Origin of the sequence: Streptomyces sp. NPDC047002 (assembly GCF_040704505.1) — a bacterium.
GTDB lineage: Bacteria > Actinomycetota > Actinomycetes > Streptomycetales > Streptomycetaceae > Streptomyces.
The window spans coordinates 1-57,100 of the sequence record NZ_JBEYWC010000038.1 but is presented as its reverse complement, the minus strand read 5'-3'; the positions used below and the strand labels follow the sequence as shown (position 1 = coordinate 57,100).

Genomic DNA, 57,100 nt, shown 5'->3' with positions numbered 1-57,100 from the left:
GCGGGGACGGGGACGCGGGCCGACGGGGGACACGGCGGGCCGCGTCCGTACGGGGGAGAGCGGGGCCCGGGGCCCCGGCGCCGACAGCGCCGGGGCCCCGGGCCCCGCCGCGCCTCCCCGTGCGCCGCGATCACCCGAAGGGACTCCCGCGGGTGAAGTGCCGCGTGAAAAGGCCAGGTCGGAGCAGATTGTCAGTGGTGGCCCGCACCATGGGACACAGACGGCCGCCGTGCCGTCGCACTCGACAGGAGGTTCGTCATGGCCAGCTCCTCCGCAGGCGCCGCACGCCGGCTCCCGCCGGGTGGCCCCGCCCCCTCGCCGACCACGGGCCCGCCCACCGACATCCACCCCGTGCTGCGCAGGGCCGGCGCCCCGCCCGCCGCGCTCGACCTGCTCGCCCAGGCGCGCACCGGGCTCGACGAGGCCGCGGCCCTCGACGCGCCCAACGAGCGCTACGCGGTCGCCCACCTCGCCGCCCTGCGCACCGCGGCCGCCGTCCTCGCGGCGCGCGGCCGCCCCGAGACGACGCCCAGGCGCCGCCGCCGTATCCGCAGCGCCTGGGAGGTGCTGCCGGAGATCGCCCCCGAGCTGACCGAGTGGAGCGCCCTGTTCGCCGCCGGCGCCGAGCGCAGGGCCCGCGCCGAGGCCGGCATCAGGGGCGCCGCGACCCGGCGCGACGCCGACGACCTGCTGCGGGACGCCGAGATGTTCCTGAGGATCGTCGAGCGCCTGCTCGTGCGCCGGCCGGTGCTGCCGACCCCGCGCCGCGCGGCGCCTTAGCGGGTCCCGGCCGCCCCGTATCCCGCTCCGTGTGCCCGGGTGACGTGCGGTGCCGCGGGGGCGCGCGGGGCGGGGGAGGCGGCAGCGGGGGTGGCCGGAAGCAATAGGCTGGGCGCCGCACACCCGTCCGTGCCGCCATCGTCCGAGGAGTCGACTGCCGTGTCGGAACCATCCCCCGCAGCCGGCGGCGAGTCGCCGTCGTCCCGCCGCGGCCCCCTGCGCACGGGCGTGGTCAGGGAGGTTCTGGACGACGCCCTCGCCCGCCGTGCCAAGAGCACAGGGGCTGACGCCCTCGACGTCCTCGACACCGGCGGCGGCACCGGCAACTTCGCGGTGCCCGTCGCGAGTCTCGGCCACCGGGTGACCGTGGTCGACCCCAGCCCCAACGCGCTGTTCGCGCTGGAGCGCAGGGCGGCTGAGGCCGGGGTCGCCGACCGGGTGCGCGGCGTGCAGGGCGACATCGACGGCCTGTTCGACGTGGTCCCGCGCGGCGGCTTCGACGCGGTCCTGTGCCACGGCGTCCTGGAGTACGCGGACGACCCGGCGGACGGCCTCCGCAAGGCCGTCGAGGCGCTGCGCCCCGGCGGCGCACTCAGCCTGCTCGCCTCCGGGCTCGGCGGGGCCGTGCTCGGCCGCGCGCTCGCCGGGCACTTCGCCGAGGCCAGGCAGGCGCTGATCGACCCGGACGGGCGCTGGGGCCAGGGCGACGCGGTGCCCCGCAGGTTCACGGCCGAGCAGCTCGCCGGCCTCGTGCGCGAGGCGGGCCTCGCGGTCGTCTCGGTGCACGGCGTCAGGGTCTTCGCCGACCTCGTCCCCGGGGGCCTCGTGGACACCGAGCCCGGCGCCCTTGAAGCGCTGCTCAAGCTGGAGGCGACGGCCGCCGCCCTGCCCGCCTTCCAGGCAGTCGCCACCCAGTTGCACGTTCTCGCCGAGAAGCGGGGCTGACCGGCTCCCCGGCAGGCGCGGGCGCGCCGCCGACCGCACATGGAGTACGACACAAGCCCGCCCCCGAGCGGGCTTGGCGCCGTATGATCGGGGTAGACCTTCCGGCATGACGTCCCGGGGGTTGGGGAATCTACGCCTCAACAGCCGAGTTCGCATGGCGGTCCGGATGGGCGAAAGGGCAGTGAGGGCGGGTTTCTCGGGGGCGATTCCCCGCTTATCCTGAAGGAGCCGCATACCGGCCGCCCCCGCGGCCGACGACTAGGAGGACTCCGTGCCGCTCTCTGAGCACGAGCAGCGAATGCTCGAGCAGATGGAGCGAGCGCTGTACGCAGAAGATCCCAAGTTCGCGACAGCGCTTGAGGGAAGCGGACTGCGTACGTACACCCGGCGACGGGTCTACCAGGCGGTCGCCGGCTTCCTGGTGGGTATCGCGCTCCTCATGTCAGGAATGGTCGCCCAGCAGATCTGGATCAGCGTCGTCGGCTTCCTCGTGATGCTCGGCTGCGCCGTGCTGGCCGTCACCGGCTGGCGCAGGGCACCGAAGCGCGGCGAGCAGGCGGCGGCCCCCGGCCGCGCGCGGGGCGCCGGCAGGGCCCAGCGGCAGCACCGCTCCATGATGGACAGGATCGAGCAGCGCTGGCAGCGGCGCCGCGACGAGCAGGGCCACTGACGCAGCACCTCTGAGGGGCGGACGCGAGAAACACCGCGTCCGCCCCTCAGCCGCGTGCGCGACCGGGCGGCCCGCCGCTCCGCGAGGGGCGCCGCGGGCGAGGGGCGCCGACGTGGAGGGCGCCGACGCCCGCGAGTGCTACCGGGCGTGGGTGGCTGGACGGGGCCCCGCCGCGCGTGAGCCTGGACGCCGAGGGGAGCTGACGTGGGGGCGGGGCTGTGCTCTGCATCGTCAGGCGCAGGGCGCCCGCGGGGGCGCAGACCCGGGGGCTCGGGGCCCTCCGCCCCGGCAGTCGCTGGGCCTGCGGCGCTCGCGTGGCCCGCCTCCGCGGGGGAGGCGGGCCACGTCGTGCGCTACGGGCGGCGCCGGGACGCCGGGAGCAGGCGGCCGGGGGCCCAGCGGTCCGCGAGGGCGTCGCGGCGGTCCGCGAGTGCCCAGACGACCCGGACGGACGAACGGGGCAGCAGCAGCGCCCGCAGCCGGGCAGTGCGCCCCGCCGGGGCCCGCAGCGCGGCCACCGCGAGGCGCACGTCCGCTGCGAGACCCGGGCGCGGCGCCGGGTCGGGGGCGTACAGGACCTGCTCCACGGCGCCCGCGAGCCGGTGCACGGCCTCGGCGGCCCGCCCGTCGAGCCGGCCGAGCCGCACGATCCGCTCCGCGGCGCGCCGCGGGGTGCGCGCCTCGTCCGGCACGATGCCGAGGTCCCACGCGGAGTCGAGCAGCTCGCGCCAGGCCGCGAGCACCGGCGCCGCCGGGTCCCCGCCGAGGTGGGCGCCCGCGCCGAGCCTGCGGGCCCTGACCCGCAGCCGGTGCAGCAGCGGCAGCAGCGCGAGCAGTACGGCGAGCGCGATCCCGCCGACGAGCAGCGCCCACCGGCGGCCGCCCGTGCCCGACCCGGACGGCGGCTGCGGTGCGGGGGCCGCGGCCTGGTCGCACGCGCCGAGGCGCTGGTCCTGCGGGGCGCAGCTGCTCGACGTGGACGGCGCCGCGGTCGGCGCGGCCGAGTCGGGGGCCGAGGGCTGCGTCGAGGCCGACGAGTCCGGGTCGGAGGGCGAGGCGGGGAGCGTGTAGTCGGGCAGGCTGCCCCGGCTCGGCGTGGGCTCGAACCTGGTCCAGCCCACCCCCTGGAAGTACAGCTCGGGCCAGGCGTGCGCGTCCCGCAGCCCCACGTCCACGGTGCCGTCGCCCTCGGGCGTGCCCGGTGCGAAGCCGACGGCGACCCGCGCGGGGATGCCCAGCGTGCGGGCCATCGCGGCCATCGTGAAGGAGAAGTGGACGCAAAAGCCCCGCTTGTCCTTGAGGAAGCGGGTGATCGCGTCGGGTCCCGTACCCGAGTTCACGTGCGTGTCGTACGTGAAGCCGCCGTCCGCGGCGAACCAGTCCTGGAGCGCGACGGCGCGCTCGTAGTCGTTGGCGGATCCCGCGGTGATCCGCCGCGCGGTCGCCTTCACCACGGCGGGCAGGCTGGACGGCACCTCCGTGTACTGGCGTTCGAGCGCCGCGGGGGGAGCGCCCGCCGTGGCGAGCTGCCGCCTGGTCGGGTTCACCTCCAGGCTGTCCACCGTGTAGCGGGCGTCCTGGGTGGACTGGCCGCGGTCGCCGACGAGGGTCCTGCCCTCGGGCTCGTAGCGCCAGCGCCCGCCGACCTTCACCGCGGTCGCCGGGTACGGCATCGGCAGGTAGTTCTGCCGGTACCAGGGCGCGGCCGTGATGCTCGTGCTGATCCGCGCCGTGGGCACGCCGGGCGAGAGGCCCTGCGGGGAGGGCAGGGCGGCGGGCACGTCCTGGACCCTGCGCTGCGAGAAGCGCCAGGTGGTGCCGTCGAACTGGTCGAGCGCCATGATCCGCAGGTACATGCCCTGCCCGTCGGGCGCGTTGGTGCGGTAGCGCAGCGCCTCACGGTCGTCGTCCTGGTTGAGGTCGTCCTGGAGGGAGACCAGCGGGTTGACCGCGGAGATGGTGCCGCCGCCGAGTCCCGACCCGTCGCCGCCGAGGTCGGCGAGCAGCCCGCCGGTGAGCTGCGGCAGCGCGAGCGGCACGACCAGCGCGACGCCGAGCGCCACCATGCCGATCCTTCGGCCGGTGCGCGCGGGCGCCGAGGCCCTCGCAGGACCTGAGCCCGGCGGGCGCCCGGCCCGCGGCGGGCCGGCGAAGACCCGGCCCCACTGCGCGAGCCGGTCGCCGCCCTCCGCGAGGAGCAGCAGCAGGTAGCCGGCGGCCGCCAGCAGGAACCACAGCCAGCTCGACGTGGAGCCGGTGCCGCCCGAGATGCCCGCGGCCACCGAGTACAGGGCGAGCAGCGGCAGCCCGGCGGGGGCCGCGCTGCGCAGGGTGACGGCGACCGCGTCGACCACAAGGCCGATCACCACGACCCCGCCGACCAGCATCAGCGTGATGCCCTGGGTGGGCGGCGCAGGTATCGAGTAGCGCGTCACGTCATCGCCGCCCGCCGACAGCAGCAGCCCGAACCCCTCGAAGACCTCGGGCGTCGGCACCAGGCCGAGCGGCGCCGCGTCCCGCACGAAGGCCACCGTCAGCATCAGCAGCGCGAGCACGGCCTGGAGCAGCACGGTGAGGCTCCGCGGCAGCGGCACCCTGCGCATCAGCCCGCCCGCCCCGCTGACGGCCGCAGCCATCACCGCGGCCTCGGCCAGCCAGCCGGACGAGGAGACCAGCGGCAGCAGCGCGCACGCCGTCAGCAGCGTCGCGGCCAGCGCGCACAGCGTCAGCTTCCCCCGGCCGCTCATGACCGCCCGCCGAAGAGCCCCGCGGGACCGCCCGTCGCGGCCCGTTCCCCGGCCGCCGCGCCCCCGGCCGCCGCGCCCCCGCCGGAACCGTACGGGCCGGACGCGTCGCCACCCGGACCGTACGGGCCGGTGGCGCCGCCCTCGCGGGCGTACGGACCGGTGTCTGCCTCGGCGGCCTGCCGCCACAGCCCGGGCAGCGCCTGGCCCGGCGGCACCCGCACCACGGACCAGCCGGCCTCCCGCAGCTGCCGCGCCCGCCGCCCGGCGTCCCCTGCGGGCGCGCCGGCGCCACCGGGGCTGCCGGGGCCTGGCGCCCACTCGCCGCTGTCCAGCAGGAAGGCGACGGCCGTGCCGCCGCGGGCCCGCGTCCGCGCGGCCACGGACGCCTGCTCCTCGTCGAGATCGCCGAAGAACGCCACGAGCAGCCCCTCGAAACCGCCGCGCAGCGCGTCGTAGGCGGGGGAGAGGTCCGTGTCCCGGGAGTGGCCGACCACCGCGAGCATGTCCATCAGCAGCCCCATCGAGTCCGCGGACTCCTGGGCGGCGCCGGAGAAGCCGTCGCCGCCGTCGCCGGGCACCGAGGCGCCCGTGTCGGTCAGCAGCCGCACCGTGAAGCCGCGCTCCAGCATGTGCGCGAGGACGGAGGCGGCGCCGGAGACCGCCCACTCGAAGGCGGAGTCGGGGCCCGCGCCCGCGTAGGCGGCCGCCCGGGTGTCGAGCAGCACGGTGCACCGCGCGCGCCGCGGCTGCTCCTCGCGGCGCACCATCAGCTCGCCGTGGCGCGCCGTGGAGCGCCAGTGGACCCGGCGCAGGTCGTCGCCGTACCGGTAGCCGCGGGGGATCATGTCGTCCTCGCCCGCAAGCGCGAGCGAGCGCTGCCTGCCGTCGCCGAAGCCCGCCGACTCGCCGCCGGGCCGCACCGGCGGCAGCGGCTCGGTGCGGGGGACGACCGTCAGCGTGTCGGAGGCGCTGAAGGACCGCGTCAGCTCGCACATCCCGAACGGGTCGGTCAGCCGCAGCTGGAGCGGGCCGAGCGGATAGCGGCCGCGCAGGTCGGACCGTACGCGGTACGACACCTCGCGGCGGCCGCCCGACTCCACCCGGTCGAGCACGAAGCGGGGGCGCGGTCCCAGCACGTACGGCACGCGGTCCTGGAGCATCAGCAGCCCGGTGGGCAGCCGCGACACGTTGTCCACGCGCAGGTGCACCCTGGCCTCCGCGCCGGCCGGCACCCGGGCGGGCGACAGCCGCCTGGTGCCCGCGACCTGGTAGCGGGTGCGGTGGAGCACGGCGACGCACACCAGCGGCAGCGCCATCAGCAGCAGCCCCACCCTGAGCAGGTCAGGCTGGCCGAGGACGTAGGCGCAGGCGGTCGCTGCGGCCCCTGCGGCGAGGAAGGCCCGGCCGCGGGTCGTCAGGCCGGACAGTGCTGCCCGCAGCCCGCCCGCCCTGCGCCCGCCGGTCCCTTCGCTTTCGCCCGCGCCGTACGCCGCGGGTCCTGACGCGCCCGGCCGCCCGCCCGCCGGCATCACGACCGCCGGGGCCCGGGCCGCAGGCCGCCGAAGGGGCCGCCGCCCTGCGCCCTGCCGCCGTCCGCGGTCGGCACGGGCGTGTGCTGGAGGATCTCCTGCACCACCTGCTCGGCCGTCCTGCGCGCCAGCTGCGCCTGGGCCGTGGGCAGCAGCCGGTGCGCGAGCACCGGGACGGCGAGGGCCTGCACGTCGTCGGGGAGCGCGTACTCGCGCCCCGCGAGGGCCGCCGACGCCTTCGCCGCGCGCAGCAGGTGCAGCGTCGCGCGAGGCGAGGCGCCGAGTCTGAGGTCCTGGTGGGTGCGGGTCGCGGCGACCAGCTCCACCGCGTAGCGCTGCACGGCCTCGGCCACGTGCACGGAGCGGACCGCGTCGATCAGCTTGACGATGTCGTGCGCGTGCGCCGCGGGCTGGAGGTCGTCGAGCGGGGAGGGCCCGCCGTGCACGTCCAGCATTCGCAGCTCCGCCTCGGCGCTCGGGTAGCCGATGGACACCCGGGCCATGAACCGGTCGCGCTGCGCCTCGGGCAGCGGGTACGTGCCCTCCATCTCCACCGGGTTCTGCGTCGCCACCACCATGAAAGGGCTCGGCAGCTCGTACGTCGTCCCGTCGACGGTGACCTGGCGCTCCTCCATCGACTCGAGCAGCGCCGACTGGGTCTTGGGCGAGGCGCGGTTGATCTCGTCGCCGATCACGATCTGGGCGAAGATCGCGCCGGGCTTGAACTCGAAGTCCCTGCGCTGCTGGTCGAAGATCGACACGCCCGTGATGTCCGACGGCAGCAGGTCGGGGGTGAACTGGATGCGCCGCACGGAGCAGTCGACCGACCGGGCCAGCGCCTTCGCCAGCATCGTCTTGCCGACGCCCGGCACGTCCTCGATCAGCAGGTGCCCCTCGGCGAGCAGCACGGTCAGCGACAGCCGTACGACCTCCGGCTTGCCTTCGATCACCCCCTCGACCGACGCGCGCACCCGCTCTGCGGTGGCGGTCAGGTCCGTGGGATCCGCTCGGTCGTCATAGGTCGTCACCCGGCCCTCCTCGGCCTTGCCCCGTGGCTCCCGTGCGGAGCTGGGGTACCCCTCATGCCCGTAGGGCCGGCGCACGACGTGTCCACCGGCCCACCCCGACATACGGACACTGCCTCCGGAAGGTTCCGGTTCAGTCTCCCTGGAGCATTCTTGTTGCCGTTACCGCTTCGTGTCACTTGTCCGAGGACATCCGGGGACGAGCGCGGCCGGACGGCGTCCGCACCCGCGTGCCGTCGCGGGGCGCGCGCCGGGTGCCGGGCGGGGCTGCGGGGTGTGCGGCGGGCCGGGCCCGCGCGGCAGGTCAGTCGGCCCTGACCTCCGTGAGGCGGCCCGTCTTCACGTCGAAGACGAAGCCCCGCACGTCGTCGCTGTGCAGCAGGAACGGCGAGGTCCGCACCCTGCGGATCGACTGGCGCACGTCCTGCTCGACGTCCTGGAACGCCTCGACCGCCCACGGCGGGCGCTGGCCGACCTCCAGCTCCAGGTCGTGCCGGAAGCCCTCCGTGATGGTCTGCATGCCGCAGCCGGTGTGGTGGATCAGCACGATGCTGGTGGTGCCGAGGGCGCGCTGGCTGATGGTGAGCGAACGGATCACGTCATCGGTGACCACGCCGCCCGCGTTGCGGATGGTGTGGCAGTCGCCCAGTTCGAGGCCGAGCGCAGCGTGCAGGTCGATCCTCGCGTCCATGCAGGCCACCACGGCCACCCGGAGCACGGGGCGGGCGTCCATGCCCGGGTCCTGGAACTTCTGCGCGTAGCGGCCGTTGGCGTCTATGAGCCGGTCGGTGACCGTGCCACCGTCGCGCGGGCCGGCCGGGGGCTCATGGGAGGAATGAGTCGAGGTCGTCATACCTATGAAGGTAAGGGGACAGGGGGCCAGGGGCCCCCTGTGGGGCCGCGACAAACAACCGGCGCCATCGTTGTGGCCGAAACCCGCCGATCCGGCGGGCCGCGCCGGAGCGGTCCGTGCGAGCCGGGCGACGCGCTGGGCGGTTGATTGACCGCAAGGGACAGTGCACTAAAGTGACGCGAAGTTCGCGGTTTCCCACCGCACACTTCCCGGAACTCCCCGCGTGCGCGGCGGACGTGCGGCTCGGCCTCCTCCCGCTCGACGGTCCGACGGCGCCCTCGCGGCGGCGGACCGCTTCCCCTTCCGAGCGGGCGGGGACCCGGCCCCCGCGTACGGCGCGCCGGATCCAGAGAGGGCGCATGAGCGAGCGCAGCGAGCGGCACGTACCCGTGATGCTCCAGAGGTGCCTTGATCTGCTGGCCCCCGCCCTCGCCGACCCCGGCGCCGTCGTCGTCGACTGCACCCTCGGCCTCGGCGGGCACAGCGAGGCGCTGCTCGCCACCTTCCCCGCGGCGCGCCTGATCGCCCTCGACCGCGACAAGGAGGCGCTGCGGCTGGCCGGCGAGCGGCTCGCCCCCCACGGCGACCGCGCCACCCTGGTGCACGCCGTCTACGACGAACTGCCCGAGGTGCTCGGCCGGCTCGGCGTCCCCCGCGTCCAGGGCGTCCTGTTCGACCTCGGTGTCTCCTCCATGCAGCTCGACGAGGCGGACCGCGGCTTCGCCTACGCCCAGGACGCGCCCCTCGACATGCGGATGGACCAGAGCGCGGGCGCAGGCGCCGCCGAGGTCCTCAACACCTACCCGCCGGGCGAACTGGTGCGCATCCTGCGCACCTACGGCGAGGAGAAGCAGGCCAAGCGGATCGTCGAGGCAATCGTGCGGGAGCGGGCCAGGGAGCCCTTCGACCGCAGCGGCCGGCTCGTCGAGCTGATCAGGGACGCGCTGCCGCAGGCCGCCAAGCGCACCGGTGGCAACCCCGCCAAGCGGACCTTCCAGGCGCTGCGCATCGAGGTCAACGGCGAGCTCGCGGTCCTGGAGCGCGCCGTGCCCGCCGCCGTCTCCGCACTCGCGGTCGGCGGCCGCATCGCCGTCCTCTCGTACCACTCGCTGGAGGACCGCATCGTCAAGCAGGTCCTGACCGCGGGCGCCACCAGCACCGCGCCCCACGGCCTGCCGGTCGTGCCCGAGCAGTACCAGCCGCGGCTCGAACTCCTCACCCGCGGCGCGGAACTGCCGGGCGAGGACGAGGTCGCAGGGAACAGCAGGGCGGCGTCGGCCCGGCTGCGCGGCGCCCGGCGCATCCGCGAGGACGCGCTGTGAGCCCCGCCCCCGGGCAGCTGCGCGGCCGGGCTGCCCGGCTCGCGGGACTGCTGCCCTCGGGCTCGGGCTCCGCGGCCCGCACCCCCTTCGTGCTGCTCGTGGTGCTGCTCCTCGCGGGCGGCCTGATCACGCTGCTCATGCTGAACTCCTCGCTCAACGAAGGATCGTTCAAGCTCAGCAAGCTCAAGAAGCAGACCCAGGACCTGACGGACGAGGAGCAGGCGCTCCAGCGCGACGTGGACGACAGCTCGGCGCCCGGCGCGCTCTCCCAGCGGGCCCGGATGCTCGGCATGGTCCCGGGCGGCAACCCCGCCTTCCTCCAGCCGGACGGCACCGTGCTCGGCAGCCCCACCCGCGCCCACGCGCTGCCCCTCCCGCGCCCCTCCCGCCCGGCGCCGAGCGCGACGCCGTCGGGCAGCCCGGCACCCTCCGGCTCCCCGGCGTCCGGCAGCCCCGCCCCCTCGGGCAGCACGGCGGCCGGGAGCCCCGCCCCGCAGACCGCGCCCGGCCCGGCCGCCACACCCGGCGCCTCCGGCACGCCCGCGCCGGGTGCCTCCCCCGCCGCCACCCCGCAGGACGGGGCCGTGCCGCTCGCACTGACCGGCGCGCCGCCCGCCCCCACGACCACCCCCGGCAGGTGACCACGTGCCCTCCAAGGAACCCCCGCGCCGCAGGGTCCCCGGTCCCGCGCGGCCCGCGGGCGGCCGGCCGGGCCAGGCCCGCGGGGCAGCGCCCGCCCGCCGCCGCACCTACCGGCCGGGGCCGCCGCGCAGGCCGAGGCGGCTGAAGCTCGGCAGCCCGAAGCCGCGGCTGCGCTTCGTCGCCCTCGGCCTCACGCTCGTCGTGCTGGTGTTCACCGTGCGGCTCCTCCAGGTGCAGGCGGTCGACGCCAGCGCGTACACCACGCGGGCCGACCAGAACCGCGTCCTCAAGAGCACCGTGGCCGCCGAGCGCGGCGAGATCACCGACCGGTCGGGCGTGCCGCTCGCCGCCAGCGACGACGCGTACGACATCACCGCAGACCCGTCGATGTTCGCGCCCGCCTTCAGCAAGGCGCCCGACACGCCCGAGCGGGCCGCGGCGCTGCTCGCCCCCGTCCTCGACGTCGACCAGGCGGCCCTGGTCAAGAAGCTGAGGACCCCGAACTCCCGCTACACGGTCCTCGCCGCCCGGCAGACCCCGCAGGTCTGGAACCAGATCAAGGACCTCAAGAACGTCCTCGCCACCAAGGCGAGCAAGGACGCGGCAGCCGGCGGCCCCGGCACCAACCCGCTCGCCGGGGTCTTCGACGAGGAGTCCACCAAGCGCGTGTACCCCAACGGCGACCTCGCCGCCGGGATACTGGGCTTCGTCAACGGGGCCGGCCACGGCGCGGGCGGCATCGAGTCGATGCTCGACAAGCAGCTCGCGGGCCGCGACGGAGAGGTCTCGTACACCCAGTCGGGCGGGCGCCGCGTGCCCACGGGGAGTTCGAGCGAGAAGCCGGCCGTGCCCGGCACGGACGTCCAGCTGACGATCGACCGCGACATCCAGTGGGAGGCCCAGCGGGCCATCTCCGACCAGGTCGCGAAGTCGAAGGCCGACCGCGGCTACGTCGTCGTGCAGAACGCGCGCACCGGCGAGGTCCTCGCCATGGCCGACGCGCCCGGCTTCGACCCCAACGACCTCTCCAGGGCCAGCGCCGACAACCTCGGCAACGCCGCGCTCCAGGACGCCTACGAGCCCGGCTCCGTCGCGAAGATCATGACGATGTCCGCGGTGCTCCAGCAGAAGGCGGCCACCCCGCTCACCCATGTGGTCGTGCCGAACCGGCTGCACCGCGGCGACCGCCTCTTCCACGACGACATCGACCACCCGACCGAGTACCTCACGCTCAACGGCGTCCTCGCCAAGTCGAGCAACATCGGCACCATCGAGGCCGCAGGACACCTCGGCAGCACCCAGGCCCAGGCCAACAAGGTGCTCTACTCGTACCTGAAGAAGTTCGGCATCGGGCAGCCCACCGGGCTCGCCTTCCCCGGCGAGACCCAGGGGCTGCTGGCCAAGCCGGGGGACTGGTCGACCTCGCAGCAGTACACCATCCCCTTCGGCCAGGGCCTGTCCATCAACGCCCTCCAGGCGGCGTCCGTGTACTCCACCATCGCCAACGGCGGGGTACGGGTGCAGCCGACGCTCGTCAAGGGCACCAGGGGCCCCGACGGCCGCTTCACACCGGGCCCCGCGCCCCGCAAGACCCGCGTCGTCAGCCCGGCGACCGCCCGCACCGTCGGCACCATGCTCGAATCCGTGGTCGGCGACGTGGAGGGCACGGGCACCTCGGCGCAGATCCCCGGCTACCGGGTGGCGGGCAAGACGGGTACCGCCAACAGGGTGGACCCCAAGACCGGCCGCTACCGCGGCTACACCGCCTCCTTCGCCGGCTTCGCGCCCGTCGACAAGCCGCAGATCACCGTCTACTGCGCCATCCAGAACCCGACCAAGGGCGCCTACTTCGGCGGCTCGATCTGCGGTCCCATCTTCAAGAAGGTCATGGAGTTCTCCCTCAAGACGCTGCAGGTCCCGCCGACCGGGAGCGCCCCCGCGCGGCTGCCGGTCACCTTCGACCCGGGATCCGGCGACTGACCCCTCAAGGCACCAGGAACCGCCAGTGACGATCGACACCACACCACCGGGCGACCGCCCCGCCACCGCGGGGACCGCCCGCGCCTCGCTTGGCCCGAGCCCCGCGCGTGCGGGTACGCTCACCGCCGTGCCACACGCTGATCAGACCCCGACCGACACCGCGCCCGCCCCCGAGAACAGGCCGGGGACCCCGCGGCCGGAACGGGTGGACCCCACCCCGCTCGCCGACCTGGCCGCCCTGCTCGACACCGGCGCGCCGGCCGCGGACGCCACGGTCACCGGCATCACCCACGACTCGCGGGCCGTGCGCCCGGGCGACGTGTACGCGGCCCTGCCGGGCGCGCGCGTCCACGGCGCCGACTACGCCGCGCAGGCCGCCGAGCTCGGCGCGGCCGCCGTCCTGACCGACCCGGGCGGCCGGGAGCGCGCCGGGGCCACCGGGCTGCCCGTGCTCGTCGTGCCCGACCCGCGCGCCCGGATGGGCGAACTGGCCGCCACGATCTACGGCCACCCCGGCGCCGACCTCCTCCAGATCGGCATCACCGGCACCTCGGGCAAGACCACCACCGCCTACCTCGTCGAGGGCGGGCTGCGCGGCGCCGGCCACAGCACGGGCCTGATCGGCACGGTCGAGATGCGCGTGGGCAACGAGCGCATCAAGTCCGAGCGCACCACCCCCGAGGCCACCGACCTGCAGGCCCTCTTCGCGGTCATGCGCGAGCACGGCACCACCTCGGTCGCCATGGAGGTCTCCAGCCACGCCCTGGTGCTCGGCCGGGTCGACGGCTGCGTCTTCGACGTCGCCGTCTTCAACAACCTGAGCCCCGAGCACATGGAGTTCCACCACGGCATGGAGGACTACTTCCAGGCCAAGGCGAGCCTGTTCACCCCGCGGCGCAGCCGCAGGGGCGTCGTCAACTACGACGACGAGTACGGCCGCAGGCTCGTCACCGAGGCGTCCGTGCCGGTCACCACGTTCTCCGCCGAGGGCCACCCCGACGCCGACTGGCGCGCCGAGGACGTCGAGGTCGGCTCGCACCGCTCCGGCTTCACCGTCGTCGGCCCCGACGGCGTGCGGGTGCACGCCGAGGCGCCGCTGCCGGGACCGTTCAACGTCGCCAACACCCTCGCCGCCGTCGTCGCGCTCGCCGTCGCGGGCATCGACCCGCAGGCGGCCGCCGACGGCGTCGGCGCCGTGCCCGGCGTCCCCGGCCGCCTGGAGCGCGTCGACGCGGGCCAGCCGTACCTCGCCGTCGTCGACTACGCGCACAAGACCGACGCCGTCGAGTCCGTCCTGCGCTCCCTGCGCAAGGTCACCAAGGGCCAGGTGCACATCGTGCTGGGCTGCGGCGGCGACCGCGACACCACCAAGCGCGGCCCGATGGGCGCAGCGGCCGCGCGCCTCGCCGACACCGCCGTCCTCACCTCGGACAACCCGCGCTCCGAGGACCCCCTCGCGATCCTCGCCGCGATGGTCGCGGGCGCCGCCGAGGTGCCCGTCCACGAGCGGGGCGCCGTCCTGCTCGACGCCGACCGCGCCTCCGCCATCGCCACCGCAGTCGCCCGCGCCCAGCCCGGGGACACCGTCCTCGTCGCGGGCAAGGGCCACGAGCAGGGCCAGGACATCGCGGGCGTGGTACGCCCCTTCGACGACCGGGAGGTCCTGCGCGACGCCATCGCACGCTCGCTCCACGACGAGCCCCGTCACGAGAACAGCCGCCACAGGAACAACAGTCAGGGATGACCAAGTGATCACCCTCTCCCTCGCCGAGGTCGCCGAAATCGTCGGCGGGCAGGCGTGCGACATACCGGCACCGGGTGCCAAGGACGTCCAGGTCACCGGGCCCGTCGTCTACGACTCCCGCGCGGTGGAGCCCGGCGGCCTCTTCGCGGCCTTCGCCGGCGAACGCGTCGACGGCCACGACTACGCCGCGCGGGCCGTCGAGGCCGGCGCGGTCGCCGTGCTGGCCACCCGTCCCGTCGGCGTGCCCGCGATCGTCGTCGGCAACGTGGTCGAGGCGCTCGGCGCGCTCGCCAAGGCCGTCGTGGAGCGCCTCGGCGCCTCCGTGGTCGCGCTCACCGGCTCGGCGGGCAAGACGAGCACCAAGGACCTCATCGCCCAGCTGCTGCGCAGCAAGGCGCCCACCATCTGGCCCGAGGGCAACCTCAACAACGAGATCGGCCTGCCGATCACCGCCCTGCGTGCCGTGGCGGACACCCGCTACCTGGTCCTGGAGATGGGCGCGCGCTACATCGGCGACATCCGCTACCTGACCGGCCTCGTGCCGCCCCGCGTGGGCGTCGTCCTGAACGTGGGCACCGCCCACCTCGGGGAGTTCGGCAGCCGCGAGAACATCGCCATCGCCAAGGGCGAGATGGTCGAGTCGCTGCCGTCCGCCGAGGAGGGCGGCATCGCCGTGCTCAACGCCGACGACGCCCTCGTACGCGAGATGGCCTCCCGCACCACGGCCCGCGTCGTGTACTTCGGGGAGTCGGACAAGGCAGACGTACGGGCGGAGAACGTACGCCTCACGGACACGGGACAGGCCGCATTCCTGCTCCGGACACCCTCCGGGTGCAGGGACGTGACGCTGCGGCTGTACGGTGAGCACCACGTGTCGAACGCGCTCGCCGCGGCCGCCGTAGCCCACGAGTTGGGGCTTTCCGTCGACGAGATCGCCGAGGCGCTCGGGTCGGCAGGGTCCCTCTCCCGCTGGCGTATGGAGGTCACCGAGCGCTCGGACGGTGTGACGATCGTCAACGACGCCTACAACGCGAACCCCGAATCCATGCGAGCCGCGCTCCGCGCGCTGGTCGCCATGGGTGGCGCCGCACGTGCCGGAGGGGGGCGCACCTGGGCGGTGCTCGGCCCGATGGCCGAGCTCGGGGACGACGAACTCGCCGAGCACGACGCGATCGGGCGGCTCGCCGTCCGGCTCAACGTCAACAAGCTCGTGGCGGTCGGGGGCAGGGAAGCGTCCTGGCTGCGACTGGGCGCTTACAACGAGGGTTCGTGGGGTGAGGAGTCGGTGCACGTGTCCGACGCACGGGCGGCGATCGACCTGTTGCGCAGGGAACTGCGTCCGGGAGACGTCGTGCTGGTGAAGGCATCCAGGTCGGCAGCGCTGGAGAGGGTGGCCCTCGCCCTGCTCGACGGCGCGGCCGAGGGCGAGGTCGCCGGCCGATGAGGCAGATCCTCTTCGCGGGGGCCATCGGGCTCTTCCTGACCCTGATCGGCACCCCGCTGCTCATCAAGCTGCTGGCCCGCAAGGGGTACGGACAGTTCATCAGGGACGACGGTCCGCGCACCCACGGCAGCAAGAAGGGCACGCCCACCATGGGCGGTATCGCCTTCATCCTGGCGACGCTCATCGCGTACGTCCTGGCGAAGGTGGTCACGGGCGAGGACTTCCACTTCTCCGGGATCCTCGTGCTGTTCCTGATGACCGGGATGGGGCTCGTCGGGTTCCTCGACGACTACATCAAGATCGTCAAGCAGCGGTCGCTGGGCCTGCGGGCCAAGGCGAAGATGGCCGGGCAGCTGATCGTGGGCATCGCCTTCGCGGTGCTCGCGCTCCAGGACCCGAACACCCGCGGGATCACGCCCGCCTCGACCAAGCTGTCGTTCGTCACGGACTTCGGCTGGTCCATCGGGCCCGTCGTGTTCGTCGTCTGGGCGCTGTTCATGATCCTCGCGATGTCGAACGGCGTGAACCTGACGGACGGCCTCGACGGGCTCGCCACGGGCGCCTCGGTGATGGTGTTCGGCGCGTACACCTTCATCGGCCTGTGGCAGTTCCAGGAGTCCTGCGCCAACGCGGGCACCCTGACCAACCCCAACGCCTGCTTCGAGGTACGGGACCCGCTCGACCTCGCCGTCGTGGCGTCCGCCCTGATGGGCGCCTGCTTCGGCTTCCTGTGGTGGAACACGTCCCCGGCGAAGATCTTCATGGGCGACACCGGTTCGCTGGCGCTCGGCGGCGCGTTCGCCGGCCTCGCCATCACCTCGCGCACCGAGTTCCTGATGGCCGTGCTCGGCGGCCTGTTCGTCCTGATCACCATGTCCGTGGTGATCCAGGTCGGCTCCTTCCGCATGACCGGGAGGCGGGTCTTCAGGATGGCCCCGCTCCAGCACCACTTCGAGCTCAAGGGGTGGTCCGAGGTCCTTGTGGTGGTCAGGTTCTGGATCATCCAGGGCATGTGCGTGATCGTCGGCCTCGGCCTCTTCTACGCGGGATGGGCGGCCCAGAAGTGAGCACGGACGGCTGGCACGGCAGGCGCGTGACCGTCGCGGGACTCGGGGTCTCCGGGGTCCCGGCGGCGCGCGTCCTGCACGGCCTCGGCGCCGAGGTCACCGTCGTCAACGACGGCGAGGACGACCGCTCGCGCGCCCAGGCGCGCGAGCTGGCCGATCTCGGCGTCACCGTCAGGCTCGGCGACGGCGACACGCTGCCCGCGGGCACGGAGTTGGTCGTCACCGCGCCCGGCTGGCGTCCCGACAAGCCGCTGTTCGCGGCCGCCGCCGCCGCGGGCGTGGAGGTCTGGGGCGACGTCGAACTCGCCTGGCGGCTGCGCGGCGAGGGGGCGGCGCCCTGGCTCGCCGTCACCGGCACCAACGGCAAGACCACCACCGTGCGGATGCTCGCCGCGATCCTCGCCGCCGCGGGCCTGCGCACGGCCGCGGTCGGCAACATCGGCGTCTCCCTGCTCGACGCCGTCACCGGCGACGAGCCGTACGACGTGCTCGCCGTCGAGCTCTCCAGCTACCAGCTGCACTGGGCGCCCAGCCTGCGCGCCCACTCCGCCGCGGTCCTCAACCTCGCCCCCGACCACCTCGACTGGCACGGCTCCATGGAGGCGTACGCCGCGGACAAGGGCCGGATCTACGAGGGCAACCAGGTCGCGTGCGTCTACAACGCGGCGGACAAGGCCACGTCCGACCTGGTGCGCGCCGCCGACGTCGAGGAGGGCTGCCGCGCGATCGGCTTCACCCTCGGCGCCCCGGGGCCCTCGGAACTCGGCGTCGTGGACGGGCTCCTGGTCGACCGGGCGTTCGTCGAGGACCGGCAGCGCCAGGCGCAGGAGCTCGCCGAGGCCGCGGACGTGACCCCCGCCGTGCCGCACAACATCGCCAACGCCCTGGCCGCCGCTGCCCTCGCCCGCGCGTACGGCGTCCCGGCCGCCGCCGTACGGGACGGGCTGCGCGCCTTCCGCCCCGACCCGCACCGCATGGAGCACGTCGCCGACATCGCGGGCGTCACGTACATCGACGACTCCAAGGCGACCAACACCCACGCCACCGAGGCGTCCCTCGCCTCCTACGAACCGATCGTCTGGATCGCCGGGGGCCTCGCCAAGGGCGCGACCTTCGACGAGCTGGTCGCGGGGGCGGCGGCGCGGCTGCGCGGTGCCGTCCTGATCGGCGCCGACCGCGGCCTGATCAGGGAAGCGCTGGCGCGACACGCCCCGCAGGTCCCGGTGGTCGACCTCGAACGGACCGACACTGGGGCGATGGCGGCGGCGGTCCGCGAGGCGACGCGCCTCGCACAGCCAGGGGACACGGTCCTGATGGCCCCGGCCTGCGCGTCGATGGACATGTTCGCCAACTACAACAAGCGGGGCGAGGCGTTCGCGCAGGCCGTGCGCTCGCTCGCAGCGGAGCATGCCTGACCGGCGGGCCCAGGCGCCCCGCCGGGCTCGACTGGAGGGGACACCAACCATGCCGGCCGACGACCCCCAGCACGCCGACGGCGCGTCAGGGCGACGGAAGAAGGCGCAGCGGCGCCCGTCGGCCGCCGCCGGGGCGCTGCCCGGGACGGACCTCGCCGCCGCGGGAGTGCCCGGCGCGGCCCTGCGGAGCGGCGCCCCCGGCGCCGGGCCGCGGGCCGGGCGGGCCCCCGCCCCCCGCGGCGCCGCCGCACGGCCGCGGCCGCCGCGCCGCCCCGCGGGCCCGCCCAGGGGCGCGGCCGCGCTGCGCAGGCGGTTCGAGCAGGCCAGGCGCGCCTGGGACCGCCCGCTCACCGCGTACTACCTGATCATCGGCAGCGCCGCGCTGATCATCGTGCTCGGACTCGTGATGGTCTACTCGGCCTCGATGATCAAGGCACTCGAACTCTCGCTGCCCGCCTCGTACTTCTTCCGCAAGCAGTTCCTCGCCGCGCTGATCGGCGGCGTCCTGCTGCTCGTCGCCACCCGCATGCCGGTCAGGCTGCACCGGGCGCTCGCCTACCCGCTGCTGGTCGTGACCGTCTTCCTGATGGCGCTCGTGCAGGTGCCGGGGATAGGGCAGTCGGTCAACGGCAACCAGAACTGGATCGGCTTCGGCGCCTTCCAGCTCCAGCCCAGCGAGTTCGGCAAGCTCGCGCTCGTCCTGTGGGGCGCCGACCTGCTCGCGCGCAAGCAGGAGAAGCGGCTGCTCAACCAGTGGAAGCACCTGCTGGTGCCGCTGGTGCCGTGCGCGTTCTTCCTGCTGGGCCTGATCATGCTCGGCGGCGACCTGGGCACCGCGATCATCCTCACCGCGATCCTCTTCGGCCTGCTCTGGCTCGCGGGGGCGCCCACCAGGCTGTTCGCCGGGGTGCTCGGCGTCGCGCTCGCCATCGGCGCCATGCTCGTCAAGACGAGTCCCAACCGGATGGGCCGCCTCGACTGCATCGGCGCGAGCGCCCTCGGCCCCGACGACCAGTGCTGGCAGGCCGTGCACGGCCTCTACGCGCTCGCGGGCGGCGGCTGGTTCGGCTCGGGCCTCGGCGCCAGTGTGGAGAAATGGGGCCAGCTGCCAGAACCCCACACCGACTTCATTTTCGCCATCACCGGGGAGGAACTGGGCCTGGCAGGGACGCTGTCGGTGCTCGCCCTGTTCGCGGCTCTAGGCTATGCGGGTATCCGCGTGGCCGGAAGCACGGAGGACCCCTTCGTGAGGTACGCCGCGGGAGGCGTGACCACCTGGATCACGGCCCAGGCCGTGGTCAACATCGGTGCCGTGCTCGGCCTGCTGCCGATCGCGGGCGTCCCGCTCCCGCTGTTCTCCTACGGAGGGTCGGCCCTGCTTCCGACGATGTTCGCCGTCGGACTGCTGATCGCCTTCGCGCGGCAGGAGCCGGCGGCGAAGGCGGCTCTCGCCATGCGGGCGTCCGCCCCCGGCAGGAGGCCGGGCGGGCTGAGATGGATGACGATGAGACGGCGCGTCAAGCAGAGGCCGTCCGGAGAGCGGTGAATTTCGGTGCATGTCGTACTCGCAGGCGGAGGGACCGCCGGCCACATCGAGCCCGCGCTCGCCCTCGCGGACGCGCTGCGCAGGGCCGATCCCACCACCGGGATCACGGCGCTCGGCACGGAGCGCGGCCTGGAGACCAGGCTCGTCCCCGAGCGGGGGTACGAACTGGCGCTCATCCCCGCTGTGCCGCTGCCCCGCAAGCCCACGCCCGAGCTGATCACGGTGCCGGGGCGGCTGCGTGGCACCATCAAGGCGGCCGAGCAGATCATGGAGCGGACCAAGGCCGACTGCGTGGTCGGCTTCGGCGGCTACGTGGCGCTGCCCGGCTATCTCGCGGCCAAGCGGCTCGGCGTCCCGATCGTCATCCACGAGGCCAACGCGCGCCCCGGCCTCGCCAACAAGATCGGCTCGCGCTACGCCGCGGCCGTCGCCGTCTCCACCCCCGACAGCAAGCTGCGCGGCGCCCGCTACATCGGCATCCCGCTGCGCCGCACCATCGCCATGCTCGACCGCGCGAAGGTCCGGCCCGAGGCGCGGGCCGCGTTCGGCCTCGACCCCAACCTGCCGACGCTGCTGGTCTCCGGTGGCTCGCAGGGCGCCCGCAGGCTCAACGAGGTGGTCCAGCAGGTCGCCCCGGTGCTCCAGCGCTCCGGCATCCAGATCCTGCACGCGGTCGGCCCGAAGAACGAAATGCCGCACGTGGACAACATGCCGGGAATGCCGCCCTACATCCCGGTACCGTACGTGGACCGGATGGATCTCGCGTACGCCGCGGCCGACATGATGCTCTGCCGCGCGGGCGCGATGACGGTGGCGGAGCTCTCCGCCGTCGGGCTGCCCGCCGCCTATGTGCCGCTGCCGATCGGCAACGGCGAACAGCGGCTCAACGCCCAGCCGGTGGTGAAGGCGGGCGGCGGACTCCTCGTCGACGACGCGGAGCTGACCCCCCAGTGGGTGCAGAGCAGCGTCCTTCCGGTACTGGCCGATCCGCACCGGCTGTACGAAATGTCCCGGGCGGCCTCCGAGTTCGGCCGCAGGGACGCCGACGACCTGCTCGTCGGCATGGTGTACGAGGCGATCGCCGCACACCGTCAGGTGTGAGGCACGGGCTCGCGGGCCCAACCGACCGAGAGGCAGGGGCACATGGCCGGACCGACCACAGCCGAGCGCGACGCGCGGCAGCCGCGGTCGGAGTCCGGCCGCCCCGGCGGCGAGCGGTCCGGGGGCCCGCGCGTCCCCCTGCGCAGGCTGATCGTCGTACTGGCCGGGGTGGTTGTGCTGCTCGGCCTCGTCCTCTGGCTCCTCTACGGCTCCTCGTGGCTGCGGCTCACCCGGGTGCAGGTCAGCGGGGGCAGGGTGCTGACGTCCGAGCAGGTGGCGGGGGCCGCGCGGGTGCCGCTCGGCTCGCCGCTCGCCTCGCTGGACACCGGTGCGGTCGAGACGCGTGTCGAACGGGCGCTGCCGCGCGTGGATTCCGTGGCGGTCTCCCGGTCGTGGCCGCACACGGCTGAGGTGAAAGTCACGGAACGTGTGCCCGTGCTGGTCATGAAGAAGGGCGCGGACTTCACCGAAGTCGACGCGAAGGGCGTGCGTTTCGACACGGTGCGGAATGCGCCCCAGGGCGTTCCGCTGCTGGAATTGACCCCGGATCCGAAGGCGGCTTCGCCCCGTTTCCCGGCCGCCAGGCTGCTGCGCGAGGCCGCGGCCGTACGGGCCGCGCTGCCCGCGCAAGTGGCCCGTGACACCCGGTCACTCCAGGTCCGGTCCTACGATTCCGTTTCCCTGCGGCTGGCGGACGGCCGTACGGTGATGTGGGGGAGCAGTGAGGAGGGTGCGGCCAAGGCGCGCGCTCTGACCGCTCTGCTCAAAGGCGCGCCCAAGGCGGGCCATTTCGACGTGAGTGCGCCCAGTGCCCCTGCGTCGTCGGTGAGTTGACGCACGTTTTCGCTGGCAGGGCCCCTGGTTGGCCAGCGCTACGGGTGATCACATAGGGTGAAAAGAAACACGGGAGGTTCGGCGTGTTCATTGAACGTCCGCCACTTGTCGCCTTAGTGTCCTGTTCGGAGAGTCCAAAGAAGTCCAAGAACAGACGCACTACTAACCCTAAACTTCAACGTTAGGGTTCGGGTCGGCGATTCGGACCGTCCCATCGGCATCAGTCGTCGCGCAGTGGATATGTCCGCGCGGCGGCACGTAACCCGAGGCGAGAGGCCTTCGACGTGGCAGCACCGCAGAACTACCTCGCAGTCATCAAGGTCATCGGTGTCGGCGGCGGTGGTGTCAATGCCATCAACCGAATGATCGAGGTCGGTCTCAAGGGTGTCGAGTTCATCGCGATCAACACCGATGCGCAAGCCCTGCTGATGAGCGACGCCGACGTCAAGCTCGACGTCGGCAGGGAACTCACCCGCGGCCTCGGCGCAGGCGCCAACCCGGCGGTCGGCCGCAAGGCGGCCGAGGACCACCGGGAGGAGATCGAGGAGGTCCTCAAGGGGGCCGACATGGTCTTCGTCACGGCGGGCGAGGGCGGCGGCACCGGCACCGGCGGCGCACCCGTCGTCGCCAACATCGCGCGCTCGCTCGGCGCCCTCACGATCGGCGTGGTCACGCGCCCGTTCACCTTCGAGGGGCGCCGCCGCGCGAACCAGGCGGAGGACGGCATCGCCGAGCTCCGCGAAGAGGTCGACACCCTCATCGTCATCCCCAACGACCGGCTGCTGTCCATCTCGGACCGCCAGGTCAGCGTGCTCGACGCGTTCAAGTCCGCGGACCAGGTGCTGCTCTCCGGCGTCCAGGGCATCACCGACCTCATCACCACGCCGGGCCTGATCAACCTCGACTTCGCCGACGTCAAGTCCGTGATGTCCGAGGCGGGCTCGGCGCTCATGGGCATCGGCTCGGCGCGCGGCGACGACCGCGCGGTGGCCGCGGCAGAGATGGCGATCTCCTCACCGCTGCTCGAAGCGTCCATCGACGGTGCACGCGGCGTGCTGCTCTCCATCTCGGGCGGCAGCGACCTCGGCCTCTTCGAGATCAACGAGGCGGCCCAACTGGTCAGCGAGGCCGCGCACCCCGAGGCCAACATCATCTTCGGCGCGGTCATCGACGACGCGCTCGGCGACGAGGTCAGGGTCACCGTGATCGCGGCGGGCTTCGACGGCGGCCAGCCGCCGGCCAGGCGCGAGACGGTACTCGGCTCGTCGGCGGGCAAGCGCGAGGAGTCCCAGGCGCCGCGTCCGCTGGACGGCGGGCGCCCCGCGTCCGGCGGCCTCGGCACGGTGCCCGCCCCCGAGGAGCCCGCGACCCCCGCGGAATCGGCTCCTCCGGTCGCGGAGAAGCCGCTCCCGCCGGTCTCCACCCCGCACGTTCCGCCGACCCGTCCGCCCTTCCAGGACAGCCAGGCCGAGGAACTGGACGTCCCGGACTTCCTCAAGTGATACGGGAAACCCTCGCGACCACGGGCGGCGCCCACTTCGCCTTCACCGACCGGTGGGGCGGGGTGAGCGCCGTTCCGTACGAGGAGCTCAACCTCGGCGGCGCGGTGGGCGACGATCCGGCAGCGGTCCTCGCCAACAGGAAGCTCGCGGCCGGGGCGCTCGGCCTCGACCCGTCCCGGGTCGTGTGGATGAACCAGGTGCACGGGCGCGAGGTCGCCCACGTCACCGGCCCGTGGGCCCCGGGCGACGCGGTTCCCGCCGTGGACGCGCTGGTCACGGCCGAACGCGGCCTGGCGCTCGCGGTCCTGACCGCGGACTGCGTGCCCGTCCTGCTCGCCGACCCGGCCGCAGGCATCGCCGCCGCCGCGCACGCGGGCCGGCCAGGACTCGTCGCGGGGGTGGTCCCCGCCGCGGTGCGCGCCATGGTGGAGCGGGGTGCCGAGCCCGCCCGGATCACCGCGTACACCGGGCCCGCCGTCTGCGGCCGGTGCTACGAAGTGCCGGACGCGATGCGCGCCGACGTCGCGGCCGCCGTGCCCGAGGCGTACGCGGAGACGAGCTGGGGCACCCCGGCGGTCGACGTCGCCGCGGGCGTCCACGCCCAGCTGGCCGGGCTCGGCGTGTGTGACCTGCGGCGCTCGCCCGTCTGCACGCGCGAGTCGGCGGACCACTACTCGTACCGCCGGGACCGCACCACCGGTCGGCTCGCCGGCTATGTCTGGCTGGACTGAGCAGATGAGCGACCGCAAGGCGGAACTCTCCCGCAATCTCACCGCCGTTCGGGACCGGATCGCCGCCGCGTGCGCGGCGGCCGGGCGCGATCCGCGGGAGGTGACCCTGATCGTGGTCACCAAGACCTACCCGGCCGACGACGTCCGCATACTCCACTCGCTCGGCGTGCGCGAGGTCGCGGAGAACCGCGACCAGGACGCGGCGCCCAAGGCAGCCGCCTGTGCGGATCTGTCGCTGAACTGGCACTTCGTGGGACAGTTGCAGACGAACAAGGCGCGCTCCGTGGTCGGTTACGCGGGCGAGGTCCAGTCGGTCGACCGGCTCAGACTGGTGGCCGCGCTGTCGGCGGCCGCGGTCCGCGCGGGACGCGAGGTCGGCTGCCTGCTCCAGGTCGCGCTCGACGCGGAGTCGGGCGAGCGGGGGGAGCGCGGCGGCGTCGCACCGGACGGCGTCGGGGAGTTGGCCGCGGCGGTGGCCGGGGCCGAGGGACTGCGGCTCGACGGTCTGATGACCGTCGCCCCGCTCGCCGGACCGTACGCGGGACGGCAACGCGCGGCGTTCGAACGGCTGGTGGAAATCTCATCCCGCCTGCGGGCGGACCATCCTGCTGCGACGATGGTCTCGGCAGGGATGAGCGCGGACCTCGAAGAGGCCGTACAGGCGGGTGCGACACATGTACGCGTCGGTACGGCGGTCCTCGGAGTCCGACCCCGGCTCGGGTAACGTCGCGAAGCAAGTCGGACCACAGTAGAAAATATGGTCATTTCCGCCGGAAGGCGGGCAGGCCGAGTGGATCGCGGACACTTGGTGACGAGTGATCCACCACAGAGCGGAGGAACCGGAGCATGGCCGGCGCGATGCGCAAGATGGCGGTGTACCTCGGCCTCGTGGAGGACGATGGGTACGACGGCAGGGGCTTCGACCCCGACGACGACTTCGAACCCGAGCCGGAGCCCGAGCGGGAGCACCGGCGTCAACCCGTGCACCAGCCGGAGCGCGAGGAGCCGGTGCGGGTGCCGGGCCCGCCTGCGCAGCGCGAACGCGAGCGCGAGCCGGTGCCGCTAGCCGCCGAAAGCGGACGACCCGCGCGAATCGCCCCCGTGTCGTCCATCACACCTGAACGTCCCAGTCTGGAGAAGAACGCACCGGTGATCATGCCCAAGGTCGTGTCGGAGCGGGAGCCCTACCGCATCACCACATTGCACCCGCGGACCTACAACGAGGCCCGTACCATCGGGGAACACTTCCGCGAAGGCACCCCGGTGATCATGAACTTGACCGAGATGGACGACACCGACGCGAAGCGACTTGTCGACTTTGCGGCAGGACTCGTCTTCGGTCTGCATGGCAGCATTGAACGCGTGACCCAGAAGGTGTTCCTGCTGTCTCCTGCTAACGTCGATGTCACGGCGGAGGACAAGGCCCGCATCGCAGAGGGCGGATTCTTCAACCAGAGCTGAGAACACGACACCGGGTACGACTCCGGCCGCCCGGCCGGACCGAGTGAAGTCAGGGGAGAGGGAAGCGCGGGATGGGCGTAGCGCTGCAGGTGATCTACATCGCTCTGATGTGCTTCCTGATCGTGCTGATCTTCCGGTTGGTCATGGACTACGTCTTCCAGTTCGCACGTTCATGGCAACCCGGGAAGGCGATGGTGGTCGTACTTGAGGCCACCTACACTGTCACCGATCCACCGCTCAAGCTTCTGCGGCGGTTCATCCCGCCGCTGCGTCTCGGGGGCGTGGCACTCGACCTGTCCTTCTTCGTTCTGATGATCATCGTTTACATTCTGATTTCCGTCGTAGGCGGGTTCGCGGGATGAGTGTGGACGATACGGTCTTGCCGACTGCCGACGACTACGTAGAGGTGAAGAAGAGATGCCGTTGACCCCCGAGGACGTGCGGAACAAGCAGTTCACGACCGTCCGCCTCCGAGAAGGCTATGACGAGGACGAGGTCGATGCCTTTCTCGACGAGGTCGAGGCCGAACTGACTCGCCTGCTCCGCGAGAACGAGGACCTGCGCGCCAAGCTGGCCGCGGCCACGCGTGCGGCCGCGCAGAACCAGCAGCAGCAGAACATGCGCAAGTCGCCCGAGCCGCAGGACCGGCAGGGTCCCGGCGGCCCGCAGGGGCAGGGCGGGCCCAACGGTCCCGTTCCCGCTGCCATATCCGGACCTCCCGTGCAGCAGCAGCCCCCGCAGATGGGTCCCCCCCAGCTGCCGGCGGGTCCGAGCGCGCACGGTCCGCAGGGCCAGCAGGGTCCCCAGGGCCCCGGCGGCCCGCAGGGGCACGGCCCCCAGGGTCCGCAGGGCCAGCACGGCCCCGGCATGCAGGGTGGTCCCGGCATGCAGGGCGGACCCATGCAGGGCGGACCCGGCATGCAGGGTGGCCCCGGCCAGATGCAGCAGCAGATGGGCGGGCCCATGCAGGGCGGTCCCGGCCCGATGCAGCAGCACATGGGCGGCCCAGGACCGATGGGCGGCCCCATGGGCGGTCCGATGGGCGGCCCAGGTCCGATGGGCCACGCACCGCAGCTCGGCCAGCCCGGCGGCCCCGGCGGCGACAGCGCCGCCCGTGTCCTCTCCCTCGCCCAGCAGACCGCCGACCAGGCGATCGCCGAGGCGCGGTCCGAGGCCAACAAGATCGTCGGTGAGGCGCGCAGCCGCGCCGAGGGCCTGGAGCGCGACGCCCGCGCCAAGGCCGACGCGCTGGAGCGGGACGCGCAGGAGAAGCACCGCGTAGCCATGGGCTCCCTGGAGTCCGCGCGCGCCACGCTTGAGCGCAAGGTCGAGGACCTGCGCGGGTTCGAGCGCGAGTACCGCACGCGTCTGAAGTCGTATCTGGAGAGCCAGCTGCGCCAGCTGGAGACCCAGGCGGACGACTCGCTCGCCCCGCCCCGCACGCCGTCGTCCGCTCCCTCGCTGCCGCCGTCGCCCTCCATGGCGTCCGCGGGCGCGGGATCGCTCGGCCACTCGATGGGCAGCGGCCCCTCCATGAACGGCGGGCCCTCGTCCGGTCCTTCGTACGGCGGCGGCCAGCAGCAGATGTCGCCCGCGATGACCCAGCCGATGGCGCCGGTCAGGCCGCAGGCCCCGCAGCCGATGCAGCAGGCGCCCTCGCCGATGCGCGGCTTCCTCATCGACGAGGACGACAACTGAGGCCGGGACGCGCGCGGCGCGCGTGAACCACTGACGGCCGTCGGCAGGCCGCACGAAGGGCCGGGCCCGAGTCCCCACCAGGACTCGGGCCCGGCCCTTTCGCCTGCCCGCGCCGCGCAGGCGACGGCGGGTCCGCCACCCGGCCCCGGGCGGCGGACCCGCCGTCCGCGCTCAGGCCTTGCGCAGGTGGAACGTCAGGCCGAGGCCCGCGTCCGTGAACGCCTCGCCGTAGCCCGCCTCCGGCTCGCCCTGGGCGAAGTCCTGCGCCAGCACCTCGTCGGCGATCAGCCCGGCGTGCCGGGTCAGGGCCTCGGTGACCTCGTCGGACGTCGAGCGCCAGCGCAGCGCGATCCGGTCGGCGACGTCGAGGCCGCTGTTCTTGCGGGCCTCCTGGATCAGCCGGATCGCGTCGCGCGCGAGACCGGCGAGCCGCAGCTCCGGGGTGATCTCCAGATCGAGGGCGACCGTCGCGCCCGCGTCCGACGCCACCGACCAGCCCTCGCGCGGGGTCTCCGTGACGATCACCTCGTCGGGCGAGAGGTCCACCCGCTCGCCGTCGACCTCCACCGACGCCGTGCCCTCGCGCAGCGCCTGCGAAAGCTCCGCGGCGTCCGCGGCGGCGACGGCCTTCGCCACGTCCTGCACCCGCTTGCCGAACCGCTTGCCCAGCGCACGGAAGTTGGCCTTCGCCGTGGTGTCCACCAGCGAGCCGCCGACCTCGGAGAGCGTCGCGAGCGCCGACACGTTCAGCTCGTCGGTGATCTGCTCGCGCAGCCCCGCGGGCAGCGACTCGAAGCCGGCGGCCGCGATCAGCGCCCGCGACAGCGGCTGGCGCGTCTTGACGCCCGACTCGGCGCGGGTGGCGCGGCCCAGCTCGACGAGCCGCCGCACCAGCGCCATCTGCCGCGACAGCGCGGGGTCGATCAGCGCGGGGTCCGGCTCCGGCCAGCTCGCCAGGTGCACCGACTCGGGCGCTGCGGGCGTCACCGGCACGACCATGTCCTGCCACACCCGCTCGGTGATGAACGGCGTCAGCGGCGCCATCAGCCGCGTGACCGTCTCGAGCACCTCGTGCAGCGTGCGCAACGCCGCCTTGTCGCCCTGCCAGAACCGGCGCCGCGAGCGGCGCACGTACCAGTTCGACAGGTCGTCGACGAACGCGGAGAGCAGCTTGCCCGCGCGCTGCGTGTCGAACGCCTCCATCGCCTGCGTGACCTGCTCGGTCAGCGTGTGCGCCTCGCCGAGCAGCCAGCGGTCCAGCAGTGGCCGGTCCGCGGGCGCCGGGTCGGCGGCGGACGGCGCCCAGCCGGAGGTGCGCGCGTACAGCGCCTGGAACGCCGCGGTGTTCCAGTACGTCAGCAGGGTCTTGCGCACGACCTCCTGGATCGTGGTGTGGCCGACCCTGCGGGCCGCCCACGGCGAGCCGCCCGCGGCCATGAACCAGCGGACCGCGTCGGCGCCGTGCTGGTCCATCAGCGGGATCGGTTCGAGGATGTTGCCCAGGTGCTTGGACATCTTCCGGCCGTCCTCGGCCAGGATGTGGCCGAGGCACACCACGTTCTCGTACGAGGACCGGTCGAAGACGAGCGTGCCGACCGCCATCAGCGTGTAGAACCACCCGCGTGTCTGGTCGATCGCCTCGGAGATGAACTGCGCCGGGTAGCGCCGCTCGAACAGCTCCTTGTTGTGGTACGGGTAGCCGTACTGCGCGAACGGCATCGAGCCCGAGTCGTACCAGGCGTCGATGACCTCCTCCACCCGGGTCGCCGTCTCGCCGCACTCCGGGCACGGGAAGGTGACCTCGTCGATGTACGGGCGGTGCGGGTCGAGGCCCGACTGGTCGGTGCCGGTCAGCTCCGTCAGCTCGGCGCGCGAGCCCACGCAGGTCAGGTGCCCCTCGTCGGACGCGCAGCGCCAGACGGGCAGCGGCGTGCCCCAGTAGCGCTTGCGGGACAGCGCCCAGTCGACGTTGTTGTCCAGCCAGTCCCCGTACCTGCCGTGCTTGACCGAGTCGGGGAACCAGTTGGTCCGCTCGTTCTCCGCGAGCAGGCGGTCCTTCACGGCCGTCGTGCGGATGTACCAGGACGGCTGCGCGTAGTAGAGGAGCGCGGTGTGGCAGCGCCAGCAGTGCGGGTAGCTGTGCTCGTACGGCAGGTGCCGGAAAAGCAGGCCCCTGGCGCGCAGGTCCTCCGTCAGCGCCTCGTCGGCCTTCTTGAAGAACACGCCGCCGACCAGCGGCACGTTTTCCTCGAAGGTGCCGTTCGGACGGACCGGGTTGACCACGGGGAGGCCGTACGCGCGGCAGACCTTGAGGTCCTCCTCACCGAAGGCGGGGGACTGGTGGACGAGTCCTGTGCCGTCCTCCGTCGTCACGTACTCGGCGTTGACGACGTAGTGCGCGTCGGTGCCCTCGGGGAACGCGACCAGGTCGAAGGGGCGGCGGTAGGTCCACCGCTCCATCTCCCTGCCGGTGAAGGACTCGCCGGTCGGCTCCCAGCCCTCTCCGAGCGCCTTCGCAAGCAGCGGCTCGGCGACCACGACCTGCTCCTGGCCGTCGCCCGCCACCACGTACCGCACGTCGGGGTGCGCGGCCACGGCGGTGTTCGAGACCAGCGTCCACGGGGTGGTCGTCCACACCAGCATCGACGCACGGCCGGCGAGCGGGCCCGAGGTCAGAGGGAAGCGCACGTAGACGGACGGGTCGACGACCGTCTCGTACCCCTGCGCGAGCTCGTGGTCCGACAGGCCCGTCTCGTCGCGCGGGCACCAGGGGGCGACCCGGTGGTCCTGCACGAGCAGGCCCTTGTCGAAGATCTGCTTCAGCGACCACCAGACCGAGTCCACGTACTCGGGACTCATCGTCCAGTACGCGTTGTCCATGTCGAGCCAGTAGCCCATCCGGTCGGTGAGCTGCTCGAAGGCGTCCGTGTGCCGGGTCACGGAGGCGCGGCACCGGTCGTTGAACGCGGCGATGCCGTACGCCTCGATGTCCTTCTTGCCCTCGAAGCCGAGCTCCTTCTCGACCGCGAGCTCGACCGGCAGGCCGTGGCAGTCCCAGCCGGCCTTGCGGGGCACGTGATAGCCGCGCATGGTGCGGTAGCGGGGGAAGACGTCCTTGAAGACGCGGGCCTCGATGTGGTGGGCGCCGGGCATGCCGTTCGCGGTGGGCGGGCCCTCGTTGAAGACCCACTCGGGGCGGCCCTCGGTCTGCTCCATGCTCTTGGCGAAGATCTTCGCCTCGCGCCAGAAGTCGAGCACGGCGTGTTCGAGGGCGGGCAGGTCGACCTGCGCGGGTACCGGGCGGTACTGCGGCGGGGTCACTGATGTCATCGGGCGCTTCCTCCGGCGGGGCTGCGGCATCTCCGTCCGGAGGGACGAGAGCAGGAACTCCCGCGGTACCACCCTCCTTGGCCCCGGGCACAGCCGCGCCCGGCGCCCCCTCATTGGGGTCGCGCTGCCGGGTCTAGTCACCCGCCGCGTGCCGCGGGCTTTCTTCCGGCGGCTCCGGGGTGATCCTTCGCACCGCGCTCTGCCCCCGGGCTCGCACCGTCCCCGGGTCGCTCCTGGCCGCTCTCGGGCTACTCGTCCCCATCCACGCCTCTCGCTCGGCCCAGTGTACGGCCAGCCCGGCCGGTGCCGTACCGGTGCGCCACACGGCGGCGGGCATGACCCGGATGGTCACATCCGCGCACCGGGCCGCGCCGGGGGTGCGGAGGTGGCGAGGAGTGCGGATTACCCGCCGGACTGCTGGGCACAACGGATGCAGACGCTCGCGGAGAGGCCGGGTGGAGGGAACAAAAGGGGCGGCGTGCCCCGTTGCCGCGGAGCTGGTGTCGATTTATCGTCCCAACACGATTTGCGGGCAAGATCACGAAATGTGAAGGGGCCGCGGCCATGGCGAAGAAACCGACCAGGGCGGACTCCGCGACCCCGGACACCCCCGCGAAGCGAGCGTCCGAAGGCTCACCTGACAGCCGGACGGCACCGAAGAAGGCCGCCCCCAGGAAGCACGCGACCGGCAAGGCTCCCGCCGAGAGCAACGGCGGAACCAGAAAGCCCAAGAAGGCACCGGCCGAGCGGGCCCCGGCCAAACGAGCGTCCGAAGGGCCGGCCGAGAGCCGGACAGCGACAAAGAAGGCCGAACCCGGGAAACACGCGGCCGGTAAGGCCACCGCTGAGAGCGCCGGCGGAGCGAGAAAGGCCGAGAAGGCCCAGAAGAGGGCGCCGGCCACCCGCGCGGCCGGTGGACCCCCCGCCGGGAGCGCCGAAAGAACGAGCGTGGCCCGGGAGAATCGAACGAGAAACGCCCAGACAGGAGCAGAGACGGTGGCAGCGAAGAAGACCCAGGCGGCACCCGGCGAGCTCCCGGTCAGGCCGGGGGAGGACCCGTGGACCGCGGCCGAGGTGGCCGAGGCCCGCAGCGGCCTCGAGGACGAGGCCGCGCGGCTGACCGCCGAGATCACCTCGTCCGAGCGCGCGCTCGCCGGGCTGATGCGCGACTCCGCGGACGGCGCGGGCGACGACGAGGCCGACACCGGCACGAAGAACATCACCCGCGAGCACGAGCTGGCGCTCGCAGGCAACGCCCGCGAGATGCTCGAACAGACCGAGCGCGCCCTGCACCGCCTCGACGCGGGCACCTACGGCCTGTGCGAGGTGTGCGGCAAGCCGATCGGCAAGGCCCGCATGCAGGCCTTCCCCCGCGCCACCCTGTGCGTCGAGGACAAGCAGAAGCAGGAGCGCAGGGGCTGAGGACCGCCGCCCGAGCCGCACCGTGTCGTACCCTCGTTCTCACACAAGGCACCAGCGGGCCCGAGAGGACCCGCTGGGTCGGCGGCCAGCTTGTCGAGGGACTCACGTGGCAGAGGCGGAGCGCATCATCGGTACGTCGGAGGCAGACGACGCCGCCGTCCCCGCCGAGCGGGGCCGGCGGCGGATCGCCGCCCTGTTCGCCGTGGCCGCCGTGGCCTACCTCCTCGACCTCGGCAGCAAGCTGCTCGTCGTGGCGAAGCTGGAGTTCCACGAGCCCGTACGGCTCCTCGGCAGCGCCCTCGAACTGCGCGTGATCAGGAACCCCGGCGCCGCCTTCGGCGTCGGCACGGCGTACACGGTCATCTTCACGATCATCGCGGCCGCGGTGATCGTGGTGATCGCCCGCCTCGCCAGGCGCCTCTACAGCCTGCCGTGGGCGCTGGCGCTCGGGCTGCTGCTCGGCGGCGCGCTCGGCAATCTCACCGACCGGATCTTCCGGGCGCCCGGCCTGTTCGAGGGCGCGGTGGTCGACTTCATCGCCCCCGCGCACTTCGCGGTCTTCAACCTGGCCGACTCGGCCATCACCTGCGGTGGCATCCTTGTGGTGCTGCTGTCGTTCCGCGGGCTCGACCCGGACGGGACGCTCCACCGGAACTGACGCGGCCCAGGACACCATCACCACGGGACGGCCATCATTCCGGACATCAGAACACTCCCTGTACCCGACGGCCTTGAGGGCGAGCGCGTCGACGCCGCCCTCGCGCGCGTGTTCGGGCTCAGTCGTACGAAGGCGGCGGAGCTGGCCGCCCAGGGCAAGGTGCAGGTCGACGGCGCCCTCGTGGGCAAGTCGGACCGGGTCACGGCGGGAGCCTGGCTCGAGGTCGAGATGCCGGGCGCGCCCGCGCCCGTGCAGCTCGTCGCCGAGCCCGTCGAGGGCATGGAGATCGTGCACGACGACGACGACATCGTCGTGATCGTCAAGCCGGTCGGCGTCGCCGCGCACCCGAGCCCCGGCTGGAGCGGTCCCACCGTCATCGGCGGGCTCGCCGCCGCCGGCTACCGCATCTCCACGTCGGGCGCCGCCGAGCGGCAGGGCATCGTGCACCGGCTCGACGTCGGCACGTCGGGGCTGATGGTCGTGGCGAAGTCGGAGCGCGCCTACACCCTGCTGAAGCGGCAGTTCAAGGAGCGCACGGTCGACAAGCGCTACCACGCGCTCGTACAGGGCCTGCCCGACCCGATGAGCGGCACGATCGACGCGCCCATCGGCCGCCACCCCACGGCGGACTACAAGTGGGCGATCACCGTGGACGGCAAGCCGTCGGTGACGCACTACGACCTCATGGAGGCGTTCCGCGCCGCTTCGCTGCTGACCATCAAGCTGGAGACCGGCCGCACGCACCAGATCCGCGTCCACATGTCGGCGCACCGCCACCCCTGCGTGGGCGACCTGACGTACGGCGCCGACCCGACGCTCGCCAAGCGGCTCGGCCTGACCAGGCAGTGGCTGCACGCCGTCAGCCTCGGCTTCGAGCACCCCGCGGACGGCGGCTGGGTCGAGTTCGCGAGCGACTACCCGGCGGACCTCCAGGGCGCGCTCGACACCGTGCGCGAGGAGAGCAACGCATGAGCGGCGCCGCCGCGCCGTGCACCGTGCGGCTCGCGCGGGACGCCGCCGACCTGGAGGCCTGCCTCGCCGTGCGCAAGGAGGTCTTCCGCCTGGAGCAGGGCATAGCGGAGGACATCGACCTCGACGGCAGGGACGGCGACGCGCTCCACGTGCTCGCCGTCGCCGACGACGGCACGCCGATCGGCACCGGGCGGCTGCTGCACGGGCCCGGCGCGGCCGACGTGACCGGTGGCGACCCGCGGGTGGGCGCCCTCGGCCGGCTCGCCGTCAGGTCCACGGCGCGCGGGCTCGGCATCGGCGCCGCCCTGGTCCGCGGCATCGAGGACGCGGCGCGCGCCGCCGGGCTCGGCGCCGTCGACCTGCACGCGCAGGCCCACGCGCTCGGCTTCTACGAGCGCCTCGGCTACGCCCCGTACGGCGAGGAGTTCCTCGACGCGGGCATCCCGCACCGGTCGATGCGCCGGGAGTTGTGAGGGCGGGGGCCGCGGCGGTGCCGCGCCCCCTGGCGGGGCGCGCCGCCGGTCGGCGGCCCCCGCGTGGCACGCTGGGGCGGCCTGGTCACAGGCGGCCATGATCACCTGTCGGAGGCGTATCCGTGGACCAGTTGGCGCTGCTTTTCGCGCTGTTGCTCGGCGCGGTGGTGACGGTTCCCCTGGGCGACCGGATCGGGCTTCCTTCGCCCGTCCTGATGACGCTGGTCGGGGTTGTGCTCGCGCTGCTGCCGTTCGTGCCGAACGTGCAGGTGCCGCCGCAGTACATCCTGCCGCTGCTGCTGCCGCCCCTGCTCTACGCGGCGGTGCAGCGCACCTCCTGGCGGCAGTTCGCCGCCAACAAGCGGCCGATCTTCCTGCTCGCCGTGGCGCTGGTGTTCCTCACCACAGCGGCTGTCGCCGCCGTCGCGGGCGCGATCGTGCCCGGCCTGCCCATCGCCGCCGCGGTCGCGCTCGGCGCGCTGGTCGCGCCGCCCGACCCGGTCGCGGCGACCGCCGTCGCCGGGTCGCTGGGGCTGCCCAGGCGGCTCGTCTCCATCCTGGAGGGCGAGGGCCTGTTCAACGACGTCACCGCGATCGTGATCTACCACGCGGCGATCGCCGCGGTGGTCAGCGGCAGCTTCTCCTGGCCGGCGGCCGCGGGCGAGCTGGTGCTCTCCGCGGTGGTCGCCGTCGCGGTCGGCCTCGCCCTGGGCTGGGTGTCCAACAAGCTGATGTCGCTGCTCGGCGACGCGACGCTCCAGGTCGGCATGACGCTGCTCGTGCCGTTCGTCGCGTACGTGCTCGCGGAGGAGCTGCACGGCTCTGGCGTGCTCGCGGTCCTCACGACGGCCCTGTTCCTCGCGGAGCACACCGCCGACGCCGACGACGTCATGGGCCGCCTCGCGGGGAACTCCTTCTGGGAGATCGTGGACACGCTGGTCACCGGGGTCGCGTTCGGCCTGATCGGGCTCGAACTGCACAACGCCTTCCACATGGGTCAGGGCCACGAGACCCAGCTGGTGGTGTGGGGCGCGGCGATCGTCGGCGTCGTGGTGGTCGTGCGGCTGCTGTACCTGCTGCCCGCCGCCTGGGCGGCGAAGAAGCTGCACCGGCTGCGCGACCTCGACGAGGAGATCCCGATGAGCTGGCGCGAGAGCGTTGTCATGTGGTGGTCGGGGATGCGGGGCGTGGCGTCCGTCGCGCTGGCCCTCGCCGTGCCGCTCACCACGGACGACGGGCGCCCGTTCCCCGGCCGCGACGAGATCGTCTTCATCGCCTTCGCGGTGATCATGGCGACCCTGGTGGTCCAGGGCCTCACCCTGCCCTGGCTGGTGCGGCGGCTCGGCGTCACCGCGGACGCGGACGCGGAACGCAAGCTCGAACACGACCTCGCGGTGCGGGCCGCGCGTGCGGCGCGCCACCGGCTCAAGGAGATCGAGAGCGTCGAGGACCTGCCGGACGAGATCAGCGAGCGGCTGACCCGTACGGCCTTCGACATCGGCGCGCGGATCAGCCCGTTCGTCGTCGACGACGAGCGCAGGGAGTGGTTCGCGCGCAGGATCGCGTACGTGCAGACGCTGCGGCGGGTCCAGCGGGACATGATGTCGGCCGCGCGCCACGAGGTGCTGTCGGCGCGCAGCGAGCCCGGCTCCGACCCGGAGGTCGTGGACCGGGTGCTGCGCCACCTCGACGTGCGCTCGATGCGCTGAGCCGCGGCGTGCCGCCTGTGCGCTGAGCCGCCGGTGCGGCGGGCGGGTCAGCCGCGGCCGGTGTCGGGCTGCGCGGTGCGGCGGCCGGTGGTGGACCGCAGCCGGGGCGTGGGCACGCCGTCCGCTTCGGGGAAGCGGGTCTCGTGCGGCGCGGGCGCGGACGCCGTGGCCACATGGGGCAGCGCGTACGGGTGGTGGTCGACCAGCCAGGCGATCAGCTGCTCGCGCACCGCGCACCGCACGGTCCAGATGTCGTCGGCGTCCTTCGCCGTCACGACGGCCCGCACCTCGATCGACGTCGGCGTGGTGTCCGTGACGGCGAGGCTCCAGCCGCGGCCGTCCCACGCGTCGGTGGCCCGGAGGATCTCCAGCATCTTCTGCCGCATGAGCTGCACCGGAGCCGTGTGGTCGAGCTGGAGGAAGACGGTGCCGGTCATCTGCGCGCCGCCGCGCGACCAGTTCTCGAACGGCTTGCTGGTGAAGTACGACACCGGCATGGTGATGCGGCGCTCGTCCCAGGTCCGCACCGCCAGATAGGTGAGTGTGACCTCCTCGATCACGCCCCACTCGCCGTCCACCACCACGGTGTCGCCGATCCGCACCATGTCGCCGAACGCGATCTGGAAGCCGGCGAACAGGTTGCCGAGCGTCGACTGCGCGGCCACACCGGCGACGATGCCGATGATGCCCGCGGACGCCAGCATCGACGTGCCGATCGCCCGCATGTCGGGAAAGGTCAGCAGCATCGCCGCGACCGCCACGACCACCACGACGGCCGTCACGATCCGCATGATCAGCAGAACCTGGGTGCGTACGCGGCGCACCCGCATCGGATCGCGGGTCGACGAGGCGTAGCGCGCGTACGAGGACTCCACGGCCGCGGACACGATCCGGATCAGCAGCCAGGCGCCCGCGGCGATCAGCACCAGGGAGAGCAACTGCCCGATGCGGTTCTCGTGGTGCACGATGAACGCCCAGCGGGTCTGGCGGTAGCTGCCGCGCAGCAGCGCGGCGAGCAGCACCACCTGGAGCGGGACGCGGCACCGGCGCAGCAGCCCCCACAGCGGGGTCTCGCGGTGCCGCTCGTCGAGCCGCCGCAGCACGACGTCCGCGCCCCAGCCCAGCAGCAGGGTCAGGGCGACCGAGCCGCCGAGCACGATCAGTGGTCGCAGTGCCTCGTTCATGATCCCCTCGTCGTCGGATGGCGTGCGGGTGCGGATGGGAGGATGGCCGGATGGAGATCATGCTGTTCCATTCGGCCCTCGGCCTGCGCCCGGCCGTCCACGAGGCGGCCGACCGGCTGCGCGCGGCCGGGCATTCCGTGCGCGTGCCCGACCTCTACGACGGGCAAACCGCCACGACCATGGACGAGGGGCTCGCGATCAAGGAGAAGACCGGCGCGGACGAGCTGCTGCGCCGCGCGGTGGCCGCCGCGGCGCCCCACTCCGACGGGGGCCTCGTCTACGCGGGCTTCTCGCTCGGCGGGGCGATCGCCCAGAACCTCGCGCTCGGTGACGAGCGGGCGCGCGGGCTGCTCCTGCTGCACGGCACGTCCGACATCGCGGACGGCGCGGCGGTGGACGACCTGCCGGTGCAGCTCCATGTGGCGGACCCCGACGTGTTCGAGCCGCACGACTGGCTGACGGCCTGGTACCTGCGGATGCGTTCCGCAGGCGCCGATGTGGAGGTCTTCCGCTACCCGGGCGTCGGCCACCTGTACACGGACTCCGGGTTCACCGACTACGACGAGGCGGCCACGGAGGAGACCTGGCAGCTGGCGACCGCCTTCCTCGCCGACATCGCCGGGGAGCGGCACTAGCTGTATTGGCTCGCGGGCTCCGGGGCGTCCGGCTCGTACGGGCCCGGCCTCCGGAGCCGCCCTGGGCGGGGAGAGGCGCGTCAGGCCGGGGGGTTCCAGTCCTCCGGGGGCTCGGGGTCGCGCGGTCCGAAGAAGGCCGTCAGGCCCAGGTGGACCAGCATCGCGGCCACCGGCCAGGCCAGCAGCGCGCCCTTCATGCCCAGTTCGAGGGGCGCGTCGAAGGTGTGGCCCCTGCCCGCCTGCTTGGCGTGCGCGACCACGTCGGTCGTCGGGCCGAGCAGCTGCCCGAACTTCCACGCGACCAGCGAAGCCGCGACGCCGCCCAGGGCGAGCCCGAACACCAGGGGCACCCCGCCGTGCCTGCGCCACAGGAACACCACGAGCGCGCTCACCACGCCGAACGCCAGCGCGAGCAGCACGAACGTGCCGTCACCGCCGATCGCCTCCTCGCCCTCCACGTCCTTGAGCAGGACGGCGGAGCTGTCCGAGGTCAGCGGCACCTTCGGCGCGAGCCACGCCCACAGCGCGCCCAGCACGAGCCCGCACGCGGCCGTGGCGACCAGCACCAGGGCGGCCTGCGCCAGCTCCGCTCTCGTACCGGGGCCACCGGGACGGTCGGGCGGCCAGGGGGCGCCGCCCTGCGCGGCCTCCGGCTGCTGCCAGGGGTCCGGGGACGGGCGGTGGGGAGGCGGCAACGGTGCGTTCACCGTGCCATCGTGCCAAACATGCCTGTGCGCCGCCGCGGCAGGGCGGGCGGCCGGGCGAGCCGGGTCAGCGGACGGCGGCCCTGCGGTACGCCCAGGTCGCCACGGCGAGCGACACCACGCCGACCGCGGCGCACACCGTCAGATCGAGCCCCACGGCCGACCAGTCGGGCCGCGCGTCGAACGTGCCGGCGAGCGCCTCCACCCCGTACGTGGAGGGCAGCAGGTCACGGGCCCAGCGGATCAGCTCGGGCAGCCGGTCGGCGGGCAGCACGCCGAGCAGCAGCGCCGCCGACATGCCGAGCTGCCCCAGCAGCGTCGCGACCTCCTGCCGCGGCGCCAGCAGCCCGAAGGCGGCGCCCAGGCCCGCGAGCGCGGCCCCCGCGAGCGGGATCACCGCGGCGAGCACCCACAGATGGCTCAGCGGCAGCTGGAACAGCGCGCTGCCGACGACCGCCGTCACGGCCGTGCCCGGCACGGTGAACGAGGCGTACGCGCCCGCGGCGCCCAGCACCACGGCGGCCGGCGGCACCGGCAGCGTCGCGTAGTGGTCGAGGCCGCCGCTCGCCCGCAGCTGGCCGAAGTACTGCGCCAGCAGGTTCAGCGCGACGAACGCCACCACCAGCACGCTCGACCCGGAGACCACGGCCCGCGCGCCCGGGCCGCCGTCCACCACGCCCCGCATCAGGACCATGATCCCGACGGACTGGAACGTCGCGACGAACAGCAGCGGGATCCGCGCCACCCGGGCACGCGACAGCTGCGCCCGGTACACCGCGGCCAGGGAGGGCAGCAGCCTGGCACGCGGTGCGAGCGGCGCGGGGTGCGCGCCCGCCGCCGCCTCGCGCGCGGGGCCCGGGCCCCGCAGGTCCCGTACGGCCCCCAGGGCGGTGCCCGCTTTTGCGGACTCCGTGGGCAGAACGCTCACACCGTGTCACCCCTCATGCCTTCACCAGCCCGTTCGTCCGGCCGCCGAGCGCCAGGTAGACGTCCTCCAGGCTCGGCGTCGCCAGTGTGAAGTCGTCGAGCGCCGCGAAGGCGGCGCCCCCGGTCACCGCGGCGACAGCGGCGCGCGCCTCGTCCGGCGCGAGCCGCAGCACCCAGCGGCGCCCCGACTCCTGCGCGAAGCCGCGCAGCGCCGCCACCTCGGGCACGTCGAGCGGCGCCCGTTCGCGCCACACGAGCTCCACCCGTACCTCGCCCGCGACCTGCTGCTTGAGGCCCGCGGGCGTGTCGCAGGCGATGACGCGGCCGCGTTCGAGCACCGCGACCCGGTCGAGCACGGTCTCCGCCTCGATCACGTTGTGCGTCACCAGCAGCACCGTCGTGCCGCGCTCGGCGCGCCGCCGGTCGACCGCGGCCCACACCGCGCGCCGTGCGACGGGGTCCATGCCGGTGGTCGGCTCGTCGAGCACCAGCAGCGGCCGCTCGCCGACCAGCACGGCGGCGAAGCAGGCGAGCCGCCGCTGGCCGCCCGAGAGCTTCTTCAGCGGCCTGCCCGCGAGCTCCCCGAGCCCCAGCTCGGCGATGACCGCGTCGCGCTCGGCGCGCGCCGCCCTCAGCGGCAGGCCGCGCAGCCTGCCCGTGGTCTCGGCCGCGAGCGACACCGTCAGCTCGTCGAGCGCGGTGGACTCCTGGCCGAGGTAGCCGATCAGCCGGGACGCACGCTCCGGGTGGCGCACCAGGTCGTGGCCGAGCACGTCTACCGTGCCGGCGTCGGGCCGCATCAGGCCGGTGAGCTGCCGTACGAGGGTGGACTTGCCCGCGCCGTTGGGACCGAGCAGCCCGAAGACCTCACCGCGCCGCACCCGCAGGCTGATCCCGTCGGTGGCGCGCACCTCCGGCGTGCCCGGAGCCCCACGGCGACCGCGCGCGGCGGGGTACGTCTTCACCAGACCGCGCACCTCGCACACCGTACTCACGAGGGACAACCCTACAGACCGGGTTCTGCGGGCCTTCAGCCTCTCCCCGCTGTCCGAGCTCCCAGTTCAAGCCCCCTCTCCCGCCGTGCGCGTGCGGGGACGGGGTTTCCGGGGGCGGTTTCAGGCGGGTGTCCCGGGGTCCTCGGGGGCGGTGTCCCGGCGGGGCGGCGCGGGCAGCTCGGTGGGCGGAGGCGGAGGCGGGGACGCCGCGCCGAGGAGGTGGGTCATGACGTCGTCGGCCACCGGGATGTCGAGCTGCTTCATGGCGGCGACCATCCTGGCCTTCTCCCTGAGGGAGGGATCGTCGAGCCGTTCGAGGAGCGCGGTCGCCCGGTCGAAGCGCTCGTCCTCGGCGATCCTGGCGTCGTTGGCCCTCGCCGCCTCCGCCACCTGCTGCTCCTTCTCGCGGGCCTTGCGGCTCATCAGCGTCCCCGCCACGCCGAACAGCGCGCCGACCGAGCCCTGCGTCGCGCGGGCCGCGAAGTCGCCGGGGTGCGCGACGCTGTAGATCGCGCTGCCGAGCGCCAGCGCCCCGCCGCACACGACCAGGGCGAGGCCCACCCAGAACAGCGCCGTGTAGTGCCGCAGGATCCGGTCCGCGTACGAGAAGTGCCAGGCGAGACGCCGGTCAGCCGGGGTCGGCTGCGGGGCGGCCGGCTGCTGGGCACCGGGTGCCGGCGGCTGCTGGGAGAGCTCCGGGTCCTGGACGTTGCCGCCGCCCGTGTGAATGACGGCGTTCGCGCCGCCGCTCACGTAGAAGTTCTGCTGCGCTGGGAACAGGTCGCCGTGCGACCGGTCTTCGACGGCGCTCCTCCGGGCTTCGAGAGCGGAGATCTCCCACGCGACCGCGTCCCGCTCCGCGGGGGTGAGGGAGTCGTCGTCGAGCCGTTCGTACCCGGTCCGCAGACGTGCGCGGATGTCCGCCGGCTCGTCCGGTGCGGGTGAGGGCTGCGCGGGGGGCTGCGCCCGGCCGGGGGCCGGCTCCTCCGCATCGGGTTGCATCATGACCGCCCCGTTCTCCACCGTCCGTCCGGCGGTGAGGAGCCCAGAGTAGCGCCGCCCGGGTGAGGGGGAGCCGGATGCGCGGGAACGGGCCGCGCGCGGCGGTCAGTTCTGTTCCGACGGGTGCCCTGCGGCCGTGGTGATGTCGATCTCGCGCCAGAAGCCCGCGCGGATCGCGTACCTGTCGTGCTCGTCGATCTGGTCGTCCTTGTGGGCGAGCAGGCCGAAGCGGGCCGCGTAGCGCAGGAGTTCGCCGTCGATGCGGTGGGGGATGCGCGGGTAGAGCGTGGCCAGCGTGGCGACATGGCCGTCCTCGGCCGGCAGCCGCTCCATCCAGCGGCGGGCGAAGACCTGCCCGACCTCGAAGGGGTCGCCGCTCACCGTGGTGATGTCCTCCTCGCGGTCGGCCCAGCGCTGCTCGGCGCTGGTGAGCTGCGCCAGGGTGGGCAGCGACGCCGTCTCCGGGGGCTCGCCCGCGGCGCCTGAGCCCGGGCGCACCACCCAGCCCCTGTCGGAGGACCAGCGCAGCGTCGCGCCCACCGGCTGCTGGGGAGCCGGCTGGCCGAGCGGGCCGCGCAGGTCGGCCAGGTCCTTCGGGGTAGGCACGCCCGGTTTGCCCGCGGGCCGGCTCTCCTCGGACCCGTCGGGCTCGGCCTCGGGGCGTGGCGCCGTTCCGTTGCGGGGCGTCTCCCGCTGCCCGCCGCGGTGCCCGGAGCCGTCCGGCACGGACTCGGGCAGCGGCGCGGCGAGGATCGCGGCGATGTCGGGGCGGGTGGCCGGGGCGGGCGGGCAGACGCCGAGGTCCTTCGCGCGCACGGCGCGGGTGATCCAGTCGCGGTCGAGCACCCGGCGCTCGTCGGCCTCAGCGACGAGATCCTCCGACTGGTTGTAGTCGCCGTCGGCCGCCTGGACGGCCCACAGGTGCACGGCGACCCCGTGCTCCTTCGCCGACATCAGCCCGGGCAGCAGGTCGCCGTCGCCGGTGACCAGCACGATGTCGGAGCAGGCGCGGTTCCTGGCCAGCTCGGTCAGCTCCGCGTGCATCGCGGCGTCCACGCCCTTCTGCGCCCACCGCCCGTCGCTGCGGGTCAGGGCGCCGAGCCTGACCGTCACCCGGGGCATCACGCGGAGCCTGCGGTGCTCCGGCTGGGGGACGCGGTCGGGCGCCCCGTCGAACCAGTAGATGCGGAGCAGCGGCTGCTGCGTCTCCTGTTCCGCACGTTCGCGAAGGCCCCTGATCAGGGCGGAGTGGTCGACGGTGATGCGGGAGCGTGCGGGTTCTCCGGCGAGGAGACTCGCGGCGGCGCCCAGCAGATAGCCGGCGTCCACCAGGACGACGCAGCGGTCCACGTGTTCCACCTTCTTTCGGGAACCTCGGGATCGGGGCCACGGGTTCTCTCGGGAACCTCGGATCGGGAGGGGCAGGGGTTCGGTTCGAGTCTGCCCGACGAAGGGTGCCTTAAGGTTCCGAACTGGATCTTCGGCGTGGCGTACCGCCCGCAACCCCCTGTGACAAGGCATCACTACGCACGGCAATGATCCAAAATGCGGCTTTTTTCCGGTCATGTGAGTCTGACAACGGCCCTGGCACCGAGACCCTCCAGGAGGCACACCATGGCCAAGAACCGCAACCGCGACCGAAGTAGGCCGCAGGCCACCGAGCACGCGGCGGCCACCGCGAAGACGCCGGTCGCCGAGAAGATGACGGAGGCGGAGCAGGCCAGGTTCACGGCCCCCGACACCGCGCCGCACGGCAAGCGGCAGAAGCGCTTCGGCCACAACTGACGCGCCGCGCCCACCCGGAGAGCGCCGCGCGCGGCGCGGGCCGTACCGGGAGTGCGCGAGGGGCGCGCCCGCACCGTGCGGGCGCGCCCCTCGGCGCGTGCGAGCAGCCTGCTCAGCCTGCCAGGCAGGACGGGCCGAGCAGCACCTTCAGGTCGCCGAACAGCGCGGGGTCGGGCTGCACCCGGTGCCGGTCGAGCCGGAGCACGGTGGTCTTGCGGGCGCCCTGGAGCTTGATCCGCACCTCCGAGTTGCCCCGGTGGCTGCCGAGGATCTCGCCGAGCCTGCTCACCATCGGCGGGGTGACGCGCACCGTGGGGATCGTGATCGTCACCGGTGCGTTGGTGCCCGCGTTCGACAGGTCGGGGACCTGCATCTCCATGGCGACCAGGCGCGGCACGTCCTCGCGCTTGTCGAGGCGGCCCTTGACGAAGACCACGGTGTCCTCCACCAGCTGCGTCGACACCAGCTGGTACGTCGCCGGGAAGAACATGCACTCGATCGAGCCCGCCAGGTCCTCGACGGTGGCGATCGCCCAGGCGTTGCCCTGCTTGGTCATCTTGCGCTGGAGGCCCGAGATGATGCCGCCGACGGTGACGACGGCGCCGTCCCCGAAGTCGCCGCCGGTGAGCTGGCCGATGCCGGCGTCCGCCTTGTCCGACAGGACGTGCTCAAGGCCGAACAGCGGATGGTCGGAGACGTACAGGCCGAGCATCTCCCGCTCCTGCGCGAGCAGGTACGACTTGTCCCACTCGACGTCCGAGAACTCGACGTCGAGTCCGAAGCCGGGCTCGTCGGACTGCTCGTCGCCCATGCCGCCGAACAGGTCGAACTGACCCTCGGCCTCCTTGCGCTTGACCTGCACCACGTTGTCGATCATCGGCTCGTGGTGCGCGACGAGACCCTTGCGGGTGTGGCCCATCTCGTCGAAAGCGCCCGCCTTGATCAGCGACTCGACCGTGCGCTTGTTGCACACCACGGCCTCGACCTTGTCGAGGAAGTCGGGGAACGAGGCGTACTTCCCCTTCGCCTTGCGGCAGCGGATGATCGAATCCACCACGTTCTGGCCGACGTTGCGCACGGCCGTCAGGCCGAACAGGATCACGTCGTCACCCTGGGCGGCGAAGTTCGGCTGCGACTCGTTGACGTTCGGCGGGAGCACCTTGATGCCCATGCGGCGGCACTCGTTGAGGTAGACGGCCGACTTGTCCTTGTCGTCCTTCACCGACGTCAGCAGCGCCGCCATGTACTCGGCCGGGTAGTTCGCCTTGAGATACGCCGTCCAGTACGTGACCAGGCCGTACGCGGACGAGTGCGCCTTGTTGAAGGCGTAGCCCGCGAACGGGACCAGCACGTCCCACAGCGCCTGGATCGCCTCGTCCGAATAGCCGTTCTTGCGCGCGCCCGCCTGGAAGAGGACGAAGTTCTTCGCGAGCTCGTCGGCCTTCTTCTTGCCCATCACGCGGCGCAGGATGTCGGCCTCGCCGAGCGAGTAGCCCGCGACGATCTGCGCGGCCTTCTGCACCTGCTCCTGGTAGACGATCAGGCCGTGCGTGAGGCCGAGGACCTCCCGCAGCGGCTCCTCCAGCTCGGGGTGGATCGGCGTGATCTCCTGCTGGCCGTTCTTGCGGAGCGCGTAGTTCGTGTGCGAGTTCATGCCCATCGGGCCCGGGCGGTACAGGGCCGAGACGGCGGAGATGTCCTCGAAGTTGTCGGGCTTCATCAGCCGCAGCAGGGACCGCATCGGCCCGCCGTCGAACTGGAAGACGCCCAGCGTGTCGCCCCTGCACAGCAGCTCGTACGTCTTCGGGTCGTCCAGCGGGATGGCGAGGAGGTCGAGCTCCCTGCCCTTGTTGGACTTCACCATCTTGACGGCGTCGTCCATGATCGTGAGGTTGCGCAGGCCGAGGAAGTCCATCTTCAGCAGGCCGAGCGACTCGCAGCTCGGGTAGTCCCACTGCGTGATGGTCACGTTATCCGTGTGGCGCACCCAGACCGGGACGTGGTCCGTGATCGTCTCGCTGGACATGATCACGCCGGCCGCGTGCACGCCCATCTGCCGCACCAGGCCCTCGACGCCCTTCGCGGTGTCGATGACCTTCTTGACGTCCGCCTCGTTCTCGTACATCCCGCGGATCTCGCCCGCCTCGCCGTAGCGCGGGTGCTTCGGGTCGGTGATGCCGTTGAGCTCGATGCCCTTGCCGAGGACGTCGGCCGGCATGGCCTTGGTGAGCCGGTCGCCCATCGCGTACGGGTAGCCCAGCACGCGCGCCGAGTCCTTGATGGCGTTCTTCGCCTTGATCTTGCCGTACGTGCCGATCATGGCGACCTTGTCGGCGCCGTACTTCTGCGTCACGTACCTGATGACCTCGACGCGCCTGCGCTCGTCGAAGTCGATGTCGACGTCGGGCATGGAGATGCGCTCGGGGTTGAGGAACCGCTCGAAGATCAGCCCGTGCTCGATCGGGTCGAGGTCGGTGATGCCCATCGCGTACGACACGATCGAGCCGGCCGCGGAACCCCGGCCGGGGCCCACCGCGATGCCGTTGTTCTTGGCCCACATGATGAAGTCGGCGACCACGAGGAAGTACCCGGGGAACCCCATCTGGATGATGATGTCCATCTCGTACTCGACCTGCTTCTGCCGGTCGTCGGGGACTCCTCCCGGATACCGGCGGGCCATGCCGCGCTTCACCTCCTCCTGGAACCAGGTGACCTCGGTGAAGCCCTCGGGCACGTCGAACTTCGGCATCAGGTCGCGCTTCTCGAACATGCCGGTCGTGTCGATCTGCTCGGCGACCAGGAGGGTGTTGGCGCACCCCTGCTGCCAGGCGTCCGAGGAGTCGATCGCGTACATCTCGTCGGTCGACTTGAGGTAGTAGCCGGTGCCGTCGAAGCGGAAGCGGTCGGGGTCGGAGAGGTTCTTGCCGGTCTGGATGCACAGCAGCGCGTCGTGCGCGGTCGCCTCGTGCGCGTACGTGTAGTGCGAGTCGTTGGTCACCAGCGGCGGGATGCCGAGCTTCTTGCCGATCTCCAGCAGCCCGTCGCGCACCCGGTGCTCGATGTCGATGCCGTGGTCCATCAGCTCCAGGAAGTACCGGTCCTTGCCGAAGATGTCCTGGTACTCCGAGGCCGCCTTGAGCGCCTCGTCGTACTGGCCGAGGCGCAGCCTGGTCTGGAGCTCGCCCGAGGGGCAGCCGGTGGAGGCGATGAGCCCCTCCGACCACTTGGCGATGGTCTCCTTGTCCATGCGGGGCCACTTCTGCAGCCAGCCCTCCGCGTACGCGTCGGACGACAGCCGGAAGAGGTTGTGCAATCCCGTCGCGTTCGCCGCCCAGATCGTCTTGTGCGTATAGCCGCCGGAGCCCGAGACGTCGTCGCGCTTCTGGTGCGGCTGGCCCCACTGGATCTTGCGCTTGTGCTTGCGGGAGGCGGGCGCCACATACGCCTCGATGCCGATGATCGGCGTGACCTCGGCCTTCTTCGCCTGGTGGAAGAAGTCGTACGCACCGTGGAGATTGCCGTGGTCCGTCATCGCGATGTGCGACATGCCCATGTCCTTGGCGGCGGTGAACATGTCCGACAGCCGCGCGGCACCGTCCAGCAGGGAGTACTGGGTGTGCACGTGCAGATGCGTGAACGGCGGCTTGGTCACGGTGGGGCCTCCAGCAGCGGGCGCGGATCACGGTGGATCTCGGCGGATCCCGGCACAGCGGACTCCGCCGACGCCGTGGAGTCTACGACCCGGCACCGACAGCCGACCGCCCGCGCGCCGCATCCCGCGCCCCCGGCGCGAGCCCTCGGGGGACGGCGGGCGGCCGGGCGCCGGGCGTGGCGGCCCACGGCGCCGCGGCCCCTCGTCCGTGCGGGCGCGTACGAGTGCGGCCGGACAGCCGGGCGTTGCGGCCCGCGGTCCGTGCGGGCCCTGCCGCCCTGCGGGGCCCCGCGGCTCCGCGGTCCGTGCGGGGCAGGGCCCGGCGTCCGGGCGGGCTGCGTGCGTGCCGGCGGCTACGGGTGCGGCCGGGCGCCCGTATCGGTTCGGAAACCTTTAGATCCTCCTGACGGGCTCCCATGGCACACTCGGGACCGATGGACATATCCGCGACGCAGCTGCGAGCCGCGCGGGCAGCACTCTTCACGGCGCTCGTCGTGACGCTGTCCGCAGGCTCCCACGTGCTGCTGTCGCGCTCGGCGCTGCCGCTGTCCGTGCTCGCCGCGCTGACCTGCGCGGTCTTCTGCGCGGCCTACGCCCTCGCGGGCCGCGAGCGCGGGTACGGGGGCATCGCCGCCCTGCTCGTCCCGCTCGAACTGGCGGCCGACACCGTCTTCACCACGGGCCAGCAGGTCTGCTACGGCCCGGTCGGCGGTCCCGTCACCGGCTCCCTGCGTTCGGTGGGCTTCGACGTCCTGTGCGGGCACCCCGTGGGCGCCCACCTCCCGGGCGTCGCCGCGGTCGGCGGGCCCCAGTCGCCCGCCGCCGCGCTCCTCGCCTCGTCGGACCGCCCGTGGCTGCCCTGGCTGCTGCTCGCCGTCCACGTGGCGACCGGTCTGCTCGCCGCGGCCTGGCTGCGGCGCGGCGAGCGCGCGGTCTTTGGGCTCGTCCTGACCGTCGCGGCCTTCGCCTTCCGGCCGCTGCTGCTGGCCGTCCGCGCGGCCACCGGGGCGGCGCACGCCGCCCCGAGGGTCCCGCACCGCAGGGCGGCCCGCCCGCCGCGGCCCGGAGCCGGCCGCCTCCTGACCCACTCCGTCGGACGGAGGGGACCGCCCGTGACCGTGCTCGGCATCGCCTGAGCACGGGCCCGGCCCGTTTCCCCACCCTTGTCTTCCGTCTCTTCCCGTCCGCAATGCCCCTCCCCACCCGTCGAGCGACGGGTGCCCTCACACGGAGTGAAACCCCCATGAGCGCACGCAACAACGCCGCCAACAAGGCCGCCGCACGGGAGCGCCTGCGCGCCGAGCGCGAGAAGCAGGCCAAGCGCGACAAGATCCGCAAGCAGTCCATCGTGGCGGGCTCCGGCGTCGTCGTCCTCGCGATAGCCGCGGGCGTCGTCCTGCTGGTGCACAACTCGAACAAGCCCTCCGCCTGGGAGGCCGCGGCGAAGACCACCAAGGTCGTCGCCCCCAAGAACACCTCGGGCACCGACGGCACCACCGTCGTCATCGGCAAGTCCACCGCCAAGAAGACCCTGGTCGAGGCCGAGGACCCGCGCTGCCCGATCTGCATGCAGGCCGAGAACGCCTTCGGCACGACGATCCACAAGGACGTCGACGCGGGCAAGTACAAGCTCCAGTACGTGGGCGCCGACTTCATCGACGACCACGACAACGGCCAGGGCTCGAAGAACGGCCTCTCGGCCCTGGGCGCGGCGCTCAACGTCAGCCCCGACGCCTTCCTCCAGTACAAGGCCGCCATGTACTCGTCCACGTTCCACCCGGACGAGAACGACGACAAGTTCAAGTCGGACGACTACCTCATCAAGATCGCCGACACCGTCCCCGCGCTCAAGGGCAACGCCGCCTTCCAGAAGGACGTCAAGGACGGCACGTTCGACGCCTGGGCGCTGAAGATGGCGGCCAAGTTCAACAAGGACGGCTACACCGCCACGCCGACCTTCAAGGTCGACGGCAAGGCCCTCACGGTCTCCGGCAGCCAGAACCCGCCGCTCACCCAGGACCAGTTCGACTCGGTCGTCGCGCCCGCGCTGAAGTAGCCGGGCAGCGGCGGTACGGGCCGGGCCCCAGGACCGGGGTGCGGGCCAGGACCCCAGGGGTGCGGGCCTGGCCCGCACCCCCGCGCCGCTCCTACGGCCGCGCCACCGGCGCGACCACCGCGGACGTGAGCTCCGCGAGCACCCCGGGCGCGAGCTCCGCCTCAAGGCCCCTGCGGCCCGCCGACACGTAGACCGTCGGATGCGCGCGCGCCGACGCGTCGAGCACCGTCGGCAGGGCGCGCCGCTGCCCCAGCGGCGAGATGCCGCCCCTGACATAGCCGGTGGCGCGCTCGGCCGCCGCCGGGTCCGCCATCGCCCCGCGCTTGCCGCCGACCGCCGACGCAAGCGCCTTCAGGTCGAGCTGCCCCGTCACCGGGACCACCGCGACCGTCAGCGCGCCGTCGACCTCGGCCACCAGCGTCTTGAACACCCGCTCCGGCGGCACGCCCAGGGCCTCGGCCGCCTCCTCGCCGTAGCTCGGGGCCGCCGGGTCGTGCTCGTACGCGTGCAGGGTGTACGCGGCGCCCGCGGACGCCAGCGCGGTCGTGGCGGGGGTGCCGCCTCCGCCGCCCCTCCTCTGCTTCTTCGCCATCCGGCCGGTCAGTTCAGGTGCGTCGGGTTGGTCGTCAGGTCCGTCGCAGGCAGCGAGGGCAGCTTCCTGATGACGGCGGTCTCGGCGCGCAGCAGCTTGAGCTCCTGGCGGAGCCTTGACGCCGTGTCCGTCGCCTCAAGGAGCTGCTGCTTGGCCGGCACGTCCAGCATCGCGGCCGCGGCGACCAGGTACGACACCACCGGCGGCTCGCCCGGCAGCTCGCCGTCGTCCGGCAGGCTGCGCTCGCTGGCGCCCGCCAGGCGCTGCTGATAGGTGCGGAAGGCCCGCAGGACGCCCTCGGCCAGCGCGTCCGCGCCCTCGCCCGCCTCCTCGGGGATCTCCTCGACCGCGGCCGTCAGATAGGGCCCCGAGGAATCCACCGACAGCAGCCGTACGCGGGTGGTGCCGGTCGCCACCACCTCGAAGCTGCCGTCGGGCCGCTCTCTGATGGTGGCCGCGTCCGCCACGCAGCCCACGGTGTGGAACGAGTCGAGCGGCGCGTCGCCGAAGCCGGCCGAAGGGCCGCGCTCCGGCACGGACGTCGGGTCCGGCATGCCGGGGGAGGTCACAGCGACCTCGTGCCCGTCGCGGATCGCGACGACGACGAAGCGCCGCGCCTCGGGGTCGTCGGACTTGAGGAGCTCCCGCATCATCGCGCGATAGCGCTCCTCGAAGACGTTCAGCGGCAGGACGAGGCCGGGGAACAGCACCGCGTTGAGCGGGAACAGGGGGAGGGTCGCCGTGGTCACGACCGTCAAGCCTAGTGGGCGAAGCGCCCTCACCGACCAGGTCTGTGGCACAAAGGCATTCCGGAGGCCACCTGGAGGCGCACCTCGTCCCTCGTTTCGAGGAACTCCCGCAGCGGGTCCTCGCTGAGGCGGGTCCAGGGGAAGGACGTCGCGTACGGGCCGATCATCCGGAACTGGTCGAGCGCCTCGGCCCACCGCCCGCGCCGCACGAGGACGTACGCCAGCAGGTTGCGCGCCTCGGCGGGCCACGGGTCGCCGGCGCGGTAGCGGCCCGACAGGTCGATCGCCAGGTCGGCCGCCCGGTCGATCCGGTCGGCCTGCACCGGCGAGGGCGCGCAGTCGAGCAGCTGCTGGAAGGCGGCGCGCGCGGGCAGCGTCCGCACCAGCGAGGCGGGCAGCGCGCGGCGTGCCGCGCCCTCCGCGAAGTCCAGGCACTCGCGGTGCGAGCCGTACCACTGCGCGGACAGGAAGAGCAGCGCAGAGACATGGCAGCCGTAGTGGTGCGCGCTGCGCCGCACCACTTGCGCCCAGAGCTCCTCGAAGTGGCTGTGCGGGGCGTGCGTGCCGCGCGCGTGGTCCAGCGCGATGCGCCAGGGCACGGGGTCGCGCGGGTCGCCGTCCGCCGCCGCGTCGATCAGCGGGCCCGCGTCCCGCAGCAGCTCGGCGCGCGCGGGCGACTCCCAGGCCCTGCGCACGGCCAGCTCCGCGCCGACGACCAGCGCGTCCGGGTCCCCCGGCGCGGCGCGCAGCCAGTCGGTGAGCCACCCGTCGCGCCGGCTCGCGAAGACCGCGAGCTTCATCACATAGCGGTCACGGCTCTCCCACTCGCCGCCCTCGCGGGTGGTCGCGAGCAGCTTGGCCGCGTCCTCGTACTCGCCGAGCGCCGCGGACAGCAGCGCGGGCGCGAGCGGCCCCTCCGGGGCGTCGAGGAGGACCGCGTCGTCCGGCGGCAGCCCCGCCGCGAGCCGCGGTGTGTGCCTGACCATACGCGCGGTGCTGATCAGAGCGCGAAGCAAAGACATGGTGCGGACCATTCAAAACCGCAGGTCGCGGACGCGCCAGTGGGGATATGTGAAGCTTTCGTTCACGGCGGGAGGGTTGTGCCCTCCGGCGTCAAGAGGCGGTAAAGAAAGAGTGACCGCTGGTGACTGTGGGTGATGTGACGGGTGGCCGGGGGTGGGGTCGGGCCCCTGGCCCCACCCGCCCCGCCACCGCGCGCACGCCCCATATCACCCATTGATACGGGCGGCCGACGGCCCGCCGGGGTCTGCGAGAATTGGTCCCGTGATCTCACGAATCGACCTGCGCGGCGACGCCCTCCCCGAGGGTGGCGCCCTGCGTGCCCTGCTGCCCCGTGCCGAGTTCGACGTGGAAGCCGCCCTGGAGAAGGTGCGGCCCATCTGCGAGGACGTACGCCATCGCGGCGCGGAGGCGGTCCTTTCGTGGGGCGAGAAGTTCGGCGACGGCCGCCCCGCTTCCCTGCGCGTGCCCGCCGAGGCCCTGGGCCGCGCGCTCGACGCGCTCGACCCCGCGGTGCGGGCCGCCCTCGAGGAGTCCGTCCGCAGGGCCCGCCTCGTCCACCGCGACCAGCGGCGCACCGACACCACCACGCAGGTCGTGCCGGGCGGCACCGTCACCGAGCGCTGGGTGCCCGTCGAGCGGGTCGGCCTCTACGTCCCGGGCGGCCTCTCGGTCTACCCGTCCTCCGTGGTGATGAACGTCGTGCCCGCCCAGGAGGCGGGCGTCGACGGCATCGCCGTGGCCTCGCCCGCCCAGGCGGCCTTCGGCGGTCTGCCGCACCCCACCATCCTGGCCGCCTGCGCCCTGCTCGGCGTCGACGAGGTGTACGCGGCGGGCGGCGCCCAGGCGGTCGCCATGTTCGCGTACGGCGTCCCGGGCCCCGCCGGCTGCCGCCCGGTCGACCTGGTCACGGGCCCGGGCAACATCTACGTCGCGGCGGCCAAGCGCCTCCTCAAGGGCGTCGTCGGCATCGACGCAGAGGCGGGCCCCACCGAGATCGCCGTGCTCGCCGACGCGACCGCCGACCCGGTGCACGTCGCGGCCGACCTGATCAGCCAGGCCGAGCACGACCCGATGGCCGCGGCCGTCCTGGTCACGGACTCCGCCGTGCTCGCCGACGCCGTCGAGGCCGAGCTCGTGCCGCAGGTCGCCGCGGCCCGGCACGCCGAGGCCAGGATCAGGCCCGCGCTCGCCGGCCGGCAGTCCGCGCTCGTCCTCGTCGACTCGCTCGACGACGGGCTGCGCGTGGTCGACGCGTACGCGGCCGAGCACCTGGAGATCCAGACCGCGGACGCCGCCGCGGTCGCCGCCCGGGTGCGCAACGCGGGCGCGGTCTTCGTCGGCCCCTACGCGCCGGTCTCGCTCGGCGACTACGCGGCCGGCTCCAACCACGTCCTGCCGACCGGCGGCTGCGCCTGCCACTCCTCGGGCCTGTCCGTCCAGTCGTTCCTGCGCGGCATCCACGTCGTGGACTACACGCGCGACGCGCTCGCCGAGGTCACCCACCACGTGGTGGCGCTCGCCGACGCGGAGGACCTGCCCGCGCACGGCGCGGCGCTCAAGGCGAGGTTCGGGTGGAAGGTGCCCCAGAAGTGACCCGTACGACCCCGGAAGCCCGGCAGCCGCGCCCCACCGGTGCCACCGGCAGCAGCAGCGCCGTCAGCATGGACGACCTGCCCCTGCGCGACGAGCTGCGCGGCCAGTCCCCGTACGGCGCGCCGCACCCCGACGTGCCCGTCCAGCTCAACGTCAACGAGAACCCGTACCCGCTGCCCGAGGCGCTGGTCGACCGGATCACCGAGCGGGTACGCGCGGTCGCCCGCGGCCTCAACCGCTACCCCGACCGCGACGCGCTCGAACTGCGCGGCGCGCTCGCCGCCTACCTCACCCGCACCGGCGGCCACCCCCTGACCGCCGCGCACGTCTGGGCGGCCAACGGGTCCAACGAGATCCTCCAGCAGCTCCTCCAGGCCTTCGGCGGCCCCGGCCGCACCGCGCTCGGCTTCGAGCCCTCGTACTCGATGCACAGCCTCATCGCGCGCGGCACCACCACCGGCTGGCTCTCCGGGCCGCGCCACGAGGACTTCACCATCGACGTCGGGGCGGCCACCGCCGCGATCGCGGAGCACCGCCCGCACGTCGTGTTCGTCACCACGCCCAACAACCCCACGGGCACCGCGGTGGACGCCGCCACCGTCCTCGCGCTGTACGAGGCGGCGCAGCGCGCCAGGCCCTCGCTGTTCGTCGTGGACGAGGCGTACGCGGAGTTCAGCCACCACCCCTCGCTGCTGCCGCTGCTCGAAGGCCGGCCGAACCTCGTCGTCTCGCGCACCATGTCGAAGGCGTTCGGCGCCGCCGGGCTCAGGCTCGGCTACCTCGCCGCCGACCCCGCCGTGGTCGACGCCGTGCAGCTGGTGCGCCTTCCGTACCACCTCTCCGCCGTCACCCAGGCCACCGCGCTCGCCGCCCTGGAGCACACCGATACCCTGCTCGGGTACGTCGAGCAGCTGAAGACCGAGCGGGACCGGCTGGTCGAGGAACTGAGGGCACTCGGGTTCGAGGTCACGGACTCCGACGCGAACTTCGTGCAGTTCGGCCTCTTCGAGGACGCGCAGGCCGCGTGGCAGCACATCCTCGACCGCGGAGTGATCGTCCGGAACAACGGCGTGCCGGGCAGGCTCCGCGTCACCGCGGGCACCCCCGCCGAGAACGACGCGTTCCTCGACGCGGTGCGCGATCTCAAGAAGGAGCAGAGCGGATGAGTCGCATCGGCCGAGTCGAGCGCAGTACCAAGGAGACCTCCGTCGTCGTCGAGATCGACCTCGACGGCACCGGGCGCGTCGAGGTCGCGACGGGCGTCGGGTTCTTCGACCACATGCTGGACCAGCTCGGCAGGCACGGCCTGTTCGACCTGACGGTCAAGACCGAGGGCGACCTGCACATCGACTCGCACCACACCATCGAGGACACGGCGCTCGCGCTCGGCGCCGCGTTCCGCCAGGCCCTCGGCGACAAGGTCGGCGTCTACCGCTTCGGCAACTGCACCGTCCCGCTCGACGAGTCCCTCGCCCAGGTCACCGTGGACCTCTCGGGCCGCCCCTACCTGGTGCACACCGAGCCCGAGTCGATGGCGCCGATGATCGGCTCGTACGACACGACGATGACCCGGCACATCCTGGAGTCCTTCGTCGCCCAGGCCCAGGTCGCCCTGCACGTCCACGTGCCGTACGGGCGCAACGCGCACCACATCGTGGAGTGCCAGTTCAAGGCGCTCGCCAGGGCCCTGCGGTACGCCTCGGAGCGCGACCCGCGCGCGGTCGGCATCCTTCCCTCCACGAAGGGCGCCCTCTGACATGACCGGGCTCAACACCGTCCTGATCCTCGTGGGCCTCTTCCTCGCGGGCGGCGTCTACTCCTTCATCAAGCAGAAGCTCCCCGTCGGCGTGATCGTGCTGCTCGCGCTCTCCTCGGTGTTCTGCCTGGCCGCCGGGATACTGCGCATCCAGGGGCTGTGGACATGACGGGCGCCCTCGCGGCCGGAGGCACGGCATGAGCAAGAAGGTCGTGATCTTCGACTACGGCTTCGGCAACGTGCGCTCCGCCGAGCGCGCCGTCGCACGGGCCGGCGCCGACGTCGAGATCACCCGCGACTACGACCGCGCCATGAACGCAGAAGGGCTGCTGGTGCCCGGCGTCGGCGCCTTCTCCGCCTGCATGGCGGGCCTGACCGCGGCCCGCGGCCACTGGATCGTCGGCCGCAGGCTGGCAGGCGGCCGCCCCGTGCTCGGCATCTGCGTCGGCATGCAGGTCCTCTTCGAGCGCGGCATCGAGCACGGCGTCGAGGCCGAGGGGCTCGACGAGTGGCCCGGCACCGTCGGGCCGCTCAAGGCCGACGTGGTCCCGCACATGGGCTGGAACACCGTGCGGGCCCCCGCCGACAGCGAGCTGTTCGCCGGGCTCGACGCCGACGCGCGCTTCTACTTCGTCCACTCCTACGCCGTGCACGACTGGACGCTCCAGACCACCAACCCCCGCATCAGGCCCCCCAGGGTCACCTGGGCCACCCACGGCGAGCCGTTCGTCGCCGCCGTGGAGAACGGCGCCCTGTGGGCCACCCAGTTCCACCCCGAGAAGTCCGGCGACGCCGGAGCCCAGCTGCTGACCAACTGGATCGGAACCCTGTGATGCCGTCCACTTCCACGCTCGAACTCCTCCCCGCCGTCGACGTGCGCGACGGCCAGGCCGTACGCCTCGTGCACGGCGAGTCGGGCACCGAGACCTCGTACGGATCCCCCCTCCAGGCCGCTCTCGCCTGGCAGTCGGCGGGCGCCGAGTGGCTGCACCTGGTCGACCTGGACGCCGCGTTCGGCACCGGCGACAACCGGGCCCTGCTCGCCGAGGTCACCGCCACCGTGGACATCAAGGTCGAGCTCTCGGGCGGCATCCGCGACGACGACACCCTCGCCGCGGCGCTCGCCACCGGCTGCACCCGCGTCAACCTCGGCACCGCCGCGCTGGAGAACCCCGCGTGGGTGGCCCGTGTCATCGCCGCCCACGGCGACCGCGTCGCCGTCGGCCTCGACGTGCGCGGCACCACCCTGCGCGGCCGCGGCTGGACCCGCGACGGCGGCGACCTCTACGAGACGCTCGCCCGGCTCGACTCCGAGGGCTGCGCGCGCTACGTCGTCACCGACATCGCCAAGGACGGCACCCTCAAGGGCCCCAACCTGGACCTCCTGCGCGGCGTCTGCAAGGCCACCGACCGGCCCGTGGTCGCGTCCGGCGGCGTCTCGAGCCTCGACGACCTGCGCGCGCTCGGCTCGCTCGTCCCCGAGGGAGTCGAGGGCGCCATCATCGGGAAGGCGCTCTACGCGAAGGCGTTCACACTGGAGGAGGCGCTCGCGGTGGTGGCCAAGTGACCCGGATCGAGGAGACACCCGCAGGGGTGCGCAGGCTCGCGACGGACGGCCCCTGGGAGGAGGCGTACGGCTACTCCCGCGCCGTCCGCCTGCCGAACGGCCTGGTGCTCGTCTCCGGCTGCACGTCCGTCGTGGACGGCAGGATCGCCGACGGCAGCCCGTACGAGCAGGCGAAGACGGCCTTCGGCGTCGCGATCAGCGCCCTGCGCGAACTCGGCCTCGACACGGTCGACGTCGTCCGCACCCGGATGTACATCTCCCACAGCAGGGACGCGGACGACGTCGGGCGCGCCCACCGCGAGCTGTTCCACGCGGTGCGCCCTGCCGCCTCCGTGCTCGCCGTCGCCGGGTTCGTCGACCCGAGCCTCGCCGTCGAGGTGGAGGTCGAGGCGTTCCGCGCGCCGGACGGCGGAGCGGCCGCGTGAGCGTCGCCGTACGCGTGATCCCCTGCCTCGACGTCGACGCCGGCCGGGTCGTCAAGGGCGTCAACTTCCGCAACCTTCGCGACGCCGGCGACCCCGTCGAGATGGCGAAGCTCTACGACGCCGAGGGCGCGGACGAACTCACGTTCCTCGACATCACCGCGTCGTCGGGCGACCGCGAGACCACGTACGACGTGGTGCGGCGCACCGCCGAGCAGGTCTTCATCCCGCTCACCGTCGGCGGCGGCGTGCGCACCGCCGACGACGTGGACCGGCTGCTGCGCGCGGGCGCGGACAAGGTCGGCGTGAACACGGCGGCCATCGCGCGGCCCGAGCTGATCAGGGAGATCGCGCAGCGGTTCGGCCGCCAGGTGCTCGTGCTCTCCGTCGACGCGCGCCGCACGCCCGCAGGCACCTTCGAGGTCACCACGCACGGCGGGCGCCGCGGCACCGGCATCGACGCCGTCGAGTGGGCCGAGCGCGCCGCAGGGCTCGGAGCGGGCGAGATCCTGCTCAACTCCATGGACGCCGACGGCACCAAGGACGGCTACGACACGGAGATGATCGCCGCGGTGCGCGCGCGGGTCACCGTGCCCGTCGTCGCCTCGGGCGGCGCGGGCCGGCTCGGCGACTTCGCCCCCGCCGTCGCCGCGGGCGCCGACGCGGTGCTCGCCGCCTCGGTCTTCCACTTCGGCGACCTGCGCGTCGGCGAGGTCAAGTCGGCCCTGCGCGAGGCCGGACACCCGGTGCGCTGACCGGCGCGGCGGGGCGGACCGTGAGCCGCATCCGCACCTCCGTCACCGCGCAGTTGCGCAGCCCCGGCAGGACGCGCCGGTACTCGTCGAGCGGGATGCCGAC

At 73.2% G+C, this 57,100-nt stretch carries 51 protein-coding genes; 36 read left to right on the top strand and 15 right to left on the bottom strand.

The genetic code is table 11. The annotated features are described in order from the left end of the window. Positions 1 to 258 precede the first annotated feature (258 nt). From AB0910_RS27320 to AB0910_RS27310, 3 genes are all read left to right on the top strand, one after another. The gene (locus AB0910_RS27320; RefSeq protein ID WP_366747315.1) at positions 259 to 780 is read left to right on the top strand and encodes an SAV_6107 family HEPN domain-containing protein; all 522 of its coding nucleotides are present in this window, start codon (positions 259 to 261) and stop codon (positions 778 to 780) included. A 159-nt stretch (positions 781 to 939) separates the two neighbouring features. Next, entirely contained in the window at positions 940 to 1,725 is a 786-nt protein-coding gene (locus tag AB0910_RS27315; protein WP_366747314.1) for a methyltransferase, read from the top strand. A 271-nt stretch (positions 1,726 to 1,996) separates the two neighbouring features. Next, on the top strand, positions 1,997 to 2,395 hold the full coding sequence (locus tag AB0910_RS27310) for a DUF3040 domain-containing protein (RefSeq protein WP_366747313.1): 399 nt from the start codon (positions 1,997 to 1,999) through the stop codon (positions 2,393 to 2,395). A gap of 353 nt (positions 2,396 to 2,748) precedes the next feature. On the opposite strand, the gene AB0910_RS27305 is transcribed toward AB0910_RS27310, so the two are convergent. The 4 genes from AB0910_RS27305 to AB0910_RS27290 all read right to left on the bottom strand — a co-directional run bounded on the left by AB0910_RS27305 (position 2,749) and on the right by AB0910_RS27290 (position 8,549). Continuing rightward, the gene (locus AB0910_RS27305; protein ID WP_366747312.1) at positions 2,749 to 5,142 is read right to left on the bottom strand and encodes a DUF3488 and transglutaminase-like domain-containing protein; all 2,394 of its coding nucleotides are present in this window, start codon (positions 5,140 to 5,142) and stop codon (positions 2,749 to 2,751) included. Continuing rightward, positions 5,139 to 6,671, bottom strand: a complete 1,533-nt coding sequence (locus AB0910_RS27300; protein WP_366747311.1) for a DUF58 domain-containing protein — start codon at positions 6,669 to 6,671, stop codon at positions 5,139 to 5,141. The genes AB0910_RS27305 and AB0910_RS27300 overlap by 4 nt, the downstream gene beginning before the upstream one ends. Next, positions 6,671 to 7,699, bottom strand: coding sequence for a MoxR family ATPase (locus AB0910_RS27295; protein WP_366747310.1), 1,029 nt, complete (start codon positions 7,697 to 7,699; stop codon positions 6,671 to 6,673). Before AB0910_RS27295 ends, AB0910_RS27300 begins: the two co-directional genes overlap by 1 nt. Positions 7,700 to 8,000: 301 nt before the next feature. Then, positions 8,001 to 8,549, bottom strand: coding sequence for a carbonic anhydrase (locus AB0910_RS27290; RefSeq protein WP_366747309.1), 549 nt, complete (start codon positions 8,547 to 8,549; stop codon positions 8,001 to 8,003). A 359-nt stretch (positions 8,550 to 8,908) separates the two neighbouring features. On the opposite strand from AB0910_RS27290, the gene rsmH reads away from it, so the two are divergent. From rsmH to AB0910_RS27210, 16 genes are all read left to right on the top strand, one after another. Continuing rightward, on the top strand, positions 8,909 to 9,871 hold the full coding sequence (gene rsmH, locus AB0910_RS27285) for a 16S rRNA (cytosine(1402)-N(4))-methyltransferase RsmH (RefSeq protein ID WP_366747308.1): 963 nt from the start codon (positions 8,909 to 8,911) through the stop codon (positions 9,869 to 9,871). Continuing rightward, complete coding sequence (locus AB0910_RS27280; RefSeq protein WP_366747307.1) at positions 9,868 to 10,512, top strand: hypothetical protein; 645 nt, start codon at positions 9,868 to 9,870, stop codon at positions 10,510 to 10,512. Before rsmH ends, AB0910_RS27280 begins: the two co-directional genes overlap by 4 nt. 4 nt (positions 10,513 to 10,516) lie before the next feature. Further along, positions 10,517 to 12,493, top strand: a complete 1,977-nt coding sequence (locus tag AB0910_RS27275) for a penicillin-binding protein 2 (protein WP_366747306.1) — start codon at positions 10,517 to 10,519, stop codon at positions 12,491 to 12,493. A gap of 127 nt (positions 12,494 to 12,620) precedes the next feature. Further along, positions 12,621 to 14,237 (top strand): UDP-N-acetylmuramoyl-L-alanyl-D-glutamate--2,6-diaminopimelate ligase, encoded by a 1,617-nt coding sequence (locus AB0910_RS27270; protein WP_366747305.1) that lies wholly within the window; start codon positions 12,621 to 12,623, stop codon positions 14,235 to 14,237. Between the two features lie 4 nt (positions 14,238 to 14,241). Then, the gene (gene murF, locus AB0910_RS27265) at positions 14,242 to 15,681 is read left to right on the top strand and encodes a UDP-N-acetylmuramoyl-tripeptide--D-alanyl-D-alanine ligase (RefSeq protein ID WP_366747304.1); all 1,440 of its coding nucleotides are present in this window, start codon (positions 14,242 to 14,244) and stop codon (positions 15,679 to 15,681) included. Continuing rightward, entirely contained in the window at positions 15,678 to 16,748 is a 1,071-nt protein-coding gene (mraY, locus tag AB0910_RS27260) for a phospho-N-acetylmuramoyl-pentapeptide-transferase (RefSeq protein WP_345655503.1), read from the top strand. Before murF ends, mraY begins: the two co-directional genes overlap by 4 nt. Next, positions 16,730 to 18,163 (top strand): UDP-N-acetylmuramoyl-L-alanine--D-glutamate ligase, encoded by a 1,434-nt coding sequence (gene murD / locus AB0910_RS27255; protein ID WP_366747303.1) that lies wholly within the window; start codon positions 16,730 to 16,732, stop codon positions 18,161 to 18,163. Before mraY ends, murD begins: the two co-directional genes overlap by 19 nt. Before the next feature lie 49 nt (positions 18,164 to 18,212). Next, positions 18,213 to 19,709 carry a putative lipid II flippase FtsW gene (gene ftsW / locus AB0910_RS27250; RefSeq protein WP_366747302.1) on the top strand — a complete coding sequence of 499 codons (1,497 nt, stop codon included), beginning with the start codon at positions 18,213 to 18,215 and terminating at the stop codon, positions 19,707 to 19,709. 6 nt (positions 19,710 to 19,715) lie between these two features. Next, positions 19,716 to 20,810, top strand: a complete 1,095-nt coding sequence (gene murG / locus AB0910_RS27245) for an undecaprenyldiphospho-muramoylpentapeptide beta-N-acetylglucosaminyltransferase (RefSeq protein ID WP_366747301.1) — start codon at positions 19,716 to 19,718, stop codon at positions 20,808 to 20,810. A 42-nt stretch (positions 20,811 to 20,852) separates the two neighbouring features. Next, positions 20,853 to 21,644, top strand: coding sequence for an FtsQ-type POTRA domain-containing protein (locus AB0910_RS27240; protein ID WP_366747300.1), 792 nt, complete (start codon positions 20,853 to 20,855; stop codon positions 21,642 to 21,644). Positions 21,645 to 21,928: 284 nt separating this feature from the next. Continuing rightward, complete coding sequence (gene ftsZ, locus AB0910_RS27235) at positions 21,929 to 23,146, top strand: cell division protein FtsZ (protein WP_366747299.1); 1,218 nt, start codon at positions 21,929 to 21,931, stop codon at positions 23,144 to 23,146. Continuing rightward, positions 23,146 to 23,877, top strand: coding sequence for a peptidoglycan editing factor PgeF (gene pgeF, locus AB0910_RS27230; protein ID WP_366747333.1), 732 nt, complete (start codon positions 23,146 to 23,148; stop codon positions 23,875 to 23,877). The genes ftsZ and pgeF overlap by 1 nt, the downstream gene beginning before the upstream one ends. A gap of 4 nt (positions 23,878 to 23,881) precedes the next feature. Beyond that, positions 23,882 to 24,601, top strand: coding sequence for a YggS family pyridoxal phosphate-dependent enzyme (locus tag AB0910_RS27225; RefSeq protein WP_366747298.1), 720 nt, complete (start codon positions 23,882 to 23,884; stop codon positions 24,599 to 24,601). Between the two features lie 122 nt (positions 24,602 to 24,723). Further along, positions 24,724 to 25,338: a cell division protein SepF gene (gene sepF, locus AB0910_RS27220; protein WP_366747297.1), complete on the top strand. Its 615-nt coding sequence runs from the start codon at positions 24,724 to 24,726 to the stop codon at positions 25,336 to 25,338. 71 nt (positions 25,339 to 25,409) lie between these two features. Then, entirely contained in the window at positions 25,410 to 25,700 is a 291-nt protein-coding gene (locus AB0910_RS27215) for a YggT family protein (protein ID WP_329458312.1), read from the top strand. 55 nt (positions 25,701 to 25,755) lie between these two features. Continuing rightward, positions 25,756 to 27,036, top strand: coding sequence for a DivIVA domain-containing protein (locus AB0910_RS27210; RefSeq protein ID WP_366747296.1), 1,281 nt, complete (start codon positions 25,756 to 25,758; stop codon positions 27,034 to 27,036). Between the two features lie 171 nt (positions 27,037 to 27,207). Here AB0910_RS27210 and ileS read toward each other — a convergent pair whose 3' ends face one another. Then, positions 27,208 to 30,357, bottom strand: a complete 3,150-nt coding sequence (ileS, locus tag AB0910_RS27205) for an isoleucine--tRNA ligase (protein ID WP_366747332.1) — start codon at positions 30,355 to 30,357, stop codon at positions 27,208 to 27,210. A 1,005-nt stretch (positions 30,358 to 31,362) separates the two neighbouring features. Between ileS and AB0910_RS27200 the strand changes: the two genes are divergently transcribed. The 5 genes from AB0910_RS27200 (at position 31,363) to AB0910_RS27180 (ending at position 35,600) form a co-directional block, all read left to right on the top strand. After that, entirely contained in the window at positions 31,363 to 31,788 is a 426-nt protein-coding gene (locus AB0910_RS27200; protein ID WP_366747295.1) for a TraR/DksA C4-type zinc finger protein, read from the top strand. A gap of 106 nt (positions 31,789 to 31,894) precedes the next feature. Continuing rightward, on the top strand, positions 31,895 to 32,446 hold the full coding sequence (lspA, locus tag AB0910_RS27195) for a signal peptidase II (protein WP_366747294.1): 552 nt from the start codon (positions 31,895 to 31,897) through the stop codon (positions 32,444 to 32,446). Between the two features lie 33 nt (positions 32,447 to 32,479). Then, complete coding sequence (locus tag AB0910_RS27190; RefSeq protein ID WP_366747331.1) at positions 32,480 to 33,418, top strand: RluA family pseudouridine synthase; 939 nt, start codon at positions 32,480 to 32,482, stop codon at positions 33,416 to 33,418. Next, positions 33,415 to 33,891, top strand: coding sequence for a GNAT family N-acetyltransferase (locus tag AB0910_RS27185; protein ID WP_366747293.1), 477 nt, complete (start codon positions 33,415 to 33,417; stop codon positions 33,889 to 33,891). The genes AB0910_RS27190 and AB0910_RS27185 overlap by 4 nt, the downstream gene beginning before the upstream one ends. A 122-nt stretch (positions 33,892 to 34,013) precedes the next feature. Then, positions 34,014 to 35,600 carry a Na+/H+ antiporter gene (locus AB0910_RS27180; RefSeq protein WP_366747292.1) on the top strand — a complete coding sequence of 529 codons (1,587 nt, stop codon included), beginning with the start codon at positions 34,014 to 34,016 and terminating at the stop codon, positions 35,598 to 35,600. A gap of 47 nt (positions 35,601 to 35,647) precedes the next feature. Here AB0910_RS27180 and AB0910_RS27175 read toward each other — a convergent pair whose 3' ends face one another. Then, complete coding sequence (locus AB0910_RS27175) at positions 35,648 to 36,784, bottom strand: mechanosensitive ion channel domain-containing protein (RefSeq protein WP_366747291.1); 1,137 nt, start codon at positions 36,782 to 36,784, stop codon at positions 35,648 to 35,650. Between the two features lie 50 nt (positions 36,785 to 36,834). On the opposite strand from AB0910_RS27175, the gene AB0910_RS27170 reads away from it, so the two are divergent. Further along, positions 36,835 to 37,419, top strand: a complete 585-nt coding sequence (locus AB0910_RS27170) for a dienelactone hydrolase family protein (protein WP_366747290.1) — start codon at positions 36,835 to 36,837, stop codon at positions 37,417 to 37,419. An 80-nt stretch (positions 37,420 to 37,499) separates the two neighbouring features. Here AB0910_RS27170 and AB0910_RS27165 read toward each other — a convergent pair whose 3' ends face one another. The 5 genes from AB0910_RS27165 to AB0910_RS27145 form a co-directional block, all read right to left on the bottom strand. Beyond that, a complete protein-coding gene (locus AB0910_RS27165; RefSeq protein WP_366747289.1) occupies positions 37,500 to 38,126 on the bottom strand; it encodes a DUF2567 domain-containing protein in 627 nt (208 codons plus the stop codon). A gap of 64 nt (positions 38,127 to 38,190) precedes the next feature. Further along, on the bottom strand, positions 38,191 to 38,991 hold the full coding sequence (locus AB0910_RS27160) for an ABC transporter permease (RefSeq protein ID WP_366747330.1): 801 nt from the start codon (positions 38,989 to 38,991) through the stop codon (positions 38,191 to 38,193). Between the two features lie 73 nt (positions 38,992 to 39,064). Next, positions 39,065 to 40,036 (bottom strand): ABC transporter ATP-binding protein, encoded by a 972-nt coding sequence (locus AB0910_RS27155; protein WP_366747329.1) that lies wholly within the window; start codon positions 40,034 to 40,036, stop codon positions 39,065 to 39,067. 129 nt (positions 40,037 to 40,165) lie between these two features. Continuing rightward, a complete protein-coding gene (locus AB0910_RS27150) occupies positions 40,166 to 41,050 on the bottom strand; it encodes a hypothetical protein (RefSeq protein ID WP_366747288.1) in 885 nt (294 codons plus the stop codon). A gap of 102 nt (positions 41,051 to 41,152) precedes the next feature. Then, positions 41,153 to 42,406 carry an NYN domain-containing protein gene (locus tag AB0910_RS27145; protein WP_366747287.1) on the bottom strand — a complete coding sequence of 418 codons (1,254 nt, stop codon included), beginning with the start codon at positions 42,404 to 42,406 and terminating at the stop codon, positions 41,153 to 41,155. Between the two features lie 255 nt (positions 42,407 to 42,661). Here AB0910_RS27145 and AB0910_RS27140 point away from each other — a divergent pair, with 255 nt between their 5' ends. Continuing rightward, the gene (locus AB0910_RS27140; protein WP_366747286.1) at positions 42,662 to 42,832 is read left to right on the top strand and encodes a hypothetical protein; all 171 of its coding nucleotides are present in this window, start codon (positions 42,662 to 42,664) and stop codon (positions 42,830 to 42,832) included. Positions 42,833 to 42,944: 112 nt separating this feature from the next. Here the strand turns inward: AB0910_RS27140 and dnaE are convergent, their stop codons facing one another. Continuing rightward, positions 42,945 to 46,484 carry a DNA polymerase III subunit alpha gene (gene dnaE / locus AB0910_RS27135; protein WP_366747285.1) on the bottom strand — a complete coding sequence of 1,180 codons (3,540 nt, stop codon included), beginning with the start codon at positions 46,482 to 46,484 and terminating at the stop codon, positions 42,945 to 42,947. A gap of 434 nt (positions 46,485 to 46,918) precedes the next feature. Here dnaE and AB0910_RS27130 point away from each other — a divergent pair, with 434 nt between their 5' ends. After that, the gene (locus tag AB0910_RS27130; RefSeq protein ID WP_366747284.1) at positions 46,919 to 47,620 is read left to right on the top strand and encodes a hypothetical protein; all 702 of its coding nucleotides are present in this window, start codon (positions 46,919 to 46,921) and stop codon (positions 47,618 to 47,620) included. A 107-nt stretch (positions 47,621 to 47,727) separates the two neighbouring features. Beyond that, a complete protein-coding gene (locus AB0910_RS27125; protein WP_366747283.1) occupies positions 47,728 to 48,540 on the top strand; it encodes a thioredoxin domain-containing protein in 813 nt (270 codons plus the stop codon). Between the two features lie 91 nt (positions 48,541 to 48,631). Here AB0910_RS27125 and ybaK read toward each other — a convergent pair whose 3' ends face one another. From ybaK to AB0910_RS27110, 3 genes are read right to left on the bottom strand one after another with little or no spacing between them, the layout of a single operon-like run. Further along, positions 48,632 to 49,132, bottom strand: a complete 501-nt coding sequence (gene ybaK, locus AB0910_RS27120) for a Cys-tRNA(Pro) deacylase (RefSeq protein WP_366747282.1) — start codon at positions 49,130 to 49,132, stop codon at positions 48,632 to 48,634. Between the two features lie 8 nt (positions 49,133 to 49,140). Next, positions 49,141 to 49,881 (bottom strand): LON peptidase substrate-binding domain-containing protein, encoded by a 741-nt coding sequence (locus AB0910_RS27115; protein WP_366747281.1) that lies wholly within the window; start codon positions 49,879 to 49,881, stop codon positions 49,141 to 49,143. A gap of 29 nt (positions 49,882 to 49,910) precedes the next feature. Then, positions 49,911 to 50,915, bottom strand: a complete 1,005-nt coding sequence (locus tag AB0910_RS27110) for a hypothetical protein (protein WP_366747280.1) — start codon at positions 50,913 to 50,915, stop codon at positions 49,911 to 49,913. A gap of 250 nt (positions 50,916 to 51,165) precedes the next feature. Here AB0910_RS27110 and hisD point away from each other — a divergent pair, with 250 nt between their 5' ends. Genes hisD through hisF form a run of 8 tightly spaced genes read left to right on the top strand, consistent with a single transcriptional unit; the run spans position 51,166 to position 56,997 of the window. Beyond that, positions 51,166 to 52,497 (top strand): histidinol dehydrogenase, encoded by a 1,332-nt coding sequence (hisD, locus tag AB0910_RS27105; protein ID WP_366747279.1) that lies wholly within the window; start codon positions 51,166 to 51,168, stop codon positions 52,495 to 52,497. Then, the gene (locus AB0910_RS27100; protein ID WP_366747278.1) at positions 52,494 to 53,663 is read left to right on the top strand and encodes a histidinol-phosphate transaminase; all 1,170 of its coding nucleotides are present in this window, start codon (positions 52,494 to 52,496) and stop codon (positions 53,661 to 53,663) included. The genes hisD and AB0910_RS27100 overlap by 4 nt, the downstream gene beginning before the upstream one ends. Beyond that, complete coding sequence (gene hisB, locus AB0910_RS27095) at positions 53,660 to 54,253, top strand: imidazoleglycerol-phosphate dehydratase HisB (RefSeq protein WP_366747277.1); 594 nt, start codon at positions 53,660 to 53,662, stop codon at positions 54,251 to 54,253. The genes AB0910_RS27100 and hisB overlap by 4 nt, the downstream gene beginning before the upstream one ends. Position 54,254: 1 nt before the next feature. Then, complete coding sequence (locus tag AB0910_RS27090) at positions 54,255 to 54,422, top strand: hypothetical protein (protein WP_366747276.1); 168 nt, start codon at positions 54,255 to 54,257, stop codon at positions 54,420 to 54,422. A gap of 28 nt (positions 54,423 to 54,450) precedes the next feature. Further along, positions 54,451 to 55,086, top strand: coding sequence for an imidazole glycerol phosphate synthase subunit HisH (gene hisH / locus AB0910_RS27085; RefSeq protein WP_366747275.1), 636 nt, complete (start codon positions 54,451 to 54,453; stop codon positions 55,084 to 55,086). Continuing rightward, entirely contained in the window at positions 55,086 to 55,820 is a 735-nt protein-coding gene (gene priA, locus AB0910_RS27080) for a bifunctional 1-(5-phosphoribosyl)-5-((5-phosphoribosylamino)methylideneamino)imidazole-4-carboxamide isomerase/phosphoribosylanthranilate isomerase PriA (RefSeq protein WP_366747274.1), read from the top strand. The genes hisH and priA overlap by 1 nt, the downstream gene beginning before the upstream one ends. Continuing rightward, entirely contained in the window at positions 55,817 to 56,245 is a 429-nt protein-coding gene (locus tag AB0910_RS27075) for a Rid family hydrolase (protein ID WP_366747273.1), read from the top strand. The genes priA and AB0910_RS27075 overlap by 4 nt, the downstream gene beginning before the upstream one ends. Beyond that, positions 56,242 to 56,997 (top strand): imidazole glycerol phosphate synthase subunit HisF, encoded by a 756-nt coding sequence (hisF, locus tag AB0910_RS27070; RefSeq protein ID WP_366747272.1) that lies wholly within the window; start codon positions 56,242 to 56,244, stop codon positions 56,995 to 56,997. The genes AB0910_RS27075 and hisF overlap by 4 nt, the downstream gene beginning before the upstream one ends. Positions 56,998 to 57,100 lie beyond the last annotated feature (103 nt).

What these genes read in the sequence shown, in the direction of transcription:
- AB0910_RS27320 (WP_366747315.1), top strand. Translation starts at nt 259, where the DNA reads ATGGCCAGCTCCTCCGCAGGCGCCGCACGCCGGCTCCCGCCGGGTGGC.
- AB0910_RS27305 (WP_366747312.1), bottom strand. Translation starts at nt 5,142, where the DNA reads ATGAGCGGCCGGGGGAAGCTGACGCTGTGCGCGCTGGCCGCGACGCTG.
- AB0910_RS27300 (WP_366747311.1), bottom strand. Translation starts at nt 6,671, where the DNA reads ATGCCGGCGGGCGGGCGGCCGGGCGCGTCAGGACCCGCGGCGTACGGC.
- AB0910_RS27290 (WP_366747309.1), bottom strand. Translation starts at nt 8,549, where the DNA reads ATGACGACCTCGACTCATTCCTCCCATGAGCCCCCGGCCGGCCCGCGC.
- rsmH (WP_366747308.1), top strand. Translation starts at nt 8,909, where the DNA reads ATGAGCGAGCGCAGCGAGCGGCACGTACCCGTGATGCTCCAGAGGTGC.
- mraY (WP_345655503.1), top strand. Translation starts at nt 15,678, where the DNA reads ATGAGGCAGATCCTCTTCGCGGGGGCCATCGGGCTCTTCCTGACCCTG.
- murD (WP_366747303.1), top strand. Translation starts at nt 16,730, where the DNA reads ATGGGCGGCCCAGAAGTGAGCACGGACGGCTGGCACGGCAGGCGCGTG.
- ftsW (WP_366747302.1), top strand. Translation starts at nt 18,213, where the DNA reads ATGCCGGCCGACGACCCCCAGCACGCCGACGGCGCGTCAGGGCGACGG.
- AB0910_RS27240 (WP_366747300.1), top strand. Translation starts at nt 20,853, where the DNA reads ATGGCCGGACCGACCACAGCCGAGCGCGACGCGCGGCAGCCGCGGTCG.
- AB0910_RS27225 (WP_366747298.1), top strand. Translation starts at nt 23,882, where the DNA reads ATGAGCGACCGCAAGGCGGAACTCTCCCGCAATCTCACCGCCGTTCGG.
- sepF (WP_366747297.1), top strand. Translation starts at nt 24,724, where the DNA reads ATGGCCGGCGCGATGCGCAAGATGGCGGTGTACCTCGGCCTCGTGGAG.
- AB0910_RS27215 (WP_329458312.1), top strand. Translation starts at nt 25,410, where the DNA reads ATGGGCGTAGCGCTGCAGGTGATCTACATCGCTCTGATGTGCTTCCTG.
- AB0910_RS27210 (WP_366747296.1), top strand. Translation starts at nt 25,756, where the DNA reads ATGCCGTTGACCCCCGAGGACGTGCGGAACAAGCAGTTCACGACCGTC.
- AB0910_RS27185 (WP_366747293.1), top strand. Translation starts at nt 33,415, where the DNA reads ATGAGCGGCGCCGCCGCGCCGTGCACCGTGCGGCTCGCGCGGGACGCC.
- AB0910_RS27175 (WP_366747291.1), bottom strand. Translation starts at nt 36,784, where the DNA reads ATGAACGAGGCACTGCGACCACTGATCGTGCTCGGCGGCTCGGTCGCC.
- AB0910_RS27170 (WP_366747290.1), top strand. Translation starts at nt 36,835, where the DNA reads ATGGAGATCATGCTGTTCCATTCGGCCCTCGGCCTGCGCCCGGCCGTC.
- AB0910_RS27150 (WP_366747288.1), bottom strand. Translation starts at nt 41,050, where the DNA reads ATGATGCAACCCGATGCGGAGGAGCCGGCCCCCGGCCGGGCGCAGCCC.
- AB0910_RS27140 (WP_366747286.1), top strand. Translation starts at nt 42,662, where the DNA reads ATGGCCAAGAACCGCAACCGCGACCGAAGTAGGCCGCAGGCCACCGAG.
- AB0910_RS27130 (WP_366747284.1), top strand. Translation starts at nt 46,919, where the DNA reads ATGGACATATCCGCGACGCAGCTGCGAGCCGCGCGGGCAGCACTCTTC.
- AB0910_RS27125 (WP_366747283.1), top strand. Translation starts at nt 47,728, where the DNA reads ATGAGCGCACGCAACAACGCCGCCAACAAGGCCGCCGCACGGGAGCGC.
- ybaK (WP_366747282.1), bottom strand. Translation starts at nt 49,132, where the DNA reads ATGGCGAAGAAGCAGAGGAGGGGCGGCGGAGGCGGCACCCCCGCCACG.
- AB0910_RS27110 (WP_366747280.1), bottom strand. Translation starts at nt 50,915, where the DNA reads ATGGTCCGCACCATGTCTTTGCTTCGCGCTCTGATCAGCACCGCGCGT.
- hisB (WP_366747277.1), top strand. Translation starts at nt 53,660, where the DNA reads ATGAGTCGCATCGGCCGAGTCGAGCGCAGTACCAAGGAGACCTCCGTC.
- AB0910_RS27090 (WP_366747276.1), top strand. Translation starts at nt 54,255, where the DNA reads ATGACCGGGCTCAACACCGTCCTGATCCTCGTGGGCCTCTTCCTCGCG.
- hisH (WP_366747275.1), top strand. Translation starts at nt 54,451, where the DNA reads ATGAGCAAGAAGGTCGTGATCTTCGACTACGGCTTCGGCAACGTGCGC.
- priA (WP_366747274.1), top strand. Translation starts at nt 55,086, where the DNA reads ATGCCGTCCACTTCCACGCTCGAACTCCTCCCCGCCGTCGACGTGCGC.